General features: G+C 58.6%; 30 protein-coding genes and 13 pseudogenes. 18 read left to right on the top strand and 25 right to left on the bottom strand.

Annotated elements, in window-relative coordinates; genetic code table 11:
* Positions 1-236: 236 nt before the first annotated feature.
* The 3 genes and pseudogenes from CP49_RS42675 to CP49_RS12080 form a co-directional block, all read right to left on the bottom strand.
* Positions 237-440 (bottom strand): cold-shock protein, encoded by a 204-nt coding sequence (locus CP49_RS42675; protein WP_082645986.1) that lies wholly within the window; start codon positions 438-440, stop codon positions 237-239.
* A 261-nt stretch (positions 441-701) separates the two neighbouring features.
* Positions 702-890: pseudogene (locus CP49_RS42670) on the bottom strand (Txe/YoeB family addiction module toxin); the annotation flags it as partial.
* 11 nt (positions 891-901) lie between these two features.
* Positions 902-1281 (bottom strand): annotated as a pseudogene (locus CP49_RS12080) (SOS response-associated peptidase family protein); the annotation flags it as partial.
* A gap of 190 nt (positions 1282-1471) precedes the next feature.
* Here CP49_RS12080 and CP49_RS12075 point away from each other — a divergent pair.
* The 3 genes and pseudogenes from CP49_RS12075 to CP49_RS47190 form a co-directional block, all read left to right on the top strand.
* Entirely contained in the window at positions 1472-1762 is a 291-nt protein-coding gene (locus tag CP49_RS12075) for a DUF2604 domain-containing protein (protein ID WP_057850477.1), read from the top strand.
* A complete protein-coding gene (locus CP49_RS42665; RefSeq protein ID WP_082645984.1) occupies positions 1755-2372 on the top strand; it encodes a putative metal-binding protein in 618 nt (205 codons plus the stop codon). Before CP49_RS12075 ends, CP49_RS42665 begins: the two co-directional genes overlap by 8 nt.
* Positions 2369-2659, top strand: a pseudogene (locus CP49_RS47190) (Mov34/MPN/PAD-1 family protein); the annotation flags it as partial. The gene CP49_RS42665 and the pseudogene CP49_RS47190, both read left to right, overlap by 4 nt.
* An 11-nt stretch (positions 2660-2670) precedes the next feature.
* Here the strand turns inward: CP49_RS47190 and CP49_RS47185 are convergent.
* Complete coding sequence (locus CP49_RS47185; protein ID WP_057850474.1) at positions 2671-2868, bottom strand: hypothetical protein; 198 nt, start codon at positions 2866-2868, stop codon at positions 2671-2673.
* On the opposite strand from CP49_RS47185, the gene CP49_RS12055 reads away from it, so the two are divergent.
* A complete protein-coding gene (locus CP49_RS12055; RefSeq protein ID WP_057850473.1) occupies positions 2861-4396 on the top strand; it encodes an E2 ligase fold family C protein in 1536 nt (511 codons plus the stop codon). The genes CP49_RS47185 and CP49_RS12055 overlap by 8 nt on opposite strands.
* Positions 4397-4597: 201 nt before the next feature.
* Here the strand turns inward: CP49_RS12055 and ahpD are convergent, their stop codons facing one another.
* From ahpD to modB, 6 genes are all read right to left on the bottom strand, one after another.
* Positions 4598-5146, bottom strand: coding sequence for an alkylhydroperoxidase, AhpD family (gene ahpD / locus CP49_RS12050; protein ID WP_245310661.1), 549 nt, complete (start codon positions 5144-5146; stop codon positions 4598-4600).
* 3 nt (positions 5147-5149) lie between these two features.
* Positions 5150-5704 carry a peroxiredoxin gene (locus tag CP49_RS12045; protein ID WP_057847949.1) on the bottom strand — a complete coding sequence of 185 codons (555 nt, stop codon included), beginning with the start codon at positions 5702-5704 and terminating at the stop codon, positions 5150-5152.
* 663 nt (positions 5705-6367) lie between these two features.
* Complete coding sequence (locus tag CP49_RS48920) at positions 6368-6754, bottom strand: DUF2478 domain-containing protein (protein ID WP_338060347.1); 387 nt, start codon at positions 6752-6754, stop codon at positions 6368-6370.
* Between the two features lie 324 nt (positions 6755-7078).
* On the bottom strand, positions 7079-7735 hold the full coding sequence (gene modA, locus CP49_RS12035; protein ID WP_057850472.1) for a molybdate ABC transporter substrate-binding protein: 657 nt from the start codon (positions 7733-7735) through the stop codon (positions 7079-7081).
* A gap of 183 nt (positions 7736-7918) precedes the next feature.
* Positions 7919-9166 (bottom strand): molybdenum ABC transporter ATP-binding protein, encoded by a 1248-nt coding sequence (gene modC / locus CP49_RS12030; RefSeq protein ID WP_082645982.1) that lies wholly within the window; start codon positions 9164-9166, stop codon positions 7919-7921.
* Positions 9163-9849 carry a molybdate ABC transporter permease subunit gene (modB, locus tag CP49_RS12025; RefSeq protein ID WP_057850471.1) on the bottom strand — a complete coding sequence of 229 codons (687 nt, stop codon included), beginning with the start codon at positions 9847-9849 and terminating at the stop codon, positions 9163-9165. The genes modC and modB overlap by 4 nt, the downstream gene beginning before the upstream one ends.
* 546 nt (positions 9850-10395) lie before the next feature.
* Between modB and CP49_RS47180 the strand changes: the two are divergent.
* Together CP49_RS47180 and CP49_RS49215 are read left to right on the top strand one after the other, a co-directional pair.
* A pseudogene (locus CP49_RS47180) lies at positions 10396-10806 on the top strand (cation:dicarboxylate symporter family transporter); the annotation flags it as partial.
* Between the two features lie 465 nt (positions 10807-11271).
* Positions 11272-11400, top strand: a complete 129-nt coding sequence (locus CP49_RS49215; protein ID WP_082637901.1) for a DUF433 domain-containing protein — start codon at positions 11272-11274, stop codon at positions 11398-11400.
* A 578-nt stretch (positions 11401-11978) separates the two neighbouring features.
* On the opposite strand, the pseudogene CP49_RS12015 reads toward CP49_RS49215, so the two are convergent.
* Positions 11979-13294 (bottom strand): annotated as a pseudogene (locus CP49_RS12015) (MFS transporter).
* A gap of 100 nt (positions 13295-13394) precedes the next feature.
* On the opposite strand from CP49_RS12015, the pseudogene CP49_RS12010 reads away from it, so the two are divergent.
* Positions 13395-13909: pseudogene (locus CP49_RS12010) on the top strand (TauD/TfdA dioxygenase family protein); the annotation flags it as partial.
* Positions 13910-13940: 31 nt separating this feature from the next.
* Here CP49_RS12010 and CP49_RS12005 read toward each other — a convergent pair.
* Both CP49_RS12005 and CP49_RS12000 read right to left on the bottom strand, forming a co-directional pair.
* On the bottom strand, positions 13941-15374 hold the full coding sequence (locus tag CP49_RS12005; RefSeq protein ID WP_057850469.1) for an MATE family efflux transporter: 1434 nt from the start codon (positions 15372-15374) through the stop codon (positions 13941-13943).
* A complete protein-coding gene (locus CP49_RS12000) occupies positions 15367-21834 on the bottom strand; it encodes a non-ribosomal peptide synthetase (RefSeq protein ID WP_057850468.1) in 6468 nt (2155 codons plus the stop codon). The genes CP49_RS12005 and CP49_RS12000 overlap by 8 nt, the downstream gene beginning before the upstream one ends.
* 1273 nt (positions 21835-23107) lie before the next feature.
* Here CP49_RS12000 and CP49_RS49600 point away from each other — a divergent pair.
* From CP49_RS49600 to speD, 3 genes and pseudogenes are all read left to right on the top strand, one after another.
* Positions 23108-23596: pseudogene (locus CP49_RS49600) on the top strand (outer membrane protein); the annotation flags it as partial.
* 76 nt (positions 23597-23672) lie between these two features.
* Positions 23673-23946 (top strand): annotated as a pseudogene (locus tag CP49_RS45930) (transposase); the annotation flags it as partial.
* Positions 23947-24027: 81 nt separating this feature from the next.
* On the top strand, positions 24028-24420 hold the full coding sequence (speD, locus tag CP49_RS42645) for an adenosylmethionine decarboxylase (RefSeq protein ID WP_057902803.1): 393 nt from the start codon (positions 24028-24030) through the stop codon (positions 24418-24420).
* Between the two features lie 466 nt (positions 24421-24886).
* Here the strand turns inward: speD and CP49_RS42640 are convergent, their stop codons facing one another.
* Together CP49_RS42640 and CP49_RS47170 are read right to left on the bottom strand one after the other, a co-directional pair.
* A complete protein-coding gene (locus CP49_RS42640) occupies positions 24887-25282 on the bottom strand; it encodes a type II toxin-antitoxin system RelE/ParE family toxin (RefSeq protein WP_082645980.1) in 396 nt (131 codons plus the stop codon).
* A gap of 185 nt (positions 25283-25467) precedes the next feature.
* Positions 25468-25548 (bottom strand): annotated as a pseudogene (locus CP49_RS47170) (DUF736 family protein); the annotation flags it as partial.
* 277 nt (positions 25549-25825) lie between these two features.
* Between CP49_RS47170 and CP49_RS42625 the strand changes: the two are divergent.
* Together CP49_RS42625 and CP49_RS42620 are read left to right on the top strand one after the other, a co-directional pair.
* Positions 25826-26306 (top strand): annotated as a pseudogene (locus tag CP49_RS42625) (transposase); the annotation flags it as partial.
* A gap of 81 nt (positions 26307-26387) precedes the next feature.
* Positions 26388-26734: pseudogene (locus CP49_RS42620) on the top strand (transposase); the annotation flags it as partial.
* A 152-nt stretch (positions 26735-26886) separates the two neighbouring features.
* Here the strand turns inward: CP49_RS42620 and CP49_RS11970 are convergent.
* The 3 genes from CP49_RS11970 to CP49_RS44555 form a co-directional block, all read right to left on the bottom strand.
* Entirely contained in the window at positions 26887-28230 is a 1344-nt protein-coding gene (locus CP49_RS11970) for a UDP-glucose dehydrogenase family protein (RefSeq protein WP_057850462.1), read from the bottom strand.
* Complete coding sequence (locus tag CP49_RS11965) at positions 28230-29360, bottom strand: NAD-dependent epimerase/dehydratase family protein (RefSeq protein WP_197423088.1); 1131 nt, start codon at positions 29358-29360, stop codon at positions 28230-28232. The genes CP49_RS11970 and CP49_RS11965 overlap by 1 nt, the downstream gene beginning before the upstream one ends.
* A 1008-nt stretch (positions 29361-30368) precedes the next feature.
* Complete coding sequence (locus tag CP49_RS44555) at positions 30369-30635, bottom strand: hypothetical protein (RefSeq protein ID WP_156438329.1); 267 nt, start codon at positions 30633-30635, stop codon at positions 30369-30371.
* Positions 30636-30686: 51 nt separating this feature from the next.
* Here CP49_RS44555 and CP49_RS11955 point away from each other — a divergent pair, with 51 nt between their 5' ends.
* Positions 30687-31913 carry a class I SAM-dependent methyltransferase gene (locus CP49_RS11955; protein ID WP_057850459.1) on the top strand — a complete coding sequence of 409 codons (1227 nt, stop codon included), beginning with the start codon at positions 30687-30689 and terminating at the stop codon, positions 31911-31913.
* A gap of 114 nt (positions 31914-32027) precedes the next feature.
* Positions 32028-33341, top strand: coding sequence for a DUF4910 domain-containing protein (locus CP49_RS11950; protein WP_057850458.1), 1314 nt, complete (start codon positions 32028-32030; stop codon positions 33339-33341).
* Positions 33342-33790: 449 nt separating this feature from the next.
* Here CP49_RS11950 and CP49_RS11945 read toward each other — a convergent pair whose 3' ends face one another.
* From CP49_RS11945 to CP49_RS11930, 4 genes are read right to left on the bottom strand one after another with little or no spacing between them, the layout of a single operon-like run.
* Positions 33791-34732, bottom strand: coding sequence for an NAD-dependent epimerase/dehydratase family protein (locus CP49_RS11945; RefSeq protein ID WP_063791677.1), 942 nt, complete (start codon positions 34730-34732; stop codon positions 33791-33793).
* Between the two features lie 35 nt (positions 34733-34767).
* Positions 34768-35523, bottom strand: a complete 756-nt coding sequence (locus tag CP49_RS11940; protein WP_057850457.1) for a GDP-mannose 4,6-dehydratase — start codon at positions 35521-35523, stop codon at positions 34768-34770.
* Entirely contained in the window at positions 35520-36299 is a 780-nt protein-coding gene (gene rfbF / locus CP49_RS11935; protein WP_057850456.1) for a glucose-1-phosphate cytidylyltransferase, read from the bottom strand. Before rfbF ends, CP49_RS11940 begins: the two co-directional genes overlap by 4 nt.
* Positions 36299-36562 (bottom strand): hypothetical protein, encoded by a 264-nt coding sequence (locus tag CP49_RS11930; RefSeq protein ID WP_057850455.1) that lies wholly within the window; start codon positions 36560-36562, stop codon positions 36299-36301. The genes rfbF and CP49_RS11930 overlap by 1 nt, the downstream gene beginning before the upstream one ends.
* A 1129-nt stretch (positions 36563-37691) precedes the next feature.
* Between CP49_RS11930 and CP49_RS11925 the strand changes: the two are divergent.
* The 4 genes and pseudogenes from CP49_RS11925 (at position 37692) to dctA (ending at position 40723) form a co-directional block, all read left to right on the top strand.
* Positions 37692-37992 (top strand): annotated as a pseudogene (locus CP49_RS11925) (DUF736 domain-containing protein).
* A gap of 589 nt (positions 37993-38581) precedes the next feature.
* The gene (locus CP49_RS11920; protein ID WP_245310662.1) at positions 38582-38845 is read left to right on the top strand and encodes a hypothetical protein; all 264 of its coding nucleotides are present in this window, start codon (positions 38582-38584) and stop codon (positions 38843-38845) included.
* A pseudogene (locus CP49_RS11915) lies at positions 38846-39050 on the top strand (beta-ketoacyl synthase N-terminal-like domain-containing protein); the annotation flags it as partial.
* Positions 39051-39400: 350 nt separating this feature from the next.
* On the top strand, positions 39401-40723 hold the full coding sequence (gene dctA, locus CP49_RS11910) for a C4-dicarboxylate transporter DctA (protein WP_057850453.1): 1323 nt from the start codon (positions 39401-39403) through the stop codon (positions 40721-40723).
* Between the two features lie 3397 nt (positions 40724-44120).
* Here dctA and CP49_RS11905 read toward each other — a convergent pair.
* The 3 genes from CP49_RS11905 to CP49_RS11895 form a co-directional block, all read right to left on the bottom strand.
* Positions 44121-44411 carry a hypothetical protein gene (locus CP49_RS11905; RefSeq protein ID WP_057850452.1) on the bottom strand — a complete coding sequence of 97 codons (291 nt, stop codon included), beginning with the start codon at positions 44409-44411 and terminating at the stop codon, positions 44121-44123.
* Positions 44412-44475: 64 nt separating this feature from the next.
* On the bottom strand, positions 44476-44973 hold the full coding sequence (locus CP49_RS11900; RefSeq protein WP_197423087.1) for a DUF1643 domain-containing protein: 498 nt from the start codon (positions 44971-44973) through the stop codon (positions 44476-44478).
* Positions 44974-44981: 8 nt separating this feature from the next.
* A partial coding sequence (locus CP49_RS11895) for a hypothetical protein (protein WP_057850450.1) occupies positions 44982-45228 on the bottom strand: 247 nt, incomplete at its 5' end.

The following is a 45228-nucleotide window of genomic DNA, read 5'->3' as shown; positions in this document are numbered from 1 at the left end:
CGTCATCACCATCGCAGCCATCATTCTATGGCTGCGATAAGTGTCCACACCACCTAGGGCTCGCGCGCTTGTCATCCACCTCGTTTGCTTGCCCCTGCCGACTTCACCGGCAGGGGTTTGCGTTTGTGGTCTCTGCATCCAAACCCACGGATAAGCCCGCTGGTGACCCATGTTTAGCCTACGTCGTGGGTCACGGGGATGATTCGCCATGCCGGCGTGAGCCAGCTGGCTTGAATTCACCCGATTCTTAGATTTTCCGCGGACGTTTTGCCTCGGTTGCTCATTTCTTCATAGCTCACCTTGGCACCCTCATTGAGGCTGCTCAGGCCGGCTTTCTCAACAGCTGAAATGTGCACGAAAACATCCTTGCCGCCGCTGTCGGGCTGGATAAATCCATATCCCTTAGTTACGTTGAACCACTTTACCGTACCTGTCGCCACTGTCCGCACTCCCTTTTGAACCAGTGGGCGACAGCTTAGGTCTCCTGGGCAGTACACCGCAAGAGAAACCCGCCGCCGTGAATCGGGGTACGCCACGATGTAGAACACCGCAGCGGAACGTTGGCACCGAGAAATCTCATACCGGTTACTAACTTCCCCCAACAAACCGAGACAGCCCCCTTCGATGCAAGGGCTGTCTGGCGCTAAGCTTGCGCACGCCTCCGAAATAGGTCTCGAAAGGCGGGATTGCGGACCAGCAGCTCAGTAGTGGTATCGACATTGAGCGATGTCGAGTTGCTGGGTCTCGCTCTTTCCATTGAGGCGGTAAACGAGTCGATGCTCTCCGGTAATGCGCCGCGACCACCAACCCTTCAAATCATGCTTAAGGGGCTCCGGTTTCCCGAGCCCCTTATGTGGATTGCGCTTGATGTCCTTGACTAGATCGTTAATTGCTTAGAGCGCTTTGCTTCATCCCATGGCGCCGGCATCCAGACGTCACGCTCCTCAGCGGTCGCCAGGATCACGTGCATGGCCTTTGGGTGAATAGGCTCGACAACCGCGTTCGGGGCCGTCGTCAGAAACGAGGTGAGGCCCGGGACCGGCTTGGATTTGGTGCCGCGGTCGCCCTTGAACTCGGTCCCGATGCCGGCGCAGGCACAGAGCGGCCGATCCTCGTTTAGCGCGAACCAGACGACATCCTTCTTCGTTTCGGAGTTCGCTTCGGGGCGCATTCGGCAAAGCCGTTGACGGGCACGAGGCATCGGTTGTCCAGCTTGAGCCACACGCGCCAGTGTGGCGACGACGTGTTCCGGATGTTGCTCACTGGCGGGCCGCCGGTCTGGGCGACTCAAGCCGCAACGGGTCGGAGATGTGGACGAAAGAGCGCTAACGCCTGAAAACTGCGTACGCACGCGTCAAATGAAGGCTTTTCGAATTGCGTCTTGTGGCATGCTCCCTTTTTTTGCACGTCGTCCCCTGCATACGATCGGCAGCATCGATTCCAAGCGCCGCCCACACACAAAAGGACCAAAATGAAGAATGAGAAGAAGCCAGGAAGTGATCAGGGCACGGATTTCGTCGAAATCACGATGGTCGTGAACGGTCAGCCTGTCGTCATTAAGGCCGTAGAGCAGCAGCCGCTGCATGTGGCCCGCCAAAAAGCGCTGGAGGAGACAAAGAACCTGGCTCAACCGCCCGAGAATTGGGAGATCAAGAACGAAGGGGGCGAGCTGTTGGATCCGGACAAGAAGCTAGGCGAGTTTGGATTTGGCAAGGAAGTGACGCTGTTCCTGAGTCTCAAGGCTGGCGTGGCCGGTGGCTGACCTCCAAACTGTCGATCCCGAGGTCTCGCGCGTAAAGTTCGAGCGAGAGCTTGCCAACTATCGGAGCATGGAATCGGCCTATCGCAAGAGGGGCTGGATCCTGCTTGACGCAGAGTTTCCGGAAATCTTCGTGGTTTTCGCGGCGACTAAGCCGAGACCGCCTCCGATCGTCGCTGCCATCGTGCTGAATTTTACGGATCACGATCTGCGGCCGCCCTCCGTCAGGTTCGTGGACCCCTTCACGCGCGAACCGATACCCGCCAAATTGCTCCAGGTGCAAATGCTTCGCCGTGCGGCAATCCCCGGCGCAACTCCCGAAACCATTCGGGCGCTGGCCCAGCAGGGCGGGGTGCAACTGACAAACATGATTCAGTACAACAGCCCTGATGATCGGCCATTTATTTGTCTTCCCGGCATTCGCGAATACCACGACAATCCCGCTCACACCGGTGATTCATGGCTAATGCATCGAAGCTCTGGCGAAGGATCCTTAGTTTTTATCCTCGAAAAGATCTGGCACCACGGGGTATCACCGATCGAGCATTACCAGGTGCAGGTCCAGATTCCGGCGGTGAACGTGCTGCCCTCATTACTGGCCGTACCGGAATGAATCAGATCGCGGACGTTACGGTCCTCTCGGTAGCGCGTGGCTGCGTAGACGAACTCCATGCCCATTTGCGGAAAGTGGGGCGTGAAGGGCATGAAGGTCTCGGCCTTTGGGTAGGCCGTCAGACGGGGCACCATTTTCAGGTACATAGGACTCTCATTCCCGCCCAGCGCCACATACGTACTGCCGACGGGGTGTGCGTCGTAACAGGACCTGAAGAGCTGCATCGCATAAATGTATGGCTGTACCGGGAGAAGCTTGCGCTCATTGCCCAGATACACAGTCATCCCGGCCGAGCCTATCATTCCAGCACGGACGACGAATACGCAATCGCCACGACGGTGGGGTGCTTGTCTTTGGTCGTGCCGAACTTCGCGCGAGTGCCCTTCGATCTCAGGAACGTCGCATCGTACCGGCTTGACGCGGCTGGAGTGTGGCGCCCCTTGTCGGTTGGCCAGGTTACGCGGATGATTTTAATCAAGGATTGAACAATGGCCATGGCCAATTTCATGGACCGTGCGGCGTCGGCGGCGTCGCGGGTGCTGACCAATTTCAAGATCTCAGCGTTCGAGGACAGGCTTGCCGCGCAAGTGATCGGAGTGTCTTTCGACGGCGCAGCCGTGCAGTCGCCGGAAGGCAGGGCCAGTCTGGATATGATCATCAGGCTGTTGTCGCGTCTTTATCCGACGATCGCGCTGCGGCCGCTCGATGCAAAGGCGAAGGATCATGGTCCAATCCTGGAGTTCCTGGCGAAGTCCATAAATCCTGAGATCGAGCTCGCCAAGACCAGGAAGGCCGTCACGGTTTCCGTGGTCGTTGGAAGCAGTCCGTCGCGCACTAAGTGTCCGACCTTCTTCATCGGCTCGGACGGATGGAGAGCCAAGCTTTCGAGCCGCGGTCTGGTTGGCTCCGGCGAGTCGATGAATCCGTTTGGCGCGGGAGCTGCGTCATGCTTCGCCGCAGCCAACGTCTTTCGGACGGTATTTGCCGACCAGCTGGATCAGGGCGACGCTGACGAACTTATCGACCTGTCAATGCTGACCTACGCCCAGGGCACCCCTGACTCCGGTCGGGGCTTTGAGGGAACGGATATCGGCGAGACTCACCTCGTCGGGCTCGGCGCGATCGGCAATGGCGCCATTTGGGCTTTGGCTCGCACGGCGAGCCTTAAGGGATCGCTCCGTCTGGTAGACCATGAGGAGGTCGATCTTTCGAATCTGCAGCGCTACGTGCTGGCCGGCCAATGTGATGTTGGTTCACCAAAAGTGGATCTGGCGCGTGCCGCGCTCGCGGACACAGCGCTGGAGGTGTCGGCGCATTGTGCCAAATGGGACGTCTATGTGAGCGACCGGAACGATTGGATGTTCGAAAGAGTCGCTGTCGCATTGGACAACGCTCCGGACCGCATTGCCGTGCAGGGGGCGTTGCCGAAATGGATCGTAAACGCCTGGACACAGGAGCTTGATCTCGGAGTGTCGCGCCATGGCTTTGATGACGGCCGGGCATGTCTGGCCTGCCTTTACTTGCCTCACGGGAAGATAAAGGACGAGGACGAGAAGATGGCTGAGGAGCTGAAGATGCCGGAGGCCCAACAAGAGATCCGGGATCTCCTTCAGACGAACAGGCCGGTGGATGTAGGTTTCGTCGAGCGTGTCGCCAAGGCCTTCGACATCCCGTCCGAAGCCCTTAAAGAGTTTGTCGGCCAGTCCGTCCGATCGTTTCACCAGCGGGCAATCTGCGGGGGGATTGTCATGCGCCTGACGGACGGAGCGCAGCCTGTGAGAGCCGTTGTGCCGATGTCATTTCAGTCGGCTCTCGCTGGCATAATGTTGGCGGCGGATCTCGTGAAGCACGCTTCCGGGCTTCTGAACCTGCAGACCACAAGCACACGGATTAACCTGCTTCGTCCACTCGCGTCGCATCTTCACGATCCCAAGGCGAAAGATACGTCGGGACGGTGCATCTGCGCCGACGAAGACTTCTTAGCTGCATACCGACGGAAGTACCCAAGCTGCAGAGCTCGTTAACTTCGATCTGATCACTATGGAAGGCCTCGCCTCACGGTAGGCGCGGCGAACGTGCGCTCCAACCGGACGCGCTGTTTTCATTTGGAACGGCTGCCAAGCTATTGAAGGTGCTGAGGGGCGCCTTTTTCCAAATGCGCCTTGAAGTTGTTGGATTATCAACCGCATTTGAATTCCAGAACACCCTCGACAAGAGCGGGTGGATCACTCCACCCCCTGGGTCACGCCCATGCCGGCCGCCTCGATCGCAACCGCAACCGACTGCACGATCGCGGCAAAGCGGACCACAGTTTGAATGGCCGCCGAGCTGACGCCGGCCTCCCGCAGCGCCTTCTCATGGGCGTCCATGCAGGCGCCGCAGCCGTTGATGGCACTTACCGCCAGCGACCACAGCTCAAAATCGGTCCTGTCCACGCCGGGCTTGCCGATCACGTTCATGCGCAGCCGCGCCGGCACCGTCTTGTATTCCGGATTGGAGGCGAGGTGAACGAAGCGGTAGTAGACGTTGTTCATCGCCATCATGGAGGCCGCGGATTTCGCCGCCGCGACCGCGGCCGGCGTCATCACGACGGCCGCCGCAGATTCCATTGCGCCGATCACCACGGGATTGCGGGCCGCAATCGCGGTGGCGAGCAACAGCCCGTATTTGCTCTGCGGTGATAGCGTCTCATCCGACATCATCGACGCCAAGTTGAGTCTCACGTCCTTGGCGAAATCGGGAATTTGGTCCTTTAGCTGTTCAATCGACATCATGCCTCAAGCAACTTTCAGGGTTTCGCCGCCTATCTCGCGGTTACAGGCGCAGAGCTCGTCGGTCTGCAGGGCATCCAGCACGCGCAGCGTGTCCTTTGGGCTCCGGCCGACATTGAGATTGGTCGCGTAGACGTGCTGGATCGTATTGTCGGGGTCGACGACGAATGTGTAGCGATAGGCGACGCCGTCGGGCGAACGCACGTCAAGGCCATCGACCAGCCCGCCCTTCGTGTCGGCAAACTGCCAGATCGGCAGATGGTGCAGGTCCTTGTGCGAGCGCCGCCAAGCGAGCTTGCAGAACTCGTTGTCGGTCGATCCGCCTAGCACGACCGCATCGCGGTCGGCAAAATCCTTCGACAGGCGGGCAAACTCCGCGATCTCGGTTGGGCAGACGAAGGTGAAATCCTTGGGGTAGAAGAAGATGACTTTCCATTTCCCAGGGAAGCTGTTCTCCGTCAGCGTCTCGAACGCGCTCTGCCCGTTCTCCTCGTGCAGGTGAAAACCGGGCTTCACGCCTGTGATTTCGAACGACGGTAACTTACTTCCAATTCCAAGCATATTGTCCTCACAAGATTGCTTCGCGTGGAAACCGATGATTCCAGCCTCAGGCGAAGCAAGCGATGTGCCAGGTGATCTCGCGATTCAACTGGCGGAAATGCAACAAACGGATGCTCGTCGTGGAGGCATCTTAACAGCATGGTTTCGATTGAATGGTCCTGCCGTCCTGCATCAACAACTGAGCATGTTGCCGTGCTCGACCGGTTGCGCGCCTTTGAACGATTAGCCCAACTCAACTGTTCGGGTTATGATGCCGAAGGAATGCGCTTGATTAAGATGAAACCCAGCGCGCGCGGCAATGTTCCGCCAAGCCACTGGTCGCTCCCACGACGCGCACGAGGACAGCTGATGTGAGGTGGCGCGGGAACCGGCACTGACGGTGTTTTGATCGAGCCAATGACGCGGCGGACATTCTCGGGGTCAAAATTGTGGATGCCCTCCCGCCCGTGATCAAGCTGTCGGATCTGATGATCGGTAAATAGCCGCTGACGGGATGGAATGCGCGCGGATGCGCGGCAGGCGCTGGGCGATGTCGCGCCACCATTCCTTCACGACCTGGCGCCCGCACAGCAGCGTCGTGCCGACATTTCCGGTGAAAGTCCGCCAGGCGGCATGGCATTTTCAGGGACGGCGGTGAGGACCGGCACGCCAGCAATGATCGCATCAGCAAAATTCGTCGCGCAGGCCCCGGCCGGACGCCTCCTGCTTGGAGAATTTGTTGATCACGAGGAGATCGACGTGAAGCTTGATCGCGCGAGACGCGACAACTGCGGCATCGGCAAGCCCATTAGCATCGAGCTTGCAGGAAATGGCGCCGCTGCCGAGTGGCTGACAGCTCGGAATCTCGCGCCCCCTCGCAACGTCGCGCGCGAGCATGGTTTTCATGCCGTTTGCGCCCTTGAAGTTTCGCTGGACGATGCCGCCGACGCGCACGCCTTGCCGCGCGAGATCCTGGGTGAAGTCGGCGAGCAGCGTATCCGCGTCTTGTTCGGGCCTATAGAGGATTACCGCGACGCGCTTGGGATAGATCTCGGCGTGGTTGGCGATCATGGGCTTGATCCTCTTGGCTCGTTTCAAACCGCGGCGCTTGCCTGTCCAGCATCTACTGCTGGCGTAGATGGCGCGATGCCCTAGCGTTCAGAAGTCGTGAACCAATGAGACGACCCTTGACCTGGGCGAACACGTCCATTCCATAGTTGAGCGTTGGCGCATAGGCAGCGGCGCGTCATGCGCGCTGTGCTGGAGATCGCCGCCACACCTTTGGCCCGTTCACTGAACTGCGCATCGATCGCAAAGCTAGCGAGCCTACCGCTGAAGGCGATTTCGATTCGCTCTGGTGTGGCTGTCCTCACGTGCTCTCCTTGCGCTGCACTTCTAGATCAACGTTGCGGCGAGGATTACCGCAAGGCCGAACATCACCATGCCCATGGCAAGCCAGCTTGGCCACGGAGGCGTTGGGAAGCGGCTGCACCACGAAAGACAGCGCGTACAAAACCCATCCGACCACAAGCCCGAAGGTGAAGGCGAGGGCGCGCCCGCCCCTGAGAGAGGCGAGAATCCCGCGACCAGCTTCGGCTGCGTCGACTCATAGGCGCCGAGCGCTTTAATAGCGTGCTCCGCGGCTGCGCCATAAAGCGCCGCGGCCGGATTGTAGATCGACCGTTTTGCGAAAGTCTCCGCGTCGTTCACGAACTTTTGAGTCGAACTCCAGAGCACGAGGTTGCCGATCGCATAGGTGAAGCGGCTTTCCGGAACCGCGAGACGTTTCTCGAGCAGTTTGCTCGGGCGGGCGTTGTCGGCCGAGAGAAACACCTCAAACGGCGCCCCTTGCGTGATCTGGCTGTAAAACTGTCCGCTCGCGCCAAAGCTCAACAGGGCCTCGCCCAGTCTTCTGCTTAAACGACGCTGCATCTCCTTGGACGGTATGGTGAAGTTAGCGGCGACCGCCACATCGATCTCCGCCGCTTCCGCATTTCCGAACATAAGCAGCGTCAGAATTGAGTTGATCAGGATCAGTCGGGTAAGCGTCATTGGGCATTCCTGGGATGGGCCGCTGCGATGGCTCTGGCCGCGGCGGCCATTCGCTTCTCATCCCAGCAATCGGCGTGCCGTTCGGGGACATGGTGCGCGCCTTGGTTGACGACAGTGAAACGCGCATAGCTGCCAGCGTGCCCCGTGGAATGTGGGTCGCTTTGCCAGCTTCCGATATCGCCGTCAAGTGACATGCGTGGCACGACAAGAGTGGAGGCTTAAGAAGATGCCGCTCGCCTCTCGTGCCGAGCTTCTCGTTTCACGCCGCGGCGTCGCTTGCCTGTCCCCACGATCTGCTGTTGGCGTGGAAGCTGGTATGGTTTGCAGTGGCGGTTCAGAGGTCGAGAGCAGCGAGACGTGCTTGAGCTGGGCGAATACGTCCACTCCATCCTTGAGCCCTAGCGAATCAAAGGAGAAACGCGTTATGCGCGCCAAAATCTCCGTGCCCGAGCCCCCGGCGCCGAGCGCAAGTACCAGCGTGATCTCAGCCGCGCCGAGCGGCAAACAGGCTCTGATGCGCGCCGGAAAGACATTGAGGATGGACCCTGCGCGCGGTGCTTCGCGCGCGACGCTGACGTCGTAGGCAGCGATGCGCAGCCGTTGGTGCACGCCGGGTGCAAGCGGCGGCGCCGGCACCAACAGGCGCGCACCTTTGAGGCGGAGAATAAGAAGCCCATAGCGCCCATCATAGCCGCTCACCACGGCATCAAGGCTGATGGCGGCTTCGCGGCTCGCCGCAAGCGGCAGCGCAGGATCGGTCTGCAAGACATGTAGCGGCCCAGCCGCGGTTACCATGCCGCGCTCCATCATAACGAGATGATCGGCAAAGCGTTCAATCTCCGCCATGTCATGGCCGATGTAGATCATCGGCAGCGCGAGCTTCTCGGGCAGGCGCTCGACGAACGGCAGAATCTCACGTTTGGCGCAGCTGTCGAGCGCGCCAAGCGGCTCGTCCATCACAAGCAGTCTGGGCTGAGACAACAGCGCGCGACCCATGGCGACGCGCTGCCGCTCGCCGCCGGAGAGATGCGAGGGAGAGCGGTCGAGCAGCGGCGCCAGGTCGAGCAGTTCGAGCACCTCATCAAACGCGATCGGCGTCGGTTTGGGTTTGGGCGCACCGTAAAGCAAGTTGCGCCTGACCGACAAATGGGGAAAGAGGCTCGCCTCCTGAGACACATAGCCGATGGAACGCAGATGCGGTGGGCGGAAGGTAGTCTTGTCCTGCCATACCTCGCCATCGATGGCGCAGAAGCCGGCCGGCAGACGCTCGAGGCCGGCGATGCAGCGCGCCACCGCAGTCTTGCCGCAGCCTGGCGGGCCGAAAATCGCCGCCACGCCTTTGGCCGGTACGCTGAATCGCGTATCGAGTGGAAAGCTAGCGATACTGCCACTCAAGGCAATTTCAATCCGGCCCGGTGTGGCTGTCCTCACGTGCTCCTCCTTCTGCTGTATTTGTCGATCAAGGTTAAGGCGAGGACTACCGCAACGGCGAACATCAGCATGGCGCCGGCAAGCCAGCTTGCTTCGCGCCAGCGCGACTCTTGGACAAAGTCGAAGAGAAAGGCCGACAGCACCTTGGTGCGCCCAGGAATGTTGCCGCCGATCATCAGCACGACGCCGAACGTGCCGATCGTATGCGCAAAGCCAAGCACGGCGGCTGTCAAAAGACCCGGTCGCGCCAGAGGCAGGGCGACCGTGAAGAAGGCATATAACGGTGAGGCGCGCAGAGTGGCCGCGATCTCCAGCGGGCGGTCACCCATGGCAGCGAAGGTGTTGCGGATGGGCTGCACCACCAAAGGCAGCGCCGACAAAACCGATCCGACCACGAGCCCCGCAAAGGTGAAGGCCAGCGTGCGCCCGCCCCACAGAGAGGCGAGAAGGCCGACCGGGCCGTTCGGGCCGAGCAGGGCGAGCAGATAAAAACTGAGTACTGTTGGCGGCAGCACCAGCGGCAGCGCGATCATCGCGGCCACAGCCTCAGTCCAAAGGCTCTTCGAGCGTGCTAGCCACCACGCGAGCGGCGTGCCAACGATCAGCAGGATCACGGTCGTCACGCTCGCGAGCTCGATCGTGAGCCCGAGCGACTGCCAGATTTCTGGCGAAAAGCCATGCATGTGCGTCAACTTAAGCGTTCGAGCACAGAGCACATGGTCATGCTCGCGCAATGATTGCGTAGGCTAACGGGCCCCTTACGGAAGGCGCGCGTCGCTCGGTTATTAGCGTCATTCTCCAACCGCACCAAGATTTCTGCTTGAGGGGTGCGATGTCCCCGGCCGGCTCGGTGAACTTGGCGGCAACCGCGACATTGATGTCCGCCGGTTCTTCACTGAGCATAAGCGGCATCAGTGCTTTAATCGGGATCAATCGAGCGCGGCTCATCGGACACTCCTGAGACGGGGTCGCTGCCAGCGCTTTGGCTGCGGCGGGTTTGCGCCTGATCCCAGCAATCGCCGTGCCGCTCGAAGGATTCTGGTGAGCGCCTTATTTGGCGAGAGAAAAAGCGCGTAACTGCCTGCTTTTGGATGACGTTGCCGATTGTCGGACTTCCGACATCGTCGTCTTGGAGCGGACAAGCTGGCCGCTCGTGTGATGTCGGCCGCCTCTCAACGCGCGGCGGCCAGATATTCGAGTTCGTATTGGGGCAGGAAACTCATGACAAGATCGGAACTGCGGCGGCCGCGCGGGCGTCTCGACCCTGGTGAAACCTCCTTTATGTGCAAGCGCTGATCGCGATCCTGATCGGTGTCCTCGTCCGCTCCTGTCGCCGTCTCTTCCGACCAATAACTGCGTCAAGGCGCTCGGCGACGGCTTGATCAAGCCGATCAAGATGGTGATCGCGCCGATCATCTTCTGTAAGGTGGTTTCCGGGATCGCTCGCATCCGTCATGCGAAAAAGGTCGGCTGGGTCGGCGTCAAGGCGCTGGTCTAATTCGAGATCGTTCCACTTTTGCCCTCATTCTCGGCCCGACCATGGGCAGTTCCAGATCGGCCATGGGCTTGCCGCCAAGCCCGACAGCGCGGCGGTGGCCAATTACGTCAAGCAGGCGGAAGCCTCCAACGCCGTCCATTTCAACGCTGATAAGCTCACCAAACTGACGAACATGCCAAAGTAGTGCTAATCACCGACAATTCTGTAGGCTCTGCACTGGCGGCGCGGTGTTGGGCTCGAGAAAAGTCTTTCCGCTGGGGGCGAGCCAATCAGTTCGGCTTCACTCGGTAACCGTGAGGCCAAGCGGCAAGGCGGTACGGCGCCTTGCATACGCTCCGCGTCGACATCCTCTTTCAGCATCGAGCGAATTCGGGAGAGCCGGGCTGGCGAGACATCGACGATTTCAAGCTGGGCAGTTCGTAGGCTTTGCGCGAAGAAGGGCTGGCCCGCGAGCATTAAGGCGTCGCAAGAATGAGCAATTTCAGCGCAGCTCTCATGGACTAGCCCTGCCTACCGCAGCTTTCGTTGTGCGAGAAATTGGCAATAGGATAGTCGCTGTGCGCAGAGCAGTCATTGATTTGGGTCAGCCGGGGATGCCGGCAGGCGCATTCCTGTTCGCAGCATCAAGTCATTCGCAGAAGGTGGAGTTTCAGGTGCGGATATCCGCAAGAAATACCCGACTGTGACGGAAAACGCCATCCGCGCGGCGATCGCTCACAAAGACGTTGCAGCTTGAGCGTCGGCGTCCATATCCGAGAGACTTTTTGGATGCTGGCTTTCCGTAGGAAGCATACCCATCAAGCATGGTCGCGAAGCAATTTTCTACCGCGATCTCTTACACGAAAATGGCGCGGATGACGTGGTGTGCGATACGCCATTAGCTTAACAATGCCATCCTCATCGCAATGGACGGCGATATGAAGTAGTTTCCGAAACGCTTCGGCATCCAGCCACGCCAGTACCAGTTGACCGACTTAGTCTGATACGGCTGTGCTGTAATGAAGTGGTTGCAGCAAAACGGCCTGATCGGGCAATTAGTCCCATTGAGCATGAATGAACGTTCCGCGGAGATAAATTCTCTCGCCGCCTCTGGATCGAACTCGGCGCGCACCAACTTCGGACGATCAGGTGAAAGCAATCGATTCCGGCTGGACGCAAGCTTACGTCGCTAAAGGCGCGGCGCCCATCCTCCGGCATCGTCCCGTCGCCCTCGTCTGGCAGGCCGGCTCCGCAAAGAGCGGAAGCCGATGCAACGCATCATGAGATTGGGAACCTGGCTGGAGCCGTAACCCGTTATCGCATTGTCCAAAGCTGTTACGGGCTCCGCGCGTTCGCGGCTCGAATTTTCGACGGTGCCGTCTCGGGCATCATCAGCATGGCGCAGAGCCCGGCCGCGGTAGCGACAAGCATGTACCAAGCCGGCGCCAGCGCGTTCCCAGTAACGTGGGTCAGCCAAGCGACAACGAGTTGAGCTGTGCCTCCGAAGGTCGCTATCGCAACCGCGTAGATCGTCGCGAAGGCGCCGCCGCGGATGCTCTTGGGCATGCCTTCGACCATACCAACATAGAAGGCGCTATACGGAATCGTTCCGACGAGGGTGAGCGCGCCGAGACCTCCGAGAAGCGCCATGGGACTGCGGCTCTCTACGATCCACAAGAACACCGGATAGGTCATCAGCAGCGCGGCGATCTGCGGCCATATCATGATGGGCCGGCGTCCGGCCCGATCTGCCAGCCAACCGCCCAGGAGTGCGGCAGCAATGCCTACTGCATTGCTGACGACCGTGGTCGCAAAGGCGAGAGGCGCGGCAACTTGCAGGGTGTTCAGTGCATAAGTCGTCATATATTCCGTGACATAGGTGATAATCGTGCAGCTGGCCAAAATGATCAATCCCAAGCTCATCATGCGGCGGCTGGCACGCAATTTCCTTGCGGGCTCGACGGAGAGGGCCGGCGCTTCAGGTCGGTGCAGCGTTTCGGGCAGGGCCCTGCGCAACCAAAATCCGACCGGTAACGTACAGGCACCGAGCAGAAACGCGATCCGCCATCCGTACGCATCCAGCGACTCGCTTGTCATGGTGAGGGAGAGTATTTCTCCGACCAGCGCTCCGGCCGTTGCAGCTATTTGTTGGCTAGCAGGCTGAAACGAGACGGCAAGGCCCCGGCGTCCGGCCGGGGCCACTTCCATCAGATAGGACCGACTTCGCCTCCCAGGGCGAAGCCCTGCACCAAACGCGCGAGAATAACCAATAACGGAGCGGCGATACCTATCGTGTCGTACGAAGGCGTCACAGCCAACACGAGTATAGCGGCACTCATCATGACAAAACTGGCGGTCATTGCGGGCCGGCGTCCAACTCGATCCGAGTATGAGCCGATCACAATGGCCCCGATGGGTCTGGTGACGAAACCCGCTCCGAAGGTCATGAGCGACAGCATAAGGCTGGCGAACTGATCCTGCGCCGGGAAGAACGCGTGACCGATCTGGATGGCGAAAAAGCTATAGGTCCCGAAATCGTAGAATTCGAGCATATTGCCGATCGTCGCGCCCAACACGGCATGGCTAGTCAAGCCTTCATCTGCCGCAAGGAGGGTCGGCTTCGAGCTTCGCTGAGTGAATTGTTTAGCCATGCATGCTGATCCGTCTCGAATGCGGTCCTAAAACAATTCGACCAACTATGTGGAGCACCTTGAGCTCTCATGAGCAAGAAGCGGGTTCGCGCGACTCACCATCGGCGCTGAAATCAGGAATATCAATCTCTCGGGCGATTTGCCGGACCCGACGATTGCTGCGATCAAAAGGGTTCTACTCGAGCACAAAGTCATCTTCTTCCGCGGCCAATGTCATCTCGATGACGCCTAGCAGGAGCGATTCGATTCCGTTAAAGCTGGTGTCGCATCCGACCTCGGTGTCACCAAGGGAACGGCCTCGATCCTCGAGCTTGATTCCGCCCGCGGAGGTGGCCAGGCCGATGGGGCACGTCGATGAACCTTTGCCGATGCCTATCATAAGATTTTGGTGCTGCGAGCCGTTGTAATCCCACCATTTGGCGGCGATACGGTCTGGTCAAACACCGCGGCCGCTTATCTCGACCTGCCGCCGCCGCTGCAACGGCTTGCAGACGAGCTCTGGGCGGTTCACAGCAACGTCCTCGACTACGCCGGAATGGCCCGTGTCCACGAGGTCGACAAAAAGCATTTTGACGACGTCTTCACCAAACCATCTTCGAGACCGAGCATCCCGTGACAATGCATTGGGCCCCGATGATGTCCGTTGTCAGGTCAACCCGCGTGCTCGATCGCTCTTGAAGTTACGGTGCCGGAGCGCTCGTCTGAGCTCAGCGAACTGGTGGAACATGACGAACAGCGCGATCATTCCGGCGCCCAGTTCAGCGATTGCTTGACTGGCCAACAGGCCGCTGAAACCCCATACGACCGGGAATAACAGTACGGCCGGTATGAAGAGAAAGCCCTGCCTCGCCAAGGACACAACCGCACTGAGGCGTGCCCTCCCGAACGACTGAAGCATCGTCGTCACGAAACTCTCAATACCAAAAAGTCCAAAAAAGAGATGGAAGACGATGCAGGTCGAGACGGCAATTTCCGTGACCTTATCGCTATCGCTGAACAGCCTGACCAAAGGCCGGGCAAAAATCACTACAGCCGCAGAATACGCAACGGCAAGAGCAATAGTCATGGAGAGTATGAACTTCGCAGCCTTTAATACACGAGCAAAGTCGCGCGCGCCCCAACCGAAACCCAGGACAGCTTGAGAGCCTATACAGAAGCCGGTGATAGGCAGTGCGCCGATCGTCAAGATTCGCACAGCTATTCCCACGGCCGCGATGGAATCGTCGCCGAACGGCGCAGCAGCCCAGTACAAGAGCATAACGGCAATAGCAGATAAAATACTGGTCATAGTCGCCGGCGCCCCTATGAGCGCGAGCTGTCTGATGCGATCTGCTCGCAATGAGATGTGAGATATCCTGACGAGGACTATCCCGCGAAGCTTCGTAAAATACGCGATATACAGGCTAATAGCGGCGATCTGAGATACCAGCGTTGCGAGGGCTGCGCCTCGCACACCGAGGTCCAGTAAGAATATGAAGACGGGATCAAGCACAGCGTTGAGTATGAAGGCGGTAATCATCGTCCACATGCTGAATCGTGTGTTGCCTTCGGCTCTGACGATGAAGCCGTTGACGATGTTTAGAAGCATCAGGGTGTACCCGAACAAAAGCGTCTCCGCGTAGTCGAGCGCCACGGGCATGATGGTTGGAGTGGCCCCGAGCGTTACGAAGATCCCTCGCAGATTTAGAAGTAGAGCGACGGTAAAGGTGATACCGATCGGAGCGGCGAGCGCAAGTGCAGTACTCGCGCCTCGACTCGCCTCCAGGTGTTCACCAGCGCCAAGCTGACGAGATATCAACGACGCTGTTCCAACACCGATCCCCTGTCCGGCTGCCGCGAGCAGGATCACGATCGGCAAGGTCATGCTGACAGCTGCGATCGCCTGCGCGCCAAGTGCGCCAACAAAGATCGCGTTGACGGCCTGCTGTAACGCGTTGATCGATAAGCCAACAACAGACGGAATGGCGAGCCGCAGGATAAGGCTCGAGAGATTAGGGTCCGATAGATCGATGTGCTGCTTTTTCTTCGGCAAGACATCGCGATCGCCTTCGACGGCGAATTCCGCATCCGGCTCATTCATGGATGAAAGTGTCGCGAGCTCTTCCGAATTCGCTGATCGTCTGCAACAGCTCCTGTTGCAATACCGTGCAAAGATTGCGGGTCACCTCATAACCGACCTGGGTTGGATTATACGTCGTTTCGATCTGGAGATGGCCGGCTTGATATCCGACATCGAACCAGAAGAGGTGAATCACGGCCGCTTCATCCATGTCTGCGCCGATCCAGAGTGGAGAAGGTTCCTTGGCTAAGAGACGGCGTGGAAAATGGCGCTGCAAACCCGCTCGATAATTCAATCCAATTCTGGGTAAGGGCAGGCGATCGATCCGGCTCCGCACGGCTGGATCTCGGTTTAGGAATTTCATGGCCCGAAAGCCTATTCCCCTGCGCGGCAGGGCATTGCGCTGGCGGTATATTGAACGAGCACGATCGGGACGGGGCTCCGTTCCGGTGAGACTCAAGGGAAGCGGAACGAGCTCGCTGATATGGCCGATGATCTGAGATGGATCGAGATCGTCAAACAGCCGACCTCGGATTGAGGTAAGGCTATCAATCCAGAGCGAATAGTTGCCGAAAACGCGTCCAAAGGCGCCAGATATGGCGGCAAGAAACACATCAAAGTCCTGACAATGTGCCAATCTGGCCGCAATATTGAGGAGATCAGCTGTCGCTTCTTTGTCAATCTCGAGATGGTACTTGGCCTGATCTTCCCAAAGGGATCGGCAATTCGCTTCATCGATGCGACCTTCAAGGCGTGCATGGTGAAGCTCTCTCGCGGTCACTTTCGAAAAGCTCGCGCCGCCCGATGAAGTGTCGCTGACGTGCAAATTGAACTGATGGTAGTCAATCCTCTCCCAGTATTCGAGTTCGGCTGGCGCTTCGCTGTTGGCGTAGTGCTCAAGGCGCTTCAACCATGGAGAGAGCATTTGTATGTTCTCGGGACCACTCACGGCGTGGCCTGAGGCAAGGGCGTTGTACGCCCCATCCAATGCTTCCAGGAACAGTCGATAGCCTATCCCGTCCGCTACAAAATGATGCATCAGGACCAGCAGGTAGTAATCGCCACTTTGCGATGTGCGGAACACCGTGACGTTAACAAGAGGCGTCTGGCCGTCAAACCGAAAGGTATGTTGACGTCTTGCTGAGACGCTCTCGATTGCCTTACGCTGCTGTAGGTCGGTCATTCCGACAAGATCGATCTCCTCCACGAGGCGCTCGGCCACGGAAGGTCCGATTGTCGGACGTAGACCATCGTCAGTTCGGGCAATACGGAGTCTGAGACCTTCGTGCCTATCCATGACATGGGCAAGAGCGCGCTCCAGGATTCGGATATTCAGGACGCCGCCGGGCAAGAAGAACAGATCGCCGATGTTGAAATGCTCATCGAAGCCGACAAGACGGTTCCAAGATGAGATTGCCGGGATAACTGGCAATGAGGCATCCGCGGAAGGGAAGGTATGGAGTGTAACCGCCGCTCCGTCTGCCGCCAATTCCCTGATGGTCGGTGTTCGATAGAGTTGGTCGACAGTGAGATTCAGTCCGGCTTTGCGCGCCAGCGTGACGCAGCGCACGCTCAGAAGAGAGTCTCCGCCGATATCAAAAAAGCTCTGATCGATTCCGACCCACTTGGCGCCTAATAGATCCTGCCAGATCCCAGCAAGAATACGCTCCTTCCTCGTGCGTGGCTCAGCAGATGGAACAGGCCCGACCTCGCGGTAAGGAACGGACGACAGGCGAGCACGATCGATCTTTCCGCTCGCCGTAAGGGGGATAGTGTCAACCAAACGGAAGGCGGCGGGAATCATGTAGGACGGCAATGTGTGGCGCAGGTGGGTAACAATATCTCCAGAGCTTAGACTGTCGCGAGCCGGAACCACGCTAGCCGTCAAGCGACGATGGTCATTCATGCCTTCTGCGAGGACCGCGGCCTTTGCGATTGCGGGATGAGACTCAAGGGCCCTTTCGACCTCCTCCAGCTCGATGCGAAAGCCCCGTACTTTGATCTGGTTGTCCGATCGGCCGCAAATCTCGAGAAGGCCGCTGGTTGAGATACGGGCGATATCGCCACTTCGATAAAGAACGCTGTATTGTCCGTCATCATACGGATTCGGCACGAAACAGCGGTTGGTCCGATCTTGATCCCGCCAGTACCCAGCGCTCACGCAGCGTCCCGCGATGCAGAGTTCGCCGGCGACTCCGACAGGGACTCTCTTCAACTGTGCATCGAGCACGTAGAGTTTGACGTTATCTATTGGGCGCCCAACAGGGATGAGCGATGAGCCGTCGTAGGCACCCGATGTTTCGTAGACTGCTGCATTGGATGCACATTCCGTAGCACCATAGAAGTTCCACAACGGCACGTCCGGGAAATACGCGTGCCAGCGACCCGGGAGCGAGGAAGGCATCGGTTCGGCGCTGCTCGTGACCAACCGCAAGGCGGTCGGTCGCGGGTGCCGTTCTTGGGAAGCAATGAGGCCGGATAGGAGCGGCGGCGAGGCAAATAAGTGTGTCACGCGACGTCTCGCCAACGTGCACAACAACAGATCTGGATCCAGCAACTGCTCTTGGGTCAAGATCAGCGCGGGCACACCTCTCAGAAGCCCCCCAAAGTACTCCCATGCCGACGCAACAAGTGATGCGGACTTCTGGACAACCATCACGTCGGTACTGTCGAAGGGAAAGCGTCGCCACATCCAGTTCAGTCGATTGAGAATTGCCGATTCCGGTATAAGAACCCCCTTCGCCTTCCCGGTTGAGGACGACGTGTATATGAGGCTCGCAATTCCCTGATCTGATGGTTTGTCGCTGCGCTCAAAATCGTGCACGGGCGCGCCGCACCCTTCAAGGGTCGATAGACGAATCGACGGCACGTCAAAACCAAGATCAGAGGTATTTGCGTGAACCAAAAGCTTTGCCTGACTATCTCGCAGGATATGTTCGATCCGATCACGCGGATAATCCGGCGATATGGGGACAACAATGGACTGCAAGGCTCGTGCTGCAAGAATAACAGCGGCCACGTCAGGCGACCGGTCGACCAGCATGGCGACCATATCGCCAGCCCCCACGTCAGAAGCCCGCAGTAACAACCTGATAGCTGTTACGCGCTCACGCAGGTGGTCGAATGTGATCTCACCGAAATCACCAAAATATGCCACCTGGCTGCTATTAGAGACGCTGATTTGCTCGAACGCTTCGATAAGCGGACATTCAGTCTCATATGGCTGCGCCGAGCCATCCAGTGAGTCCAGCACAGTGACATCTGACGCGCTGAGGCAGCTCAGATCTTTAATGTGCGCAAGCGGCCTCTCAACGCAGGCTGCAATCAGACAGCGCAGATTGTCGGCCATGCGGACAATCAGATCGCTGGAAAATATGTCTTCCGCATACGCTAGCTGGAGGGCAATTTCATCGCCGTGATCTTGTGCGTACAATGTCAGATCGAATTTTACATAGCCGGTCTCATATTCGCGGAATGTCAGATCCAACTCATGTTGGCCAAATGGCTCCGCGGCCTCGGAGTACATGTTGAACATGACCTGGAAGAGCGGTGATCGTTCAGCTTCGCGATATAGCCGGGTATCCCTTACCATCCAGCCGAACGGATATGCCGAATTTGCGATGGCATCGCCGACCAGGCCCTGGATGCGCATCGCATGAACCGCAAAGGACTGGTCGACATCGATCGCGGTGCGGATTGGCAGCATATTCAGGAAAAAGCCAACAATTTCGGCGCTGCCAGGTTGATCCCGTACGACGTGCGGTATGCCAACGATAATATCGTCTTGGCCGCTATACATCCGCAGCAGCAGCTTGAAGCACGCGAGGAGTGTTGTCGACGTGGTGCACCTATGTCGGCGCGCAAATTCCCGTACCTGATTGGAGAGCTCGCTGCCAAGCAGCACCGCATGCGAGGCGCCGCGGTAGGAATTTGTCTGCGGCCGCGCTCGTCCCATTCCAAGCGAAAGCACCGGCGGATCATCGCCAATCTGACGACGCCAATAGCTACGCTGGTTGGCCAGCGCCTCTGAAGTAGCGTGTTGTGTTTCCCAAACCGCGTAGGTCGAGAGTGACGCGCGGTTCTCTGGCAAAAGCGCCGCGGCATCTACGTACCTTTGTCGAAGGTCCCTGAGTAGAACAGAGATCGACCAGGCATCGATGATAATTTCGTGAGCGGTGATCAGTATGAGATGGTTGTCAGGGCCAAAACGGATCATGCGCGCGCGAAAAAGATGGCCTTGGCTGAGATCAAAGCTGCCGTTCAGCTCTGTTCGCCGTAACTCTGCGACCAGCTCCTCAGCTTCCTGCGCCGTGAGATGAGATGCATCAGCCAATTCAAGACTTGCGTATTGAGGAGCATCAAAAAGCTGAACCGGACCGTCCTCGTCGATAAAGCGTGCCGAAAGTGCCTGATGGGAATGAACGACATCGGTCCAGGCGCGATTGAACGCCGCCAGATCGATCATGCCCCTTATCCGCAGGCCGCCTTGAATGATGTAGTTCCTGGCAGACGGATCGAGCTGCGAGAGAAACCATAGGTGCTCCTGAACTCGCGTCAGAGGCGATCGCATAAGCTTTCCGTACGTCGGGGCTGTGCGCGGTTTGGAGCCGACCCCGGCCGAGATCGAAGCCGCAAGAGATCGGATCGTTCCATTGAGGACTAGCCTGAAATCCGTTCTCACTCCGAGCTGGGTCTGCAACTGGCCCAATATGAGCATTGCCCGGAGCGAGTCTCCGCCGAGGCTTATGAACTGGTCCTTCACGCCAATGTTCTCAATACGCAGAACGCCGGCCCAAATTTGACACAGCTGGGCTTCGAGCTCTGTTTGCGGCTCCTCGAATGGAGTCGACAATGGAGGGCGAACACTGGTCGGGTCCGGCAATGCCCCAAAATCGACCTTTCCGTTTCTGGTCAGTGGAATACTGGCGAGGTGGATGATCCTTTCTGGGAGCATGTAGGTGGGAAGCGCTTCGGCAAGAAAATTCTGAAGCTCGCCTTCCGTTACTTCAGCCGGAGTTGACACATACGCGATGAGTCGTCTCGATCCAGTTTCCTCCTCGGCCCTGATTATATCTCTCGCCATAAGCTTTACGCCTGCGCAGACGGAGGCGACCGCGACGGCGCCACGTACCAAATGATGAGCGGAGAGGCGGGCCTCGATTTCTCCCAGCTCAATTCTGTGCCCGCGGATTTTGACCTGACGGTCCCGTCGACCGAGACATTCCAAAAGGCCATCGGAACGAATGCGCCCGAGATCACCTGTCCTGTATAGGCGCTGGAACGACGGGTCGTTTGAGAACGGGTTTGGCCCAAAGGCATCCTTGGTGCGGACATCGTCATTGACGTAACCAGCAGCGACACCAACGCCGCTAACACAGATTTCGCCGACCTCTCCCGTGTTGCACAGCCGCGGTCCGTCGGCGACATAAACCTCAAGGTTAGAAATCGGTTTGCCGATCGGCACATAAGGGTCAGCCAGCGCAGGTGCTACGGAAACCAGATGATGCGTAACGCCGTCCGCGCACTCGGTCGGCCCGTAATGATTGAGAATGGGGACCCGGGGATATAAGGCAAGCCACGCGCGCGCCATGCCGGGTGTTAGAGGTTCTCCGACCGTTGAAATAATCCGCAAACTGTCCAGAGCTCGCTCAGCCGCCGCAAGCGACTGCAGATATTCAACAAATATTGCAAGCATCGACGGAACGAATTGAACAACCGTCACGCCGTATCCTTGAATTGCTTTGAGAAGGGATACTGGCGATTTCAGTGTTGCATCATCAATGATCGCGATACAGCCTCCGACGCTAAGCCCTGCCAGAAGCTGCCACAGCGAGATGTCAAAGCAGTGCGATGCCGTCTGCGCGATGCAATCGGTCCGAGTGAGGGTTAGGGCATCAATCTTCGCCACCAAATGATTGTTTAGGGCTGCGCGCTTGATCATTGCTCCCTTCGGCTGGCCCGTCGAACCCGACGTAAACAGAATGTAGGCGAGTCCATCCTCGCGCGATGGTGGCACAACAGACGAAGTCTGGCCCTCGCGCAGCGCCGCCTCTATCGCCATGAATTGCGTGGTGCCTTTGCTGCTCGCCTGAAGTAGGCTGAGCGAATCCGGCTGGTCTGGGCCAATAATCAGCGCGCAGCGACTCTGCTCGATCATGAATGATGTGCGCGAAGCCGGTAACGATGGATCGAGCGGCAGGTACGTTGCTCCAGCCCTCAAAATTGCGACTACCGCCGTCGCCCAGTCGAGGTCCCGCTCACCCCAATAGCCAACGACTAAGCGGTCAGCGCCCCGCTCTCGTAACGTCCTTGCGAGGGCATCCGATCTTAATCGCAGCGCTTTGTAGGTGAGTTCGTCTGCGCCGTACCTCAGCGCAACCCTCTCCGGATCCGATCTCGCAACGCGATCGATCGCCGAGATCGCGTCGGTCGGTTGACGTTCTACAAGCAGATTTTTGCCTGATCGGTTTTCCGTAGGCATACGCGTCCCGCCATTCGTCGCCTTCTGCGGCAATTAAAGTAGAACACCGAGGATCCTGGGTTGAGGGTGTCCATTGCGTAACCACCCTGGTGCTGCCAGTCATGGTGTGCCGTTTTGTGCGTTTCTTAGCTTCTCGTCCTTTGCGTTCACTACTGTTTCCTCGATGAACACGGCCGGACGCTAGGGCCTCAAGTTGGCGTTGGCATCTACCGGATCTGGTAGTAGACACGCGGGTAGTCTGCATGGCGCCCGCAACCAAACGCGCCCAGAGACTCGCTCCGGCTTGTGATTTCTTGCATTTGTAGGCGCCTGGACAATGGTTTTGTGCGCTCCTCATGAAAGCGGACTTGGCGGTCGCCGGGCAACAGGTCGCCTGCGGTGACCAAGCGGTAACATCGAATGTGCAAGACCAACACAGAGGCGTGTTACCGTTTTCCACGAGGCCGGCGTTGTTTGTATAGCCGCTGAAGGGCAGTCGTTAAGCGCTCAAACGTTTTGACGCTCTTGGCTGTAGCTATTGGCGGCGTAACGAGTCGTGGGCGTGCAGAACCATCCACCGGGAGGTCCTTGGTCTGCTGATCGTCCGCCTTGGTGCACACGAAAACGCGCTCAGAAACGTTTGCTGTGAACGGCAGGCGACGTCCAGTCTACCCGAAAGGGCGTACCGATACGGTTTCCGAACCGGAATTGAATTGCGGGTGGCGCCTTCGCTTAGCCTCCACGAGACGCTTGCTCGGCAACTCCTTTTCCTAGAGCAGAGCCGATACGAATAATGTTGCGGCAAAGCCACTTAGCACTACGGCGAAGCCGGAGCCGGACTGTTATTATCACGCGGGTATTCGTGGAAAGCTGGAAGACGCTGATGATGAGCCTTTCCTGCGCGTGTCGCGTTGCGTGATTGATCGCTCGTGGCGACTTTCCCACGAGCGGACTTCGACAACGCGCGGCATAGCAGGTGCGATCCCTGTGCGGGTCGACGGGTCTAGCGTCCAGGCCGGCTCCGCTCGTCGGTAATATCCCTTGGCGTTCACCGTTTCGCATGAGCCTCGATAGGTAAGATCGAAATTCTGTCCAGGCGAACAAAAGTCTCCTTCTACTGCTGCAGCGAAAGAGGCGGCTTCCTGCTGCGCAGCATACTGTCGGACGCTACAGCGAGATTGTCAGCTTCAAGACCATTGTCCACAACCTGACGCATGCACCCGGTACGAAGTAACTGGAGACCCCTCAATTTCCAATCGGCACGCTGCTTGCTTCAGTCGCGGTGCTATCACCGATGCCAGCTTGGAGGCGCTCGGTTGTGGATCGGGAAAGCGCCGCGGAGTGTTTGATGCGATCTGGAGTTCGTTTTTGGGGAGCGACAACGATTGCGCTGGCGGCAAGCGGTGCAGCCAATTCGGCGGACCTTGAGCCAGCAGTACAACTGCCACCGGCCCTGTGGAGCTGGTCCGGAGGATATATTGGCGGGCACGTAGGCGTTGGTTACGGCCAAAAATCCTTCAGTAATCCCTACGGTCCGTCAGTCTATGGCGGCGGCGTCGATACTCCTGTGTTCCTGGCAGGCGGCCAGATCGGCTACAACTGGCAGAAGAATAGCTGGGTGTTTGGCCTCAAACTCGATGCCAGCGGTGCTGTCTCCAACGGCACAGTTACCTGCCTCGCGGTCCCCGGCACAGTAATGAGCGCAAACTGCAAGGCAAGTCCAAACGTCTTTGTCCCCGGGGCCGGTCGCCTCGGTTACGCTTTTGGCGCGCAGGGCCACACGCTGGCCTACCTCAAGGGAGGCGTGGCTTGGCAAAACAATCAAGGCGACGGCTTCAATAACAACGAGTTTGGCCGATGTCGGCGACGGCGCGCTCGACTTCTACAAGGCGCTCGACGAGGTCTTTCCCGGCACACGCCACCAGCGATGCTGGGTGCACAAGACTGTGAACGTCCTGGACAAGATCCACTCTCTGTGCAGGCCACCATGAAGAAGGATTTGCGCGAGGTCTATTGGGCGCGAACCGAGCGTCCGCCGAAGCGGCGATTGACGTCTTCGCCGAGAAGTATTGGGCCAAGTACGGCCGGGCGATCGAATGCCTAGTCAACGACCGCGACGCACTGCTGGCCTTCAAACCAAGCGCCTGATCACCTCGTCGCCTAAATCCCGAATAGCTCAGCTTATTGCGCCGATAATTCAATGGAGATTTCTTAATGACTATTGATAATGAGAAGGAAGCCCCACCGGCTCTGTCCACCGGTGCGACGCATATGCTCATCGAGCTATGGGGAGCAAAGAACCTCGACGATCCGGCCATTGCGGAAGACGCAATCCGAAAAGCAATCCGTGCGGCGAGTGCGACATTACTCCACCTTCACGTTCATAAGTTTTGTCCGGGTCACGGCGTCTCCGCAATAGCCTTGTTGGCTGAATCGCACATTACCTTACATACTTGGCCTGAGAGGTCCTACGCGGCCGCTGATATTTTCGTATGCGGCGACAGCGATCCTGCGAGCGCCGTGCCAGTTCTAGTTGAGGCCTTTCAGCCCGAAAAGTCTGACGTTCGCAGCTTCCGGAGAGGTGTGTCAATCAAGCCGACGCGTTGAAGCAGATGGTCGATCTTCTTGGAATAGCCGGTCATGTTTCCGGCCGCCCGGGTGAGGGTATCGAGCTCTCTGCCGCAACCGAAAAACATCTTGGGCTAACATCTCGCATCACAGCTTGACCGCGAGCTCCGAACACTCACCTCTATGAATCTCCGCTTTCCTCCTCGCTAATGGGCCCGCATCCGACGGGTCGATAGCGCGGAGGAGAACATGACGATCCAGGCCAAGCATTATCGAATCACGTTCATCAGCGTGAACGACAAATTTGACGATCCTTCGACGATTGATCGATCGGATTTCTGATCCAAAGCTCATCAATCGCTTCTCAAAGCTTTGAGGGAACCAATCCGTCCGAGGCTGGCGCGATTTGCCCGCGGCGTATAGCGCCGACTCTCACTCGTTGGACGTTGCAGGGCATCCCGCAGATCGGTCGAACCCTAAAACTGGAGCAGGCCTTTCCCCCGATTTAGATTAATGAAAGTTGTTGTAGTCTGACTGCGACTTGGGCATCCAATTCAAGAAAAGAGATCCAGCTCCGGTCGCAGGATACTGCACGGAGCCGGCCCCAATCGTCATTGGTAAGTTCGTCGGGCCACATCTGCGCGCCGTGAAGCACGCAATAGATGCGAACAGTATCACCGTCGACCAGGTAGGCCGCGACATAAGTGTGCGCGGGATGACCAACTCGCGCGTGCCAGCGACGCGCCCCGGGCCGGCCACTGTCAGGAAAGTTGAGCAGGCGCCGCGCGGCATCGGCAATCTGTTCATCAACATGAACCGCTGCACGGGAATTCTCGGCTTCGGTGCAGCTGAAAATGCCATCGCAATCGGACAGCGCGAATCGCGACCAGACGAGTTCCACCGTTCATGCTCCGCCACTTTTTCGAAGCGCAGCGGTACGGCGTTGCGCGAAATGTGCTTCGACCTCGGAATCATCGAGATCGGGCCGGGTATCCGCCAGTGCCTGGCGCACCTCCGCACGGATACCGTGCCATCGTCGCCTTCGAAGAGGTTGGCGTAGATGGGCGCGGTGAGGGACGGATCGTCGAGCCTAACCGAGTAGTAGGTGCGGTTGTCCTTCGAGGTCCGGCGCCAGGCGGCACCGATCTCGACCCCGGAGACGATCACGCGCAGGTCTGGCGCCTTGTCGCTGGCGGCGTGCCACTGGATTCGCGATGCTGAATGCGGACTACCTGCTCAAGAGCTTTGCCGCCTTTGCGACCGAGCGCGGGCAGACGCATGTCCACACGCAAACCGCAATTGATTGGGCGGCGCGCGGACCATCTGTCGCGCAACGCGATGCCCGGCTGTCAGCTTCTCGACGGTTCCATTGCCGCAATGGTTCGCGCGGCCCAGGACCCATTAATGGATTTGCCCATAAGGCAAGTAATGGGCGACGCCCATTACCTGCCGCAACCGGCACTGTCCGCAGTGTCAGGGGAGAGCCCGAGCCGCGTGGCTCGCCGCGCGTCAAGCCGACCTGCTGCCGGCTCCCTATTTCCACGTCGTCTTCACACTGCCGGCTCCGATCGCCGCGATCGCCTTTCAGAACAAGGCCATCGTTTATGCGATCCTGTTCAAGGCTGCCGCCGAGGGCGGCCTCTCGCCCGATGGCGCGCGCTGGATCGCCAGCCGACCGAACTTCTTCCTGGCCGTCAAACCATTGTCCAGACTATTTCGCACACTTTTTCTCAAACGTCTGTCGGCAGCCTTCAACTCCGGTGCCTTTCTTCGACGATCTCGGAGTTTTGGCCGAGCCGGATGCCTTTGCGGCCCACCTCGACGCCATGCGACGCATCAACTGGGTTGTGTACGCCAAGCGGCCCTTCGGCGGACCCGCACAGGTCCTGGCCTATCTCGGCCGCTACACCCATCGCGTCGAGTTGGGCCGGTTCTGTTGAAAAAGACTGCTGTTGCAACGCAGGGGTATCAGTGATTCAGTCTGTCCAATTGCAGGACTGAAGATCATGATGGGACATCGGCAAGTCGAACAGGCTGCGTTGTTCTCTGAGTTCTCGCTCGAAAGACATATCCCCGCCGACCACCTGCTGCGGTCGATCGACCGGTTTGTCGACCTTGAACAGGTCAGGCGGGACTTGGCGCCCTTCTACAGCGGCATCGGTCGACCTTCGATCGATCCCGAACTGATGATCCGGATGCTCTTGTTCGGTTACTGCTTCGGCATCCGATTGGAGCGGCGGCTGTGCGATGAGGTCCACCTCAATCTGGCTTACCGGTGGTTCTGCCGGCTCGGTTTGGATGGCGCGGTGCCGGATCACTCGACGTTCTCCAGAACCGGCATGGCCGCTTCCGGCAGAGGCGGAATCCCGTCGCCAGGCCGCGGGCGCACGCCGAACCTTTCGCCGCAGAAGATGCGTGGAAGAAAGCGGCGATCGACGCCGCTAGGTTCGAGGCTGAGGAGGAAAGCTCTCGATATGGGTGTCAGTTCGAAGATCATGGCCCGACTCAGTTCAGGCGGCGGCCAATGGTTAGGTAGTCCGCGGGGGCCACATCGGCTGGATTGATCAGTCGACGCGCGTCGAACACCGTTTTGCCGGCGACTCGCAACGAGGTGAGTTCGCCGTATTCCTGTGTCCGAGTCGCGATGATGACGATCTCGGCCCACTCGACCTCGCGCCGCCAGTCAGACGAGAACTGAATACGGTTCGCGGCGATTCCGATGGCGAGCTTGAAGTTCTCCGTCGCGAGCGGATCGTAACACCTGACATCCGCTTCGGCCCGCAGAAGATCGCGAGCGATCTTGATCGAGGCGGATTCGCGGACGTCGTCGGTGTTCGGTTTGAAGGAGAGGCCGAGAACGAGGGTTCGTCGGCCGGACAATGCTCCGAGCTTCCGCTCAAGGATAGAGACGATCTGGCCTGGCTGCGCGGCATTCACGTCGAGAACAGCATTCAGTATGTTCATCGGGAGGCCCAGGCTCTCGCCCTGGGTGCGCAGCGCCTGTACGTCCTTTGGAAAGCACGACCCGCCGAACCCGCAGCCCGGAATGAGATAGGTCAGGATCTGTGGGACGAGGCGGCCCAAGGGGGTGATCGGCGACCAGCGTTTGTCGAGATGGACGCCGCGCATGACGTCGAGGGCGTCGACGCCTCCCACCGCAGCGCAGAGATTTGCTACCTCGTTTACCACGGAGATCTGGGTGGCAAGAATTGCGTTGTTGGCGTATTTGATCATTTCGGCCGTGCGGGTGTTCACCCGCAGTTTGTCGCAGTTCCACGGAGCGTAGAGTTCCTCGAGCCGCGCCAGCGTCCTCTCATCCTCCTGACCGATCACGATGCGATCGGGCTCCATAAAATCCTCGATCGCCTCTCCTTCGCGAAGAAACTCCGGGTTCATACCCAAGCCGAATGCCCCGAGCTTCTTCCCGGACGAGTGCTCAAGCTCTTCCCGCACTATCGTGTCCGTTGTTCCTGGGATGACGGTGCTCTTCACGACGACTGATAGGTGATGAGGAGTAGTCGCGAGATAAGCGCCAATCTGGCGAGCGCACTGCCGGACGGCGCTGAGGTCGATGGCGCCGTTCTTCGACGGCGTGCCGACAGCGATCAGGGCGATTTCCGCTGTCTCGATCGGGGCGTGTAGATCGGTGGTCGCCCGAAAGCGGGCCGATGCAAGCACTGACTTGAGCAGTTCAGGGAGACCGCGCTCATGGATATGCGGCACGCCGTCGTTAAGCTGAGCGACGACATCCCTCCGCAGATCGACGCACGTCACGTCGTGTCCCTTCACCGCGAGGCACACGCCCGAGACGAGGCCCACATAACCGGAGCCGACAACTGTGACGCGCATCACGCCCTCAACTCGTCGCGTAGAAAGGACAGGTAGCGGCGCACGCCCTCATTTACGAGGACCTTGGGAGCGTACCCGAGAATGTGCCGCGCCTTCTTGATCACGGGGCGGCGTCGGTTTGGATTATCGACAAGATACTCTGAGTCGGAACTCCTCTCGAAGACGACCGCGCCGCGGCGCCCGAAAACCTCCAGCGAGGCCTGCTGATAGATCTCGGCAAGGTTGTGGACGGAGATCTCCGGCCCGTCGATCCCGATGTTGAAGTAATCGTATTTCCCATGCAGGAGGCAGAGGATATAGCCTGTGATCGCGTCGGAGACGTAGCAAAAAGTCCGGGTCGGGCTGCCGTCGGAAAAAATGACAATGTCTTCTCGATTGATCACGCATCGCGCGAAATCGGCCGGGAGCCGACGGTCGTCGATGCGCATACCAGGCCCATAGTTATTGAAGGGGCGGGCGACGGTGACAGGCATGCCATACGCCTTCGAGAAGACGTAGCACATCGTCTCGCCGAAACGCTTCGATTCGTCGTAACAGGCCCGCGGGCCCAGGCACGCGACATTGCCGCGGTATTCCTCGTCAGTCGGGATCGCCGTCTCAGCCGGATCGCCGTAGATTTCGCTGCTCGAAAAAAACAACACCCCCTTGAGCCGATCCGAACTCCGATAGGATTCGAGCAGCCGCCGCAATCCCCAGATGTTAGCGTCAATGGTCTCGACCGGATACTGACGATAGAACGTCGGCGAAGCGATCGAGGCCATATGGATGACGTAGTCCGCTGCGTCAGCGCCGTCGACCATTCGAAGGTCATCACTGGCGATGTTGAACGTATGCGTTTTGAGCACGTCCGGAAACTCCGCACTCAGATCGGTCAGCCAGCGCGGCCGATGCAGCAGCAAACTGTCGAGCGCGATGATCCGCTTCAGACCGAGTTCGGACGCCTTTCGCGTGAAGTACTGGAGGAAGTAATATCCAAGGAAGCCCGCGCAGCCTGTGACCAGGACCGTTGCCCCCGCGAAGCATCCTCGCGGCAAGGCCGCATGGATTTGCTCGATATCTTCTTTGACGATGAGGCTGATTGTCACGTAGCGCTCCGAACGAAAGGCTGGGTGTTGTTGGCGTGAACCCAAGGGCCTCGACCGGAGACCCAGAGTTCTTCGAGCTGATCCGTGTCATGTTGCGTATCCATACAAGCCCAGAAGCCGGCGTGACGACATACGCGCAAGCCAGTGGCCCGGCGCGATCGGTGAAGGGCGCATTCTCCAGCACGAGATCGGCGCGATTTAAAAGGTAGTTCAAGAGTGACCGACGGAAGAAAAAAGTACCCGCCGTTGAACCGGCTGGAGCCCTGCTTGGGCTTTTCGGAGTGCTCTCTCCGTGGTCCAAAAACGTCCATTGTGGTTGCTCCTGCGATGTGAGGTTTCCGGGCTTGTTGAAAAGCGGACCTTGCGTTTGACCGGCCGTTTCATCCGACCGGCCGACGTTTATCATCGACAGGCAACATGCTTCCGTCATCTAGATCAATTACCGGCTCTGGTAGTTGACCGGAGCACAGCATTTGGCATGCCCACCATGGAAGAGAAGACAGGCGCCGATTTTGCTGCAAACCACGTCGGCGCAAACCAGCCCGCCAACCTGATTAGAGGCGCAAAACTCTAGTTCTGAGTGGTCCAAACTTCGGTCTCGCTGCACGCCAATGATAGACTCTACCAATTTTGGGAGGAGATTGCGGAGCTCAGGCCAGTTAGAAGGATCTCGAGGCCCGTTGGAATGAGGCTCGTCGGCGAGGCTGGCAAGAAGAGACCTATGGCAGGAGACGACCACTTTGCAAACGGAACGTCAGTCTTCCTGGATCGGACCTTGCTCGCTCTGTCCGCCGTAACCACCGCAGTCTCGCTTGGCTGCAATACTACAGCAGTTTCGGTTTCAATCCCGGCAGGTAGCGATATCGCAGTGCTTCGCATGGCGAACGCCACGTTCACCATAGCGCTGAGCTGGATTTGCAGCTTCCTCGTGGTCCGGGGGCCCCTGGACGGCGGGCCGGCTGCATGCCGCGGTGCTATCGGCAGGAATCGGCAGGCTCGCATTGGTCAACCCTTACCTCTAGCTGCTCGCCCCAGCTACTCCGCGCTAACGTCTCAATCACTCATGAGGCTACTGGCCGACCGGCCGGGGCGCATCCGCCGGGTGTTGGGGCGGGTCCTGGTCGGCGTTGGCGGCTGGTGCTGCTTCACGGTCAGGCCGACACCGCGGCGGCCATTGCCCTCGTCGTTACGCTCTATGTCGTCCTTTGTGCCGAAAATCGCTGCAGTACCACATTCAATCCGTCGCCCCACGAGGAGCTGTTTATTCGATGATCCGATGGCGGACTTTTCATGGCCTTTTCCATCAACGGATTTGTCCACACGCGACTCGACGCATCCGCATCTTGATGCGGACGTCAAGGGACTAGACTTATGAAGTGCCGGAATTGCCAGACGCAATTGCAACACGTGGTCCTTGATCTGGGACACGCGCCGCCATCGAACGCCTATCTTTCGGAAGCGCAGCTCCACGAACCGGAGACGACCTTTCCGCTCAAGATCTTTGTCTGTCACGCGTGCTGGCTCGTACAGACTGAAGATCACACCGCCGCCGACGAATTGTTCTCCAGCGACTACGCATACTTCTCCTCGACGTCGCAGAGCTGGCTGAAACATGCCAGGACCTATTGCGAAAAGATCGCCGAGATGCTGCATCTGACCCGAGACAGTTTTGTCGTCGAGGTCGCCTCCAATGACGGATATCTTCTCAAAAATTTTGTAACGATGGGCGTACCATGCCTGGGCATCGAGCCGACCGCCGGCACGGCCGATGCTGCCGAGCAGATTGGCGTGCCGGTGCTTCGTGAATTCTTTGGCGCAGCCACCGCTACGAGGCTGGCGGCAGGCGGGCAGCAAGCAGACCTGATCTGCGGCAACAACGTCTATGCCCATGTGCCTGACATCAATGACTTCACGTTGGGCCTGCGTATTCTACTCAAGCAGGGAGGTACGGTGAACCTGGAGTTCCAGCATCTCAAGAACATGATTGTACAGAACCAGTTCGACACGGCTTATCATGAGCACTTCTCGTACCTGTCGCTGACGGCGGTTATCCAACTCTTCGAAAAGGCCGGTCTGCGGGTCTTCGACCTTGAGGAGCTCCCGACGCATGGTGGTTCCTTGCGCATCTATGGCTGCAACAAGGATGATCCGCGCAAAACAACGGCAGCGGTCACGGCCATGTTGGCGGAGGAGACAAGGCTGGGGCTGCAAGACCTCGGTTTGTACCTTGCATTCCAGCAAAAGGCGGACCAGGTAAAGAACAACTTCCTAGCTTTCCTGATCGAGCAGAAGCTCGCCGGCAGGTCGGTCGCCGCGTATGGCGCGGCTGCCAAAGGCAATACATTGATGAACTATGCCGGCTTGAAACACGACCTGATTAGCTTTGTCTGCGACGCGGCAGCCTCGAAACAGAACAAGTTCATGCCCGGCAGCCACATTCCGATCCTTCACCCGGCAGAACTCGCGAAGCGAAAGCCAGATTGGGTGGTGATCCTGCCCTGGAACATCGCTGCCGAGGTGATGCAGCAGCATGAGCAGACTAGGAGGTGGGGCGGCAATTTTGTCATTGCGGTTCCCGAACTGAAGGTTCTGACATGAAGGTCTTGCTGACCGGCGCGATCGGTTTCATCGGGCGGCAGACGAACACGCCCAAAGATGCGGCCCGACCATCGCTCGCAGATCGCGAGCTGTAGTGACCCCGGCCGAAACGAGATGCCAATGAAGCTCGACGTAAGGGAAATTGAGAGGAAGCCTGCGATTGACCTGTATCAACTGGTCTGCGAGCTGTTTCCAATCAACCGTAGTCAAACCGGCTCAGGAGTTCGCAAGACCCTGAGCATCATCGCCCGCCATATTGATCTCGAGATCAATGAAGTCCGAACGGGAACTTCTGTTTTCGACTGGCACGTTCCAATGGAATGGAATATTCGCCACGGTTCGATCTCCACGGTGGGCGGAAAATGCTTGGTCGACTTCGCCAGCAACAATCTTCATGTTCTTGGATATAGCAGGCCGGTGCAGGGCGTGTTCACGCGTGCCGAACTCGCGCGGCACATCCACACGCTGCCTGATCAGCCAGATCTTATTCCATACAGGACTGGCTATTACGCCGACGATTGGGGCTTCTGCCTGCCTCATAATCTCTGGCAGACCATGAATGATGACGTCTATCATGTCGAGATTGACAGCGATATCTCGGCTGGTTCACTGACGTTTGGTGAGTGTTTCGTTCCCGGCGAGACGCCGAACGAAGTTTTGCTCAGCACCCATGTCTGTCATCCCAGCCTCGCAAATGACAATCTTTCGGGAATCGCAGTCATGACCGCTCTGGCCATGCGGCAGGCGCGCCAAAAACGACGGCTAGGATATCGATTTCTTTTCCTTCCAGCGACGATCGGCGCCATCACCTGGCTCGCCCGCAACGAGCCGGTATTGGCTAACATCAAGTATGGCCTCGTGCTGACGTGTTTGGGTGATGGCGGGCAATTTCACTATAAGCAGAGCCGCAAGGCGGCGACGATCGATCGGGCCGTGGCACATGTCCTCAGGCATTCCAGCCTCCGCCATGAAATACTGCCGTTCGCCCCCTACGGATATGATGAGCGGCAGTTTTGTTCGCCTGCATTCGATCTGCCGGTAGGCTGCCTTATGCGCGGTGTACATGGTGCTTTCCCCGAATACCATACGTCGGCAGACAATCTGGATTTCGTGAAGCCGGAGGCCCTCGATCAATCTTACTCGGTAATAGAGACGGTCTTGGACTTACTTGATGCGGACTGCACGTATGAGCGCGTCGACGGTCGATGCGAGCCTCAGCTTGGAAGACGCGATCTCTATAGAACGATCGCTGGGCAACGCGAGGCGGGCGGCGCCACGCAGATGGACCTCTTATGGTTGCTCAACCTCGCGGATGGCGACCATAGCCTGTTGGACATGGCGGTGCGGGCCGACATACCCTTTGCTCGGCTTGAGTCCGCCGCGCGGATCGCACTGGACGCAGGGCTTGTCCACGCACGTTCCGAGTGATCGAAGCGGGTCGAATGATACACCATCACGCCGCGAGTTCATCTTGCCGGTGATCGGCTCGGTGGCGTTGTGGATGTTAAGTGTCCGGGCCGCCGACGTAGCGCCGTCTCGGAGTTTTTCCGCCTGGATGGCGACGAAGACATTCTTTGTCGACTTGGCCGACGGCCTATGCTTTGCCTGTGCAGATTCTACGCAATACCTGATTGAGCATGCTCGAAACCCGATGTCGAAGCCTATCTGGGCCCGGCGGCCCCCTATGCAAGTCCTGTTCGAGCTGTCGCGATTGCGGAATCTGAACCCGGCGTTTTGCGAGGTTTCCTCTTATGATGATGCGCTTGGAAACGCGCGCCGCGTGGCGACACGCAAGCCGCAGCCTGGATCATTATCGGGACGAGGCCCACAGGAACCACGCGTTCGTGGTAAACGAGCAACGGGTGACGCCCCGGCGGTCATGCCGCGGGTCGGGATCGATACCATTCCACTGTACGGCGCAGGCCCGCGTGCAGCGTTGTCGACGGGTTCCAGCCGATCAATTTGCGGGAAATGGCAACATCGGCTTTCAGTACCCGCTCTAGCGGTCGATCGGGAACTGCCCCGAACAGCGGTTCGGGCGCACCGGGAATCAATGCTCTTAGCTGCTGTACAATCTCCCGGATCGTGCACACCTCGCCCCATCCAAGATCTATCACACGGCCCTCGGCGCCAGATGCGTGGGCGCACACTATAAGGCCATCGACCACGTCATCGACGTAGATCCAATCAACCGGCCGGACGCCGCTGCTCAGCTTGGCACGCTCGCCGCGCAAAAAGGTGGTGATAATGTAGGGGACCAGCTTCGTGAGGTCCGCCTGCGCCGGGCCGTAAACCATGGCGATCTTCGCGATGACGACCTCGGTCTGATACAGCGCCTCGAACATCCGAGCATACGCCGACGTAGCCCCTTTTGCCGCGGCATAGGGCGAGGAAGGTATGTGATCCGGGTTATCCGGCTCTTCAACGGAGCCCGCAAACACGATCCGGCCGGCGCCGCTTTCAGCGGTGACCAGGAGCAGATTGAATGCGGTGAGGAAGTTGTTTTGCAGGATCGGCAGCACCATTTCGAAACTGCGCGAACCCGTCACCAGACCAGCGAGGTGATAGGTCGCGTCAGGCCGGACAGTCCGGATCAGTTCTCGCGTTGCCTGCAGATCGACCAGATTGACGTTCCACCAACAGATAGCGGTGGCGCGTCGGGCATTGCTGACATCTCCGCCAATCGATTGCCACCAGGCCGGTACGTCGGCCGGTGGCTGGCGCGAGACCGCGTGTAATTCGACGCCCAAGCCCGTGAGCCTCTTGCAAAGCTGGGATCCAATGAAGCCTCGTGCGCCAGTCACCAATACCTTTTCCATACCCGCATCCTAATGGCAGAAATTGCTATGGCGCATCAGGTCGGACGATGAACACGGCGAATTGCCGTAGACACCCCGGCGGCCGATCGCCACAAGTCAAAGAGCTCGGCACGAAGCTCGGACGGATCCTGGAGATCGGCCTCGATCTGCATCACGGCGTCGCCACGGGCATGCTTATCGTCGACGAGAACCGATCGCTGAACCCCGACATTCTTGCTAAGGCGGATGGCGCTTATGCAGGACTCCATGCCCGCGAGTTCTGTCCAAGTCAGACCACTTGAACGGTCAGCGCTGAACACGAACTCAATTGTGCCGATCCCCGCCTTCGTTTCGCTCAGACGGCAAATCCGACCGTTCTCTCGATCGCACCGGATCCATTCACGGTTCTCGTAGCACTTGTCGGAGGTGACGGTGAGTACCGCGCGGACCGAATCCATCTGCCGACCGGCCTGCAACAGATGCGCCGTTCCCATGACATTTGCGCGATAGGTCTCGGATGGATTGGCATAGGAATAGGGTAGCAATGGTTGTGCCGCGATGTGGGTAACGATACCGGGCGCAGCGCTACGAAGCGTGCCGACCAAATGATTGCAGTTGGTCACGTCGCCCAGAATCGGCCCCATGCCGGCCAGGCGAGCGATTTCAAAAAGGCTGGGCGTCGCGGATGGCGGCGTCAGCGCGTACCCGGTCACCGTGACGCCGAGACGTTGCAGCCAAAGCGCGAGCCTTGAGCCTTTGAAATCCACGTACCCCATGAGAAAGACGCGCATGCTCGCCCGGAAGCTGCTCATTTTTCCCACACCTTCCACGGAGCGTTGCCCTCAATCCAGAGCGCTTCGAGGAACGTCTTGTCACGCAGAGTATCCATGGGCTGCCAGAAGCCGTGGTGCTGGTAAGCCGAAAGCTGTTGCTGCTCGGCCAAGGTCGTGAGCGGCTCGTGCTCCCAAACAGTGGAGTCATCCACCAGCAGGTCAAATACTTTCGGGGAGAGCACGAAGAAGCCACCATTGATCATTTCCCCATCACCCCGAGGTTTTTCCTTGAAGCTGGCGACACGGTGATCACTACAAATTTTGAAGGCGCCGAAACGGCTAGGCGGATAGGTCGCGGTTAGAGTGGCGAGCGTACCCTGGCGACGGTGGAAGGCGATCGATGCGGATATGTCGATGTCTCCCACACCATCGCCATAGGTCAAGCAGAAGGCGTCCTCATCCGTCAGGTAATTAGCAACTCGCTTGAGCCGACCACCCGTCATGGTCTTCTCGCCGGTATCGACGAGCGTCACCTTCCAAGGTTCGGCATGATGCTGGTGGACTTCCATACGGTTTTTCGTCATGTCGACGGTGACATCCGACACGTGCAGGAAGTAGTTGGCGATGTATTCCTTGATCAGATAACCCTTATAGCCACAGCAGATCACGAAATCGTTGATGCCATAGTGCGAGTAGATTTTGAGGATGTGCCACAGAATCGGCTTGCCGCCGATCTCGATCATGGGCTTGGGCCGAAGGTGGGTTTCCTCGGAGATTCGGGATCCGAGGCCGCCCGCGAGGATCACAGCTTTCACTACTGGCTCCACTTCCGGCCATCCGGCCGTTGTCGCCCGAGTTCACGGCAGGATTGCTCCGCCAGCGCGACGGGGCGTACGGGCTTGAACAGAAACTGCCAAGCATGTGGAGACCTCCCGTCGAGGACGGGGAGATCGAACGTAGCGGCGGCGACGTAGTTCGCCTGCCCAGCTCCAAAGGAAGCCATGACATCGTTGTCCAACTCGTTGATGAGGTCTCGAAACGGAAGAAGGCCAGCATCGGGGGCTGAGGTGTCGTTCATGTATGGCTCCTGCCTGTTTCCTTCATTCCAATTCGCAGGCCCGGGGATAAATGCGCTGCGCAGGCCGACAACGCGTCCAGTCGGTAGCCGCCCTCCTGTACGATGCAGATCGGCTTGCCGATCGCGGCCAATGCCAAGCCGATTTCTCGGTAGACGTCTGGCGGAAGCGTCCAGCCGCCATGCGGATCACCGATTGCTCAAAGCTTGTCTCGCTTGCTGCCATCTTCATTCCCTGCTGCGAACGGTCTAATCCATTCTACGAGAGGACTAAGCTGCGCCTAAATGCGGCGGCGTGACAGAATACTGACGTGGATGCTCTGCTTCCGTTGAATCTTCTTTGGCCAAGCTCTGCCTCATTCGGGCGGCTCACGAGTTGATCTGCCTGAGACCTGCCACGATTGAGTCCACGATGTGCTCGCCTACGTCGGCGAATTGGAATCATGAGGTGCTCAGCCCAGAGGGCGGACGATTGACAGGCCAATGCGCGAGGCCTTTGGGCCTGCGGCTGCGATCACACTGAACAGTCCATCATGCTATCTCCAAGAGAAGTTATACTGGATCGAGCCTGCGCACGCGGCATTTCTGCGACCGGCGAATCGGCGCATCAAGTTCGTTTGCGAGAGCGGACCCTTGGTTGATGTTATATGCCGAAGTCTTTGCATGTGATGCTCGCGCCACGTGGTGTTCGATCGGCCCAACGTTCACCAATAATTGCCGTGTCTTTCATTTTGATCAATCACTAGCGTTGGTAGTTGACGGCAGCGACGCATTAATCGCGTCGCTGATGGCCGACATGCGCACTGTGCCAACCTGACGCTGTGAGGAGGACCAGAGGTCATCATGCCATGCGAGCCCGACGGGAGCGGGTGGTTCTCCAGGCGTGCCGTGATGCTCTACGACCGATTTGCTGGGCGGACCCGAGATGTGGTCTGCGACCCGGCCTGTTCCCCGCAATAACGTGCCGGCGATCTTCTTCCCCGCGGCTGCGCCGCTCCTCGCGCAGCAACAAGATAGCCGCACGCCATCTCCGCATGCGCGGCAGCCTGACGGTGCGGGTCGGCCGTCCCGGGGCTCAAGATCGCCACAAGGCCGCGATGGTCGCAGGCTTTCACAGCACAGGAGATCCACCATGTCCCAGATCGGTTCGTTCACCCGCAGCAACGATGGCACCTACACCGGCATCATCAAGACGCTTGCGATCAACGCCAAGGCGCGCCTCGTCCCCAGCGAGCCCGCCTCCACCAGCGACAAGGCGCCAGACCTGCGCGTGATCGTCCGGGGTCGAGATCGGTGCCGCCTGGCGCCGGACCTCGAAGGACAACCGCACCTACTACTCGGTTAACCTCGACGATCCGTCCCTCACCGCGCCCGTCTACGCCAACCTCTTCGAAGGCGACGATGGCGAGTTTGCGCTGATCTGGTCGCGCTGACCGACACCGCGGTGCCTCGCAACAGGCGAGGCACCGCGGACCGCAGCCCGTTATTATGCGGAGCGGCACAGCGACAAAAGACCTGGAAAACCGGGACTAACAGCCAACGACTTCGCATAATCCCACGCTACGAATAATCGGCATTAGCCTCCAAGATGCGGAAGTGCGGCCCTTCAGAGGGTTCTCGAGGCGGACCAGCTTGGCCTTGGCATTGAGAGCGAGGTGCGAATCGAGCCGGAAAAGCCATTGCCGTTCAAGGTGAAGGTGCCGATGGTCGCCATTATCGTGTCTTTGTTTTCACTTTCCCGGGCCGCGCCCATCGCGGCCTCGATGCCTGGCGACAGACCGGAGGCGGTCGACTCGCACCCGAGGGGCCGGCCGCTGTAGAGGGCGTCCAGGGTGCGACTTTCTTGTCCTGCGCCAGGAATTGATACGCGCCGTGGATGCTTACCATCCAAAAAATCAATTTTACCAATGTTGCGGAATGTTGCATTGGCAACAGCACCTGACGCCCACCGATCACGTCACTGCTTCTATCGGCGACGCGGCTCGGCTGAGGAACGGCGTCGCGTTCGCGTCGAGGCGCCTGATGGAAGCCACAGGATGGCAGATCAAACTCGCGAAGGAACATCGCCAAAACCAAGGAATACCCGCTGGCGGCGGCGAGACAACGATCGCCACGGAACTTACCTTGCGTGGCATCCAGTCGCCGGAGTTGACGGACCTCATCTACGACCTGGAACAGTCCAACGGCGTGCAGATCGAGATGAACACGGATGATGCCTGGTCGAACCTCAAGCATATCGGCGACACGGTTGAAGCTGTCCACGGCTTCCTCGCTAAGAAGGCCTGAATGGAGAGGAGCGTCGTCATTACCGGAATGGGCGGGCTGTGCGGCCTAGACACCTGCGCCGCCTCCATCTGGAAAGAGATGCGCGAAGGCCGCACCGCCATCGGCCCGATCGTCGATTCCGAGCTTTACGAGCTGAAGGTCAGGATCGGCGCCGACCTCAAAGCGCTATCGGAGCATGACATCGACTGCAAGCAGCTCGTCGATCTCGACGCCACGTCCAATGTGCTGCGCCAGCGCAAGGTGCGCGTGGCGCTGAACAACGCCTCTGCCTTCGGCGGCACGAACGGTTCCGGCGTTCGGCCAAGCTAGTCAGGAGAGTGTCGGTTCACCGTCTGGCGGGTTGACGGCCGCATGGCTTCGCGCGTGGTGCGCGTCTTGCTTATCGAGAGAAAATACACGTAACAGCCAGCCTGCCTTTGGAATCACGCTGCAGGCTGTCGGGTTTCCGACATCGTCGTCTTCAATCGGACACGGCTGGCATGAAAAGCTCGTCTGATGCCGTCGCCTCTCAACGCGCGACGGCTCGGTGTTCGAGTTCGTATGGGAAGGAGCGTCATGACCACCATCGCAACTGCGGCGTCCGCGCGGGCGTCGCGAACTTGGTACAAAATCCTCTACGTTCAGGTGCTGATCGCTATTCTGATTGGCGTCCTCGTCGGTTGGCTGTGGCCGTCGCTCGCGACCAACGACTGGGTCAAGGCGCTCGGTGACGGCTTCATTAAGCTAATCAAGATGCTGATCGCGCCGATCATCTTCTGCACCGTAGTCTCGGGCATCGCGCACATCCAGGATGCGAAAAAGGTCGGCCGGGTCGGCCTCAAGGCGCTTGTCTATTTCGAGGTCGTCTCCACCTTTGCCTTGGTGCTCGGCCTGGTGATGGGCAATCTTTTTCAGATCGGCCACGGCCTTGCGGCCAAGCCCGATGCCGCAGCCGTCGCCAACTACGTGAAGCAGGCGGAAGCCTCGAAAAGCGTCGATTTCATCCTCAATATCATTCCCGACACCGTGGTCGGCGCGCTGGCGCGCGGCGATATCCTGCAGGTGCTCTTGTTTGCGATTCTGTTCGGCTTCTCGCTGATGGCGCTGGGTGAGCGCGGCGCAAAGTTGCGTGGCATGATCGACGACGCGGCGCACGCGGTGTTCGGCGTCATCGCCATTGTCATGAAGGTAGCGCCGATCGGCGCGTTCGGGGCCATGGCCTTCACGATCGGTAAGTTCGGACCATCGGCGCTCGGCAATCTGATCGGTCTCGTCGCGCTGTTCTATGCTACGGCCGCGCTGTTCGTGGTGGTCGTGCTCGGTCTGATCTCGCGCTTCGTCGGGTTTTCGATCTTCAAGTTTATCGCCTATATCAAGGATGAGCTCTTGCTCGTGCTCGGCACCTCGTCCTCGGAAAGTGCGCTGCCGCAGTTGATGACGAAGCTCGAGCGGCTGGGCTGCTCCAAGCCGGTGGTCGGCCTCGTGGTGCCTACCGGCTACTCCTTCAACCTCGATGGCACCAACATCTACATGACCTTGGCAACGCTGTTTATCGCTCAGGCGCTCGGGGTCGATCTCAGCTTCGGCCAGCAGCTGACCATTCTCGTTGTGGCGATGCTGACTTCGAAAGGCGCAAGCGGTATCACCGGGGCCGGCTTCATCACGCTCGCGGCGACGCTTTCAGTGGTTAATCCAGTGCTGGTGCCGGGCATGGCAATCGTGTTCTCGATCGACAAATTTATGAGCGAGGTGCGCGCCCTTACTAATATCATCGGCAACGGTATTGCCGCGGTGTTCGTGGCCTGGTGGGAAGGCGAACTCGACCAGGCCACGCTGCATGCGCGGCTTAACCAGAAAATCGATCCCAACGACGGCGAGACCTCGAACACGGCAGGGTAGGCGGCTGCATTTCTAACCGTCATTCCAGGGCAAGTCGAACTCGGGTGTAACCGGATTCGCGGGTCTTAATGGTGCAAGTCGGTAGCAGCCGATTTGGATTGCGCACCCGGAAACCTCTCGCCGCGATCTCTGGATTGCCGGTTCGCTCGCTTCGTGAGCGCCCCGGAACGACGTCTAAAAGGCTGCCCGTGACACAAGGGGAAGAAACCCCCGGTTTGCCGGGCGGTTTCTCAGGAGTGCCGAGTATGAACGGCTGCTTGAAAGTGGAAGTCTTCTATCCAACCGCATGAGGGCAAAGGGTTAGCGAAGTGCAACGAGCCATCGCGAAGGGGGGCTGAAGAAGCCGTGGAGCAAAGCCGCGGAGGGACTAATCTAAAGCGTGATGAGGTTAGCTTAAATCGATTCGGGGTTCCCAAATCAGGAGAATTCTGATTTACCATGAGGCTCGGCGTGAAGGCCAGCATGGATGGGAAAGCCTTACTCTGAGGATCTTCGGAAGCGGGTCGTTGTAGGTTCTTACCGGCGGATTGTCCCGGAGCGAGGCGGCTAAACAGTTCGGTGTTGCGGTCAGTCAGCACCGCCGTAGGATGGGTGCGACGGCATCGGGAGAAACCGGCAGCGTGGCGCCCGGCAGGATGGGCGTCCACAGGCCGAAGGCGATTTCCGGCGAAAATCGTGTCGGGGTTTTAGGACGAATCAAGGGGACTTCACCTTGCGCGGCTTGGTCGCCGAGCTCGCTGATCGCGGGCTGAAGGCTGATTACCGTTGAGTGGGAGTTCGTCCACGCCGAGAAGCTCAGCTTCAAAGAGCAAGGTGGTGGCTGGCGAACGCGACCGTCCGGACGTCGCCAGACAGCGAACGCAGTGGATCAAATTCAAGATCGCCTCGAACCTGAGCGCTTGGTCTTCAGCGACGAGATCTGGAACGGATTGATATGGCGGCCTTGCGGGGGTGGGCGCCCGGTAGCGAGAGGAGTCCCAGCAAGATTCCGCACGGCCGCTGGAAGACTTCCTGGCCGCATTGCACCTGCCCGGATCGAGGCTCCATGGTTTCTCGAGGGGCCGAACGATCGCGAGAGTTTCCGCCTCTTGTCGAGAAAGTCCTCCTTCCGACGCTTCGTCCCGGCGACTGCGTAATCAACAATCGCGGCAACCACAGAGGCAAAATCGTGCTCAGCTTACCCGCCTCGTCAAATTTCACATAAGTCCCACTCTCGTGAACCCAGAGCCGCTCCTTAAGCACGAGCGACTGTGTTTATAGCTCCGTCTCCGTGGTGGCGACTTTCGCAGATATGGCGGGCGCGACCTAGGACGCCACGACACTCAAGTGATCCGCAAGCCTTGCGAACAGCTCTCGCTTTTCCTGGTCAGTGCCAGGTCGCTGATCAATTTGCATTCGGCTGCATCAGTGCGGAGCTTTTTCAAGTGCTTCTGCAGGTCTTTCATCGGTATGCCGTGCAGCGGCCTATTCAGACCAATTAATCGGGATGTACTTCAGCTCCCGCCGGTCCATTTCCGAACGAAGCAATTCAGCATAGGTGCGCAGATTGTTACCACCAAAGCGGCAACGTCCGGCGTTCGCGCAACCGGCCAACACTTGCCGGCGCGCACCTCCCAAAGAGACAATAAGCTCTCATCCTTCGAGCTTGAAAAGTCATCCGGACGCCCCAATTCTTGCGTGCAGATGCTACAGGCGTCTCAAGGGCCGGAGCGTTCGTTTTGGACATTCCCGCGCAGAAACCAAGTATCCGTTGCACATTAGCCACACGCGTTTTTCGGTCATCCGCACTACGCCTATTACGCCGGTTCGAACAGAACAGCTGGGTTTTACAGCTTCTGCCTTTGATAGTTCCACATGTTGCCAGCTAGCCGCTGTGGCCCAGACTCATCAGTTGGCTGCGATCCCATTTCGTGCTCAAGGAATAATTTGACTGTGTAAGCGGTCGCGCAGTTCAAAGGAAGTGAGCGATGGAGGTGGCATATGTATTCGGCTCTTGTCGGGACACTCATTTTTCTGAGCATCGGCATACTATTGGCCCACGCGATGGATGCTTTTCGCTCGGGTTCGTGAGAGCAATGCTCGATACGGACGATCCGCTCATGCAAACAGTGCTGCGCCTGCCTCAGTTCTGACGACGGATCGCGCCCGGTGAAGCGATCGAGTGCTTCTCTCAGAGCGCCGTCATGCGTGCGGAGGTCCTCTCCCGTAAGCCTAGGCATGTCGGCGGCGTCGCCCTTAGCCGCTCCGGAGATCCGGCGGCGACTTCGGCGATCCGAAGGTGATCCGGAACTTCGGCGAACTGACCAGGATCTGATCGCGCGCGGGGATCGTATTCCTTCTCGCAAGTTTGCGCGAGGCTGAGAGCAGACCTAATCAGGAAGTCGCCTATATAGGTGCCGTCTAGCTTCTAGTTGAACCGCCTCAGCCAATCCTTTCAAGATCGAGTAAGCACCTTTCAAGGTTGTCATACGCTTCGGCTGAGAACCTTCTTGTTCGTCTTGCCGCTTGAAATGCGGCTTGGCTGGTTTTGCACTCACCGCGCTCAAGTGCCTGCAGACCCTCGTGAGATCGCTCGACGCATCCTCTGGGATAAAGTTATGTTTTCGAGCGGCATCATTTCGGAAAAGAACGCCTTTGACGCTGTCTCCTCGGACCCGGCAGCCCCTCGAAGTTGAGCTCCACGAGTGGGACCAGGCCTTCGCTTCCGTCCTTGCAACACCCTTCCCATGCTCGTGATTAGCGAGCTGAACATCCTGTACTCGTCTCGACCGAAAAGGCCCATCTAGGCTACCTTCGCGCAGTTCTCGGACCTGGCCTTGATTGCCTGGTTGACAAGCGCGTCGTTCTTCCATGTGTGCAAATGGACGCCGTGCAGCGAACCGGCTGGTGATCGGTGGCAGAGCTCAAGGAGACCAGGCAGGCGCAATCACCGTTTGGTGGAATGGCGGTTCTCTCGGCGGCGCAGCCTTTCGCGAGAGGCTCTATCCGACGCTGGACATACTGGTAACCAACGCCGACGACGGCGTTGGCCGCAGAAGACTGTTTGATGATTGAGAAGATGCCGACAAAGATGTAAGCGGTCATCACGGCTGCAAGTAACAGATTCCCGATCGTCGTGACGGGCGCGGCTCAGACGCGACGATAAAGGCGAATATGTGAGATGCCGCACAAATCTTTGGTGCAGCGGGGTGCGAATTGCGGCGCTGGCTTGCGCGGCTCGCGAGATCGGGTGCTCTTGATATAGTCCGAACAATTCGAAATGATCGATCAGAAACGTGCTTGTGAACACGAATATCCAGCCGACGAATGAGACTGTCGCAGCCGTCACCGCGCCATAGCTTCCTCGGCCTGCCGAATGCCACTACCAGATTAGCAGCATGAGGCATAAGTACTTCGCTCAATGCGCTTCGGCACTTATTGTGTCCAGGAGTCTTTGAAGCGCTTGCGCGTCCTGACGCTGTGTTGGATGGCAAACGGAGCCATCCGCCCCCTCTACGGCAAGCGATTCGATGCATGTCTGCTGGCCCGTGTCGATCGTCTTCGGCACGACTTGGCCGCTTACGAAACAGACAACAGATAGAATTGTGATGAAGAAAGCGATGTCCGCGGCCGATCCATAGAGAAAACTGACGATCCTTGAAAATCGAATTCCGGACGACTCCTGGATAATGCGGTGGGTTGGGGTCATGATCGACTCCGCTAAGCCAACACTGCCCCACACAGTGGGCGCTAAAGAATACTGAACTCACGGCTCAAAGCCCTGACGAGGCACTTGGTTTGTCAATAACACGATAATAGGTGTTTTTGAGGACAGAATCGTCCGGAATCTGCTCAACAGGGCCTCTCGATCCTGGTAGCTGGACGGTATGCGCGATTTCCATCGCGGCCAGGTCGCGGTTCATGAAGTCGCCGTAGACGCCCCAACCGGCGACGGCGATGCCGTTGCGCTCCTTGCATTCGGTCAGGATGTCTCGAATATGCCGGTCATTGTCGGGACCGATCGGGTCTGGCATCGCCATCCAGTCTTGCGGTTCGGTCGCGCGACCTGCGCCGAGATTCCACACGATCAGAGATCCGCAATTCATCGTTTTCGCGCGATAAACGCCGCGAACAATCGTCGGGTCGTCAATTTTGTGATCGGCTTTCGAAGGCTTGAGCATGCCGAGCACAAGCGGCTGCAAGTTCGCATCCCAATCCCTGCGCAGATCGTAGCGATACAAACCGCATGACGAGATGATCGCGCTTTTCATTGCTTCCATCATATCACCGCGGCGAGTAGGAGATGCTGATCTAGCGTCGGCCGTTCAGATCGGTAGCCGATATCGATGAGGATGCTTTCGGCCTCTCGAATGTACCAATCGTAATCGACGTCATTCGGAAACGCGTCGGGGAGTTCCATGAGCGGCTTTGCACCGTCGCTGCGCGCCACTTTGTTGCCATTCAGTTTGTTGCGCGTACCGAGCGATCGCGACCGGGCGTTCCGATTGATCACGACCGGCTGTACC

The organism is Bradyrhizobium valentinum (assembly GCF_001440405.1).
Lineage (GTDB): Bacteria > Pseudomonadota > Alphaproteobacteria > Rhizobiales > Xanthobacteraceae > Bradyrhizobium > Bradyrhizobium valentinum.
The sequence above is the reverse complement of the archived record's forward strand: the minus strand, read 5'-3'. Positions and strand labels throughout refer to the sequence as shown.

Coding starts and splice junctions, on each gene's coding strand:
- CP49_RS12075 (WP_057850477.1), top strand. CDS start 1,472: ATGAAGAATGAGAAGAAGCCAGGAAGTGATCAGGGCACGGATTTCGTC.
- CP49_RS12055 (WP_057850473.1), top strand. CDS start 2,861: ATGGCCATGGCCAATTTCATGGACCGTGCGGCGTCGGCGGCGTCGCGG.
- CP49_RS47185 (WP_057850474.1), bottom strand. CDS start 2,868: ATGGCCATTGTTCAATCCTTGATTAAAATCATCCGCGTAACCTGGCCA.
- ahpD (WP_245310661.1), bottom strand. CDS start 5,146: ATGATGTCGATTGAACAGCTAAAGGACCAAATTCCCGATTTCGCCAAG.
- CP49_RS12045 (WP_057847949.1), bottom strand. CDS start 5,704: ATGCTTGGAATTGGAAGTAAGTTACCGTCGTTCGAAATCACAGGCGTG.
- CP49_RS48920 (WP_338060347.1), bottom strand. CDS start 6,754: ATGATCGCCAACCACGCCGAGATCTATCCCAAGCGCGTCGCGGTAATC.
- modA (WP_057850472.1), bottom strand. CDS start 7,735: ATGACGCTTACCCGACTGATCCTGATCAACTCAATTCTGACGCTGCTT.
- modB (WP_057850471.1), bottom strand. CDS start 9,849: ATGCATGGCTTTTCGCCAGAAATCTGGCAGTCGCTCGGGCTCACGATC.
- CP49_RS12005 (WP_057850469.1), bottom strand. CDS start 15,374: ATGAATGAGCCGGATGCGGAATTCGCCGTCGAAGGCGATCGCGATGTC.
- CP49_RS12000 (WP_057850468.1), bottom strand. CDS start 21,834: ATGCCTACGGAAAACCGATCAGGCAAAAATCTGCTTGTAGAACGTCAA.
- speD (WP_057902803.1), top strand. CDS start 24,028: ATGACTATTGATAATGAGAAGGAAGCCCCACCGGCTCTGTCCACCGGT.
- CP49_RS11970 (WP_057850462.1), bottom strand. CDS start 28,230: ATGCGCGTCACAGTTGTCGGCTCCGGTTATGTGGGCCTCGTCTCGGGC.
- CP49_RS11955 (WP_057850459.1), top strand. CDS start 30,687: ATGAAGTGCCGGAATTGCCAGACGCAATTGCAACACGTGGTCCTTGAT.
- CP49_RS11950 (WP_057850458.1), top strand. CDS start 32,028: ATGCCAATGAAGCTCGACGTAAGGGAAATTGAGAGGAAGCCTGCGATT.
- CP49_RS11945 (WP_063791677.1), bottom strand. CDS start 34,732: ATGGAAAAGGTATTGGTGACTGGCGCACGAGGCTTCATTGGATCCCAG.
- CP49_RS11940 (WP_057850457.1), bottom strand. CDS start 35,523: ATGAGCAGCTTCCGGGCGAGCATGCGCGTCTTTCTCATGGGGTACGTG.
- CP49_RS11930 (WP_057850455.1), bottom strand. CDS start 36,562: ATGAACGACACCTCAGCCCCCGATGCTGGCCTTCTTCCGTTTCGAGAC.
- CP49_RS11920 (WP_245310662.1), top strand. CDS start 38,582: ATGGAAGCCACAGGATGGCAGATCAAACTCGCGAAGGAACATCGCCAA.
- dctA (WP_057850453.1), top strand. CDS start 39,401: ATGACCACCATCGCAACTGCGGCGTCCGCGCGGGCGTCGCGAACTTGG.
- CP49_RS11905 (WP_057850452.1), bottom strand. CDS start 44,411: ATGACCCCAACCCACCGCATTATCCAGGAGTCGTCCGGAATTCGATTT.
- CP49_RS11900 (WP_197423087.1), bottom strand. CDS start 44,973: ATGAAAAGCGCGATCATCTCGTCATGCGGTTTGTATCGCTACGATCTG.